General features: G+C 53.2%; 48 protein-coding genes (1 of these 48 running past the window's edge). 21 read left to right on the plus strand and 27 right to left on the minus strand.

Translation table 11 applies throughout. The annotated features are described in order from the left end of the window. Positions 1 to 105 precede the first annotated feature (105 nt). From AC07NP_RS19770 to pgtA, 3 genes are read left to right on the plus strand one after another with little or no spacing between them, the layout of a single operon-like run. Positions 106 to 1,134: an ABC transporter substrate-binding protein gene (locus AC07NP_RS19770; RefSeq protein WP_494661501.1), complete on the plus strand. Its 1,029-nt coding sequence runs from the start codon at positions 106 to 108 to the stop codon at positions 1,132 to 1,134. Further along, entirely contained in the window at positions 1,131 to 3,098 is a 1,968-nt protein-coding gene (pgtB, locus tag AC07NP_RS19775) for a two-component system sensor histidine kinase PgtB (RefSeq protein ID WP_494661502.1), read from the plus strand. Before AC07NP_RS19770 ends, pgtB begins: the two co-directional genes overlap by 4 nt. Positions 3,099 to 3,100: 2 nt before the next feature. Continuing rightward, the gene (gene pgtA, locus AC07NP_RS19780) at positions 3,101 to 4,387 is read left to right on the plus strand and encodes a two-component system response regulator PgtA (RefSeq protein ID WP_494661503.1); all 1,287 of its coding nucleotides are present in this window, start codon (positions 3,101 to 3,103) and stop codon (positions 4,385 to 4,387) included. A gap of 113 nt (positions 4,388 to 4,500) precedes the next feature. Here pgtA and mtgA read toward each other — a convergent pair whose 3' ends face one another. From mtgA to mnmL, 4 genes are all read right to left on the minus strand, one after another. Continuing rightward, positions 4,501 to 5,229 (minus strand): monofunctional biosynthetic peptidoglycan transglycosylase, encoded by a 729-nt coding sequence (mtgA, locus tag AC07NP_RS19785; protein WP_494661504.1) that lies wholly within the window; start codon positions 5,227 to 5,229, stop codon positions 4,501 to 4,503. Continuing rightward, positions 5,226 to 5,879 (minus strand): isoprenoid biosynthesis glyoxalase ElbB, encoded by a 654-nt coding sequence (gene elbB / locus AC07NP_RS19790; RefSeq protein WP_203359823.1) that lies wholly within the window; start codon positions 5,877 to 5,879, stop codon positions 5,226 to 5,228. The genes mtgA and elbB overlap by 4 nt, the downstream gene beginning before the upstream one ends. A 231-nt stretch (positions 5,880 to 6,110) precedes the next feature. Continuing rightward, positions 6,111 to 8,447, minus strand: a complete 2,337-nt coding sequence (gene arcB / locus AC07NP_RS19795; protein WP_203359822.1) for an aerobic respiration two-component sensor histidine kinase ArcB — start codon at positions 8,445 to 8,447, stop codon at positions 6,111 to 6,113. A 170-nt stretch (positions 8,448 to 8,617) separates the two neighbouring features. Beyond that, entirely contained in the window at positions 8,618 to 9,553 is a 936-nt protein-coding gene (mnmL, locus tag AC07NP_RS19800) for a tRNA modification radical SAM protein MnmL/YtqA (protein WP_494661505.1), read from the minus strand. Positions 9,554 to 10,238: 685 nt separating this feature from the next. Here mnmL and gltB point away from each other — a divergent pair. Both gltB and gltD read left to right on the plus strand, forming a co-directional pair. Further along, entirely contained in the window at positions 10,239 to 14,699 is a 4,461-nt protein-coding gene (gltB, locus tag AC07NP_RS19805; RefSeq protein ID WP_494661506.1) for a glutamate synthase large subunit, read from the plus strand. Positions 14,700 to 14,708: 9 nt separating this feature from the next. Further along, the gene (gltD, locus tag AC07NP_RS19810) at positions 14,709 to 16,127 is read left to right on the plus strand and encodes a glutamate synthase subunit GltD (RefSeq protein WP_203359819.1); all 1,419 of its coding nucleotides are present in this window, start codon (positions 14,709 to 14,711) and stop codon (positions 16,125 to 16,127) included. Between the two features lie 95 nt (positions 16,128 to 16,222). On the opposite strand, the gene nanQ is transcribed toward gltD, so the two are convergent. From nanQ to nanR, 5 genes are all read right to left on the minus strand, one after another. Then, on the minus strand, positions 16,223 to 16,690 hold the full coding sequence (gene nanQ, locus AC07NP_RS19815) for an N-acetylneuraminate anomerase (protein WP_494661525.1): 468 nt from the start codon (positions 16,688 to 16,690) through the stop codon (positions 16,223 to 16,225). Beyond that, on the minus strand, positions 16,690 to 17,562 hold the full coding sequence (gene nanK, locus AC07NP_RS19820) for an N-acetylmannosamine kinase (protein ID WP_494661507.1): 873 nt from the start codon (positions 17,560 to 17,562) through the stop codon (positions 16,690 to 16,692). The genes nanQ and nanK overlap by 1 nt, the downstream gene beginning before the upstream one ends. 130 nt (positions 17,563 to 17,692) lie before the next feature. Next, entirely contained in the window at positions 17,693 to 19,183 is a 1,491-nt protein-coding gene (locus AC07NP_RS19825; RefSeq protein WP_203359816.1) for an MFS transporter, read from the minus strand. 109 nt (positions 19,184 to 19,292) lie between these two features. Continuing rightward, on the minus strand, positions 19,293 to 20,186 hold the full coding sequence (gene nanA / locus AC07NP_RS19830) for an N-acetylneuraminate lyase (RefSeq protein WP_494661508.1): 894 nt from the start codon (positions 20,184 to 20,186) through the stop codon (positions 19,293 to 19,295). Positions 20,187 to 20,320: 134 nt separating this feature from the next. Further along, entirely contained in the window at positions 20,321 to 21,112 is a 792-nt protein-coding gene (gene nanR, locus AC07NP_RS19835; RefSeq protein ID WP_203361197.1) for a transcriptional regulator NanR, read from the minus strand. Positions 21,113 to 21,498: 386 nt separating this feature from the next. On the opposite strand from nanR, the gene dcuC reads away from it, so the two are divergent. Then, positions 21,499 to 22,866, plus strand: a complete 1,368-nt coding sequence (gene dcuC, locus AC07NP_RS19840; protein ID WP_494661509.1) for an anaerobic C4-dicarboxylate transporter DcuC — start codon at positions 21,499 to 21,501, stop codon at positions 22,864 to 22,866. A 55-nt stretch (positions 22,867 to 22,921) separates the two neighbouring features. Here dcuC and sspB read toward each other — a convergent pair whose 3' ends face one another. From sspB to zapE, 5 genes are all read right to left on the minus strand, one after another. After that, positions 22,922 to 23,425, minus strand: a complete 504-nt coding sequence (sspB, locus tag AC07NP_RS19845) for a ClpXP protease specificity-enhancing factor (RefSeq protein WP_494661510.1) — start codon at positions 23,423 to 23,425, stop codon at positions 22,922 to 22,924. 5 nt (positions 23,426 to 23,430) lie between these two features. Further along, positions 23,431 to 24,069, minus strand: coding sequence for a stringent starvation protein SspA (gene sspA / locus AC07NP_RS19850; protein WP_203359812.1), 639 nt, complete (start codon positions 24,067 to 24,069; stop codon positions 23,431 to 23,433). A gap of 316 nt (positions 24,070 to 24,385) precedes the next feature. Further along, entirely contained in the window at positions 24,386 to 24,778 is a 393-nt protein-coding gene (gene rpsI, locus AC07NP_RS19855) for a 30S ribosomal protein S9 (RefSeq protein ID WP_003860436.1), read from the minus strand. 15 nt (positions 24,779 to 24,793) lie between these two features. Further along, entirely contained in the window at positions 24,794 to 25,222 is a 429-nt protein-coding gene (gene rplM / locus AC07NP_RS19860) for a 50S ribosomal protein L13 (RefSeq protein WP_024551131.1), read from the minus strand. A gap of 218 nt (positions 25,223 to 25,440) precedes the next feature. After that, on the minus strand, positions 25,441 to 26,568 hold the full coding sequence (gene zapE, locus AC07NP_RS19865) for a cell division protein ZapE (RefSeq protein ID WP_494661511.1): 1,128 nt from the start codon (positions 26,566 to 26,568) through the stop codon (positions 25,441 to 25,443). A 192-nt stretch (positions 26,569 to 26,760) separates the two neighbouring features. On the opposite strand from zapE, the gene zapG reads away from it, so the two are divergent. From zapG to degS, 3 genes are all read left to right on the plus strand, one after another. Continuing rightward, complete coding sequence (zapG, locus tag AC07NP_RS19870) at positions 26,761 to 27,159, plus strand: Z-ring associated protein ZapG (protein WP_203359810.1); 399 nt, start codon at positions 26,761 to 26,763, stop codon at positions 27,157 to 27,159. 167 nt (positions 27,160 to 27,326) lie between these two features. After that, positions 27,327 to 28,694, plus strand: coding sequence for a serine endoprotease DegQ (degQ, locus tag AC07NP_RS19875; RefSeq protein ID WP_203359809.1), 1,368 nt, complete (start codon positions 27,327 to 27,329; stop codon positions 28,692 to 28,694). Positions 28,695 to 28,786: 92 nt separating this feature from the next. Further along, positions 28,787 to 29,854: an outer membrane-stress sensor serine endopeptidase DegS gene (degS, locus tag AC07NP_RS19880; RefSeq protein ID WP_192613658.1), complete on the plus strand. Its 1,068-nt coding sequence runs from the start codon at positions 28,787 to 28,789 to the stop codon at positions 29,852 to 29,854. Positions 29,855 to 29,928: 74 nt separating this feature from the next. Here the strand turns inward: degS and mdh are convergent, their stop codons facing one another. Then, positions 29,929 to 30,867, minus strand: coding sequence for a malate dehydrogenase (gene mdh, locus AC07NP_RS19885; RefSeq protein ID WP_192613659.1), 939 nt, complete (start codon positions 30,865 to 30,867; stop codon positions 29,929 to 29,931). A 415-nt stretch (positions 30,868 to 31,282) separates the two neighbouring features. On the opposite strand from mdh, the gene argR reads away from it, so the two are divergent. The 3 genes from argR (at position 31,283) to yhcN-B (ending at position 32,761) form a co-directional block, all read left to right on the plus strand. Beyond that, positions 31,283 to 31,753: a transcriptional regulator ArgR gene (gene argR / locus AC07NP_RS19890; RefSeq protein WP_162379319.1), complete on the plus strand. Its 471-nt coding sequence runs from the start codon at positions 31,283 to 31,285 to the stop codon at positions 31,751 to 31,753. A gap of 378 nt (positions 31,754 to 32,131) precedes the next feature. Further along, the gene (gene yhcN / locus AC07NP_RS19895; protein ID WP_192613660.1) at positions 32,132 to 32,395 is read left to right on the plus strand and encodes a peroxide/acid stress response protein YhcN; all 264 of its coding nucleotides are present in this window, start codon (positions 32,132 to 32,134) and stop codon (positions 32,393 to 32,395) included. Between the two features lie 99 nt (positions 32,396 to 32,494). Further along, positions 32,495 to 32,761, plus strand: a complete 267-nt coding sequence (gene yhcN-B, locus AC07NP_RS19900) for a DUF1471 family stress response protein YhcN-B (protein WP_192613661.1) — start codon at positions 32,495 to 32,497, stop codon at positions 32,759 to 32,761. A gap of 62 nt (positions 32,762 to 32,823) precedes the next feature. Here the strand turns inward: yhcN-B and AC07NP_RS19905 are convergent, their stop codons facing one another. From AC07NP_RS19905 to aaeX, 4 genes are all read right to left on the minus strand, one after another. Then, positions 32,824 to 33,096: a barstar family protein gene (locus AC07NP_RS19905; RefSeq protein ID WP_203359808.1), complete on the minus strand. Its 273-nt coding sequence runs from the start codon at positions 33,094 to 33,096 to the stop codon at positions 32,824 to 32,826. Between the two features lie 124 nt (positions 33,097 to 33,220). Further along, entirely contained in the window at positions 33,221 to 35,188 is a 1,968-nt protein-coding gene (aaeB, locus tag AC07NP_RS19910) for a p-hydroxybenzoic acid efflux pump subunit AaeB (protein ID WP_203361196.1), read from the minus strand. Positions 35,189 to 35,193: 5 nt separating this feature from the next. Beyond that, positions 35,194 to 36,126, minus strand: a complete 933-nt coding sequence (aaeA, locus tag AC07NP_RS19915) for a p-hydroxybenzoic acid efflux pump subunit AaeA (RefSeq protein ID WP_494661512.1) — start codon at positions 36,124 to 36,126, stop codon at positions 35,194 to 35,196. A gap of 7 nt (positions 36,127 to 36,133) precedes the next feature. Beyond that, positions 36,134 to 36,337: a p-hydroxybenzoic acid efflux pump operon protein AaeX gene (gene aaeX, locus AC07NP_RS19920; RefSeq protein ID WP_162379314.1), complete on the minus strand. Its 204-nt coding sequence runs from the start codon at positions 36,335 to 36,337 to the stop codon at positions 36,134 to 36,136. 182 nt (positions 36,338 to 36,519) lie between these two features. On the opposite strand from aaeX, the gene aaeR reads away from it, so the two are divergent. After that, complete coding sequence (aaeR, locus tag AC07NP_RS19925; RefSeq protein ID WP_276293717.1) at positions 36,520 to 37,449, plus strand: HTH-type transcriptional activator AaeR; 930 nt, start codon at positions 36,520 to 36,522, stop codon at positions 37,447 to 37,449. A gap of 80 nt (positions 37,450 to 37,529) precedes the next feature. On the opposite strand, the gene tldD is transcribed toward aaeR, so the two are convergent. The 8 genes from tldD to csrD form a co-directional block, all read right to left on the minus strand. Then, complete coding sequence (gene tldD, locus AC07NP_RS19930; protein ID WP_490469508.1) at positions 37,530 to 38,975, minus strand: metalloprotease TldD; 1,446 nt, start codon at positions 38,973 to 38,975, stop codon at positions 37,530 to 37,532. A gap of 75 nt (positions 38,976 to 39,050) precedes the next feature. After that, on the minus strand, positions 39,051 to 42,851 hold the full coding sequence (gene yhdP, locus AC07NP_RS19935; RefSeq protein ID WP_494661513.1) for an AsmA2 domain-containing protein YhdP: 3,801 nt from the start codon (positions 42,849 to 42,851) through the stop codon (positions 39,051 to 39,053). A gap of 129 nt (positions 42,852 to 42,980) precedes the next feature. After that, the gene (rng, locus tag AC07NP_RS19940; protein ID WP_192613665.1) at positions 42,981 to 44,450 is read right to left on the minus strand and encodes a ribonuclease G; all 1,470 of its coding nucleotides are present in this window, start codon (positions 44,448 to 44,450) and stop codon (positions 42,981 to 42,983) included. Beyond that, positions 44,440 to 45,033 (minus strand): Maf family protein, encoded by a 594-nt coding sequence (locus tag AC07NP_RS19945; RefSeq protein ID WP_494661514.1) that lies wholly within the window; start codon positions 45,031 to 45,033, stop codon positions 44,440 to 44,442. Before AC07NP_RS19945 ends, rng begins: the two co-directional genes overlap by 11 nt. 8 nt (positions 45,034 to 45,041) lie before the next feature. Continuing rightward, positions 45,042 to 45,530, minus strand: a complete 489-nt coding sequence (gene mreD / locus AC07NP_RS19950; protein ID WP_162379308.1) for a rod shape-determining protein MreD — start codon at positions 45,528 to 45,530, stop codon at positions 45,042 to 45,044. Beyond that, positions 45,530 to 46,546 carry a rod shape-determining protein MreC gene (gene mreC, locus AC07NP_RS19955; protein WP_192613668.1) on the minus strand — a complete coding sequence of 339 codons (1,017 nt, stop codon included), beginning with the start codon at positions 46,544 to 46,546 and terminating at the stop codon, positions 45,530 to 45,532. Before mreC ends, mreD begins: the two co-directional genes overlap by 1 nt. 64 nt (positions 46,547 to 46,610) lie before the next feature. After that, positions 46,611 to 47,654: a rod shape-determining protein MreB gene (gene mreB, locus AC07NP_RS19960; RefSeq protein WP_000913396.1), complete on the minus strand. Its 1,044-nt coding sequence runs from the start codon at positions 47,652 to 47,654 to the stop codon at positions 46,611 to 46,613. A 307-nt stretch (positions 47,655 to 47,961) separates the two neighbouring features. Beyond that, positions 47,962 to 49,902, minus strand: coding sequence for an RNase E specificity factor CsrD (csrD, locus tag AC07NP_RS19965; RefSeq protein ID WP_494661515.1), 1,941 nt, complete (start codon positions 49,900 to 49,902; stop codon positions 47,962 to 47,964). A 268-nt stretch (positions 49,903 to 50,170) separates the two neighbouring features. Between csrD and acuI the strand changes: the two genes are divergently transcribed. The 8 genes from acuI to prmA all read left to right on the plus strand — a co-directional run. Further along, positions 50,171 to 51,145, plus strand: a complete 975-nt coding sequence (gene acuI, locus AC07NP_RS19970) for an acrylyl-CoA reductase (NADPH) (RefSeq protein WP_494661516.1) — start codon at positions 50,171 to 50,173, stop codon at positions 51,143 to 51,145. Positions 51,146 to 51,263: 118 nt separating this feature from the next. Further along, the gene (gene msrP, locus AC07NP_RS19975) at positions 51,264 to 52,268 is read left to right on the plus strand and encodes a protein-methionine-sulfoxide reductase catalytic subunit MsrP (RefSeq protein ID WP_490469502.1); all 1,005 of its coding nucleotides are present in this window, start codon (positions 51,264 to 51,266) and stop codon (positions 52,266 to 52,268) included. Next, complete coding sequence (gene msrQ, locus AC07NP_RS19980) at positions 52,269 to 52,868, plus strand: protein-methionine-sulfoxide reductase heme-binding subunit MsrQ (protein ID WP_494661517.1); 600 nt, start codon at positions 52,269 to 52,271, stop codon at positions 52,866 to 52,868. 392 nt (positions 52,869 to 53,260) lie between these two features. Next, positions 53,261 to 53,731, plus strand: coding sequence for an acetyl-CoA carboxylase biotin carboxyl carrier protein (gene accB / locus AC07NP_RS19985; RefSeq protein WP_203359798.1), 471 nt, complete (start codon positions 53,261 to 53,263; stop codon positions 53,729 to 53,731). A 10-nt stretch (positions 53,732 to 53,741) separates the two neighbouring features. Continuing rightward, positions 53,742 to 55,091, plus strand: coding sequence for an acetyl-CoA carboxylase biotin carboxylase subunit (gene accC, locus AC07NP_RS19990; protein ID WP_203359797.1), 1,350 nt, complete (start codon positions 53,742 to 53,744; stop codon positions 55,089 to 55,091). A gap of 108 nt (positions 55,092 to 55,199) precedes the next feature. Further along, positions 55,200 to 55,442, plus strand: coding sequence for a YhdT family protein (locus tag AC07NP_RS19995; protein ID WP_494661518.1), 243 nt, complete (start codon positions 55,200 to 55,202; stop codon positions 55,440 to 55,442). Continuing rightward, positions 55,432 to 56,883: a sodium/pantothenate symporter gene (gene panF / locus AC07NP_RS20000; protein WP_494661519.1), complete on the plus strand. Its 1,452-nt coding sequence runs from the start codon at positions 55,432 to 55,434 to the stop codon at positions 56,881 to 56,883. The genes AC07NP_RS19995 and panF overlap by 11 nt, the downstream gene beginning before the upstream one ends. 11 nt (positions 56,884 to 56,894) lie before the next feature. After that, positions 56,895 to 57,671 carry the 5' portion of a 50S ribosomal protein L11 methyltransferase gene (gene prmA / locus AC07NP_RS20005; protein ID WP_203359794.1) on the plus strand. 105 nt of this gene lie beyond the right edge of the window, so the window shows 777 of its 882 coding nt (coding positions 1–777); it begins with the start codon at positions 56,895 to 56,897; the stop codon falls past the right edge of the window.

The raw sequence follows: 57,671 nt of genomic DNA on the forward strand, positions 1-57,671 counted from the left end.
CTGGTTTTGTCATGAGTCACCTCTGATTGAGAGTTTACTCACTTAGTCGCGTGTCCACTATTCGCGGGTAAGATCACGTCTATTGAGCGCCTGCTTGAAAATCCATTGGGCGAAAATATCGATTTGGTGTTGAGTTCATCCCCTATGTTATTGCAGCGATTGCAAAGTAAAAACCACCTCCAGCCGTTTAACAATACGATGGAGACCAGCCGGAAGCTGGTGCCGGAATCCATCCGGGCGACCACCGTCGCCGTCGCCATTTCCGGTTATGGTATTTTAATGAACGTAAATCGCCTGGAAGAAAAAAACGAACCAATGCCGACCACCTGGGCAGCGCTGAGCCAATCGCGATATCAGGGAACGTTGCTGATGAGTAGCCCATCACGCTCAGATACCACGCACCTGATGATCGAAGATCTGTTGCAACAACAAGGGTGGCGAGAAGGCTGGAATACCTTGTTGAAGATTGGTGGCAATCTGGCAACCATTTCATCGCGCAGTTTCGGCGTCGCCAACAAGATAAGCAACGGGCTTGGAGATGTAGGGCCGGTGATCGATAACTACGCGAACGTGTTGCTAAACAATCCGTCTTTGCACTTCATCTATTTTCCAACCTCTCGCGCAGCCCCAATGTTCACTGCCATAACCTATGACAGCAAGCACCCACAGGAAGCTGGACGTTTTATCGATTTTCTGCTGAGCCCAAAAGGGCAACAGGCTCTCAGCGATTCCGACTCGGGAAAATACCCCGTTTACCCATTACCGTCCGATAACCCGCAGGCAGAACAACAGTCGCAACTGTTCTCATCACCCTCTCTTGATTATCCGCTGATCATGCAGCGCCAGAAACTGATACAGCTTATGTTTGACAACGCGATCACCTTCCGTCTTACCCAACTTCAGGATGCCTGGAAGGCGTTGTATGCAGCAGAGAAGAGGCTGAAACATCCACTTCCGGAAATTCGGGGTTTGCTGACAGCTGTTCCTGTTTCACCTGAACAGGCCGCCGATCCGGATTATTTATGGCAATTCGAACAGAAGTCGGGATTTCGAGAAACGCAGATGATGGCATGGCAACAATTTTTTCAGCACCAGCAGCAACAGGCGATGACACAAATTGAGTTATTAAAATGAAGCGGTTGCTCACCATTGGTACGAGCTTACGACTGGCGTTCGCTTTCAGCGCAATCCTGACACTGTTCGTCAGCGTAGTCAGCCTTTACTCATGGCACGAACAGAATTCCCAGGTACGCTATGCGCTCGATGACTACTTTCCCCGGATTCAGGCGTCATTTCTGTTTGAAGAGAACCTGACGGCACTCGTTAACGAGTTCAATGAACTACAACAGACTAACAACACCAACAGCCGCATGCAGGTCAGAATGCAGATTGAACAACGTCTGCAAAAAATTCAGGCAATAAGCCCACATCTGGACCCTCAGCACCAAAATGCACTGAGCCAACAGGTCATCAATAGCCGCAAACTGCTCGACAACCTGGATAAAGCGTTATATGACAATAACCAGGAAAAGGAAAAACTCGATATCATTTCATCTAGAATCAATTGGTTGCATGATGATTTCAACACCGAGTTGAACTCGCTAACCCAAGACTTAAGCTGGCAACAGTCATCCCTGCTCAATCAACTTAGTCGGGAAAAAGATCGCCACGAAAGCCAGATACTACAAAAATCGCTTCATGGCGTGCAGGATGAACTGCAGTTGGTCTTCACGCTCTCCCACATAGAAGCCCAAATCGTCGACACCCTAAAAGAAATCGCTAACACTAACGACGCAGAAAATGAATCATTAAACCAACACATAAACTACCTCAACTATTTGAAACACAGCGTTGATGAAAACGTTCGCGCATTGTCCGTTTATTCAAGTACGATCACACTGCACCAGACTGTTTATTCGCTGCTGGAACTTGGCACACAGCAAAACTATCTGCCTGGGACTTTGGCGACCAGACGGCAGGCTCAACAGACACTAGAGAGTACCATCAGAGAAAAAGAGCGTGTGCTGATGCAAATACGCGGACAATTGGAAATGCAGTTGGGGAACAGCCACCAGCAGTTGCAAACATTCAACCTGAGATTAGAAAAAATAATGCAAATTAGTGGGTTGCTGATCTTTGGTGCCATGGTGACAGCTCTGCTATTCGTGATCCTGGTAAACTATTTTTATATTCGTCCCAGAATGATCCGCCGATTCAGGCAACTCAATGACGCCGTCGTCAAACTTAGCAATGGGGAACTGAACGCTGATATTACCGTGTCCGGCACTGATGAACTCGGCAGAATCGCTAACTTACTACGCCAAACAATTGAGCAAATAAACCAGCAGCAGCGCCAGTTGGAACTAGAAATCTGCGAACGGATCGCCACTGAAAAACATCTGCGTACTGCACAAAGCGAATTGATCCAAACAGCCAAGCTGGCCGTAGTTGGTCAAACCATGACAACGCTCGCACATGAGATCAATCAACCGCTGAACGCGATGTCCATGTATCTCTTCAGCGCCGATCGTGCGCTGGCGCAACAAGACGTTGCCTCAGTGAAAAATTACGTGGAAACCATGCGGGCACTGGTCGAGCGCATTGACAACATCGTTAAACGACTACGTAATTTTGCACGCCGCCGTGATAGTGAGCTTGTCTGCGAAGCCATAAACCTACAACAGGTTATCGAATCATCATGGGAACTTTTGGCGCTGAAGCATCGCCCGCTGAAGGCGACCCTTAGCCAACCAAGCGACTTCCCTGCGGTCTACGGCGACGACGTCCTGATTCAGCAAGTGCTGGTCAACCTATTTACTAACGCGTTGGAAGCGCGCCAAAACGAACCACCGTCCATTACCATTGACTACGAAGTTCATGCCTCCACACTAACGCTTTACGTTGCCGATAACGGAAAGGGATGGCCGCTACAACTGGCCGATCGGCTCCTTATGCCCTTTACCACCGATAAACCCGTCGGTCTGGGGATAGGTCTTTCTATCAGTCATTCCATTATGCATCAGTGCCGGGGAGAGTTGGACATTGCGTCAACACTGGACCGCCATGCGCTGGTTATTCTACGTTTCGGGAGGCCCTAAGTATGTCAAACGATACCCCTTCTATCCTGCTGATCGATGATGATAGTGACGTCCTGCAGGCCTACAGTGAACTCTTACAGCGCGAAGGCCATTCAGTTTGCACCTGCAACGATCCCACACAAGCATTAGTGCTACTTCAGAATGAATGGCCAGGTATCGTGGTTTGCGACGTCTGCATGCCAGACATTTCCGGTATGGTGTTATTGGAAAAGCTGATGACTATCGACACCAGCCTGCCCATTCTGATGATTACCGGACACGGCGATGTACCGATGGCCGTTGAAGCAGTAAAAAAAGGCGCTTACGACTTTTTGCAAAAACCCGTTAATCCGGAACAGCTCCTGATGCTGATTGAGAAGGCTATGAAGGAACGCAATGCCTATATGGAGCAGAAAAAATGGCGCAGGTCTCAGTTCAATCAGCACTTAATCGGCGACAGCAGTTGGATACGCCAAACACGTCAACGATTAGAAACACTGGCGGAAACAGCACTCCCTGTCTGTTTTTACGGTGAGCCGGGTACCGGGAGAACTCTGTCAGCCCAGTATCTTCATCAGTTCAGTTCCCGCAGAGACAGTCCGCTAATCAACCAGACGCTGAGTGCGAATAGCACACAGCTGCTGGAGGAGTGGGTCAAGGCAGCCGAAGGTGGCACGCTGTTGCTTAAAAATATTGAGCACCTGACGCTGGAAAATCAGCGTTACCTTCTCCAACAACAAGAAAGACCACAAGACAGATCGTTTCGCCTCGTTGTCATCAGCCAGACGCCGCTAGCTGAATTGGCTGCGGCGCAGAAACTTACGGCAGAACTCTATTATCTTTTTTCCCTCACCCATATCGAATGTCTTCCACTGAGCCAGCGCCCTGGAGACATTGAACCGATATTCAATCATTACCTGGCACTTACCTGTAAGCGATTAAACCGCCAACCACCACTACTGGGAAAAGCGTTCATGAAACGGCTGATGACCCGAATCTGGCCGGGTAACATCATTGAGTTGGTCAACGCTGCGGAACTGGCGGCTGTCGGAGTGCTCATGCTTGAAGATTCCGCCAATCTCCAGGTCATGGACGCCAATTCAACACCGCTGGATGAGCGCGTCGAAAGCTACGAACGGCAGATTATTATCGATGCTCTCAATATCTATAAAGGGCGCATCAATGACGTCGTCGACTATTTCCAAATTCCAAGAAAAAAGCTCTATCTGAGGATGAAAAAGTATGGGATTGATAAAATGGATTTCCGCTATGAAAAAAAAGCAGGAAGAGTGAAAAAAGAAGAAGAATAACCGGGGCGTCCTTTACCCCTACAACTGCAATTCAAACTTGCTCTGATATATTCCTTTAATCAAAAATGGTGGCAAACACGTGTGTAGTTCTATTCACGTATTCAGCCATTAGTTTAATGAAGACGGTGGCGGGTCATAAATGACTCTCCGCCTAGCTGGCGCATCTGGCGCAGGATCCACGCCTGACGGCTACGCACATAACCGGAAGGCGCACTGGCTTTAAACCGCAACGGATTTGGCAGCACTGCGGCCAGAAGCGCCGCCTCCGACATCGTTAACCGGCTGGCGGGTTTGTGAAAGTAATGCTGTGCGGCAGCTTCCACGCCAAAAATTCCGTCCCCAAATTCCGCAATGTTCAGATAGACCGTCAGAATACGCTTCTTGCTCCAGACCGTTTCCATCCCTAATGTTAAACCGGCTTCCAGACCTTTACGCACCCAACTGCGGCCATCCCATAAGAACAGGTTTTTCGCGGTCTGCTGCGATAACGTAGAAGCACCACGAATACGGTTCTCATTGCGTTCATTGTGCGCCAGCGCTTTCTCAATAGAAGCCATATCAAATCCCCAGTGATCGGGGAACTTCTGATCTTCTGCGGCAATCACCGCCAGACCCATCCACGGAGAAATTTCATCCATGCTAACCCAGTCGGAATGCGCCACGTAGCCAAAGTTGCCCTGCAACCATGCGCCAATTTGCCGTTCCACCATGACCGCCGAGAAAGGCACGGGCACCACGCTGAAAAGCACGATCCCGCCGCCCCAAAAAACCGCCAGCACGATAACCGCGCGCAGGAAAAAGCGCTTTAGGATAGCCAGCGGTATACCGTGCCCTTTACTCATTCGGTTAAAGCCAGTACGCGCGATACCAGTTTTTCGATACCGAGTGCCGCCTGAGCAATATCCTGCGCCAGCATATAAGCGGGCGTAGTGACAATCTTGTTGTCTTCATCCACCACGATATCGTCGACCGGGCACGGCACATGCTCTGCGCCCATATCTTCCAGTACTTCAGCCGTATCAATATCGGTACCGATGGTCACGCGCAGTGGAAAATCGAAAATTTTCGGTAACATCGCGGGCGCAATGCACATGAATCCCAGTGGTTTACCCGCCTGATGCATCGCCACCGCCAGCGCCGCCAGATCGCTGTCGACCCGGCATTCACTGCCCTGACTGGCGAAATTACTCAGGTTTTTCGCTGCCCCAAAACCACCGGGGACAATCAGCGCATCCAGGTCGCTGGCAGCGGCCTGGGCCAGCGGGTGAATATCACCCCGCGTAATACGCGCCGCTTCAATCAGAACATTGCGTGAATCCGCCATCGTTTCGCCAGTCAGATGATTAATCACATCCGTTTGCTGCCTGTCAGGTGCAAAACAGATGGCCTGAGCGTCATTACGGGCTATCGCCAGCAAAGTCAAAACGGCTTCATGAATTTCAGAACCGTCATAGACACCACAGCCACTGAGCACTACACCAATTTTTTTCATCGTCATCGTCCTTTTCTCATCTGACTGAAACGCATTAAGAATTGTAATAAAAATGCTACGCTTCACACATTTCGCTGTTTCGTGTAACAAAATATTTAAGATGTTGCTATCTTAACTGCGTGCGGCCTGAAAAACAGGGCTGCGCCCTTGTAAATCATTACTATAACTTACGGCGCAGCCACGATTTCCCTGGTGTTGGCGCAGTGTTCGCGCACCCCGGTCAAGCCGGGGTCATTTTTTCCCAGCGTTTGCCACCCAGGCTTTCAGTACAGCGACGTCGTGCTGCCACTCCTGTTTCATCTCTTCAATCCATTCACCCACGTTATCTTCCCAGGCAGGGAGATCCGGTGATTGAATTTGCTGACCGAGCTGTTGCAGATGGCGCAGGCCAACGGAACCCGCCGCACCTTTAATTTTGTGGCCTTCTTCAACAACACCTTTTTTGTCACGCGCCGTTAAATTGGATTCCAGCACGCTTAAATAACCCGGCATCATCTTCTCAAACACCGCCAGACCGTCGGTAATTAACTTCGGCCCAACCAGTTCGATGTACTGCTCTAACATCGGGATATCTAACAGCGCTTGCGATTTACTGCTTTCTTCAGGTGTCACAGTGCTCTCCTCTTTATCACGGGTATCCCAGTATTTTTTAATCATGGCCGTTAGCGCCGGAACTGACAACGGCTTGCTCAGCACGTCGTCCATTCCCGCATCCAGGTACTCTTTTTTGTCTTTCAGCACGTTGGCGGTCAATGCCACCAGCGGCGGTAGCTCTTCCCGCGCATGGCGCTGGGTGAGCTCTCGGGAGATATCCAGTCCGGTCATGTCCGGCAATTGAATATCCAGCAGCACCAAATCGTATTCACCCGGGGTAAACATCTCCAGTGCGGCTTTTCCGGTCATCGCCACATCCACGCTGTTACCCAGCTTTTCCAGCACCGAGCGCGCGACAATCACGTTCAGTTCAATGTCTTCGACCAGCAGTACATGAAGCGCCGGCAGCGGTAACTCGTTTTCCTCAAACGCATCCTCTACCTCTTCCGCAACGGCGGGCGCATGCACGGTGAGCGTAAAGACAGAGCCGTGGCCCGGCTGGCTGGAAACCGTAATATCGCCGCCCATGTTTTTGGCCAGGCGGCGCGAGACGGCAAGGCCAATCCCGGTGCCCGTCGCCGGTTTACCACCGTGGCTGTCTTTCACCTGATAGTACATAGCGAAGATTTTATCCTGCTCGTCCTGCGGGATACCGATCCCGGAATCTTCGACTTCAAAGTGCAGCATATCCCCTTCATCAAAACGGGCCCGCACCGTGACCTGGCCTTGCTGGGTGAACTTCACCGCATTGCTGATCAGATTCCACAGGATCTGACGCAGTCGCGTACCGTCAGTGATCACCTTATGCGGTAATGGCAAGGTCGGTTCAAGGACAAAACGCAGCCCTTTTTGCTGGGCCTGCAGACCAGAGAGATTCTCGAGATCCGCCATAAAGCTGGTGAAATCGACCGGCTGGTTATCCAGTTGAACCTTACGCCGCTCCATCTTATCCATATCAATAATATCGTTGAAAATATTGCCCAGCGTCACCGCTGAAACATGGATAGTTTTCAGGTATTTTTCCTGCTCGCTCGTCAGGTCAGTGTCGAGCAGAATGCGGCTTAAGCCGACAATACCGTTCAGCGGAGTGCGTAGCTCATGGCTGATGGTCGAAATAAACGTCGTTTTGTCACGGCTGGCGCGCTCCAGCGCATCCTGGTAGCGCTTGCGTTCGGTAATATCACGGCCAAAGCCCATAAGACCGTGGCGCTTACCCACACGGTCATAATAAGGGACTTTGCGAATTTCAAAGCAGGCTTTGCGCCCGTCGGGATAATCCAGCCATTGCTCATAGGTCAGCGAAACATTGTGGCGAAAGACTTTCTCGTCCGTTTCAATCACCTTCTCCGCTGCCTCTGGCGAGTAAACATCGATAGGTCTTAAATTGACCAGTTGCTTTTCGCTCTTCCCGGTCAGCAATTCCATCGCGCGGTTGCAGCCAGAAAACTCTTTATCTTCATTACGATAAAAAACCAGATCCGGCGAAGCGTCGAGGAAGGAACGTAAGAAGGAGGATTGCTGTTCAAGCTGGATTTGCGTCTGTTCACGCTCTTTAATTTCCACCTTGAGCTGCTCAAACGTCGAGTGCCGTTCCGCTTCTGCTTTTTCGCGGTCAGCGATCTCCTGATTAAGCTGGGAAATATTGTCTTTCAACTGCACATTGAGCTTGAGATCGCGTTCGCGCATCTCTTCCAGTTTTTGGACCAGACGCGACAAACGTTGCCTGGACTCTTCCAGTTGCTCCACCACCACTGACAGAAAATAGACTGCCCATGGGGTGATTAGCAGGCCGAAAAAGATCGAGCGAATAACATCGATACTTTCAACCTGACCATGCAGTACCATGGTGACAGCCATCTGCACCACAATAGCCAGCACGACCAAAGCCAGCGCTAACAACAGCGAAAAGCGCACCAGACCCAATTTCATCATCAGGTCGACATAGTACTGCGCCAGCATACGGATTTGCTTCATAGAGGGTTCCTTCACGACAACCTGGCACAATAATACTCAATTCTGAGCAAGGCGTTGAAGAATGTGTGAAAAATACGTGAACGACGCCATTTTTACGCCGGATGGTGCTAGCGCCTTATTCGGCCTGTGTTTTCCTGCGCACCCGCATACGCGCTGCGTCCTCCAACATCTTAACGCACATTGTCAGGCATCACCCAGCTACGTCCCAGCGCCGAGCCCTGTACGCCGTGTTCATTCAGGTACTTATCCAGCTCCACCATCCCGGTCCAGCGGTTTTCGCACCACAGCGGGGCAAGCAACGTTGGCCGACGAGCGCTGGCAGAGATGCGGTGGAAAATCACCTCCGGCGGCGTATGGCGGATCATCTCGCCCGCGGTACCGGTGTAATCCTCCAGCGCAATACCGCTTAAGCGCCCTGCTTCCCACGCCTTCGCCATGATGCTGCCTTTAACAATATGTAGCGGGTGCAACTTAATGCCATCGACGCCGGTTTCCATGACACGCTCCAGCGTTTGCAGACATTCGCTCTGCCCTTCTCCCGGCAGACCGACAATCAGGTGCGAGCAGACTTTTAACCCGCGCTCACGGGCAAGCTGGGTGGTGCGTTGATAACAGGCGAAATCATGACCGCGATTGATGCGGTGTAGCGTTTTGTCGTTCGCGGTTTGCAGCCCCAGTTCCAGCCAGACTTCATAGCCCTGGTCTTTGTATTCGCACAGCAGATCCAACACAGCATCGGGGACGCAATCCGGGCGCGTGCCAACGCACAATCCCACAATGCTGGCCTGGCTTACCGCCTGTTGATACATCGAGCGCAGCACCTGTACTTCGGCAAAGGTGCTGGTGTAAGCCTGGAAATAGGCCAGATAACGTTTGGCGCGATTCACCAGATTCGCCTGGTGCGCGAGTTGCTCAGCAATGGAGTGATGCTGCTGCGCTTCATCGGCAAAAGAGGCGACATTACAGAAGGTGCATCCGCCACGTCCGATGGTGCCATCACGGTTTGGGCAGCTAAACCCGCCGTGCAGCGTCAGTTTATGAACCTTTTGCCCATAACGACGTGAAAGATCCCCACCAAACATATTGACTAATTTCTGTAACTGCATAATCTGATAGACCGCGCCTTGAAAAGAGGCCAAAGCCTGCCATTTTTAGCCCTTGTCGGCGATGACCTGGATCAATCGTCACGGCGGCCTTTTATCAATTGCATAATCAATCAAAATAAATGAGATTTCATTCAAAGTAGCGTTGATTACTTTTCCTTATCTTTAGCCCTTTTTTTCATCTTCTGACGGCTTCAACGTAAAAACAGTATCATGAAACGCCTGCTATCCATAAACCAGCATAAAATGCTGAGTCTCACGATTATTCAAGCGTAGACTGGGGTCAACAGCCCTTCCAGACAGTGAGACAGATCACACTCTCCGCTCCGTTTACCGAGCGTTAAATCAATGTAAAAAGTCTATCATTTTCAATATATTCAACACATTAATCGACCAACAGCACATTTTTGTATAAATAAGATTGCCATTTGACCTGTGTGTGGATTCCCGATAAGTTGGAAATCCGCTGGAAGCTTTCTGGATGAGTCGTGTGCTCATCATATTTATGCAGTAATTGAGATTCCCTCTGACAGCAAGTCCTCAAACTTGTTTGACCTACGCGAAACGGATGAAAGAGGGCGAATGCGAGGTAAGCGTATGACACGCAAACCCCGTCGCCATGCTCTTGGTGTGCCCGTGCGCAGCGGTCCAGAGAGGCGTCCCTCAGAGCCTGGGGAGGTTCACTGATATGTTGTACGATAAATCTCTTGAGAGGGATAACTGTGGTTTCGGCCTGATCGCCCACATAGAAGGCGAACCTAGCCACAAGGTAGTGCGTACTGCTATACACGCGCTAGCCCGAATGCAGCACCGTGGCGCCATTCTCGCGGATGGAAAAACCGGCGATGGCTGCGGTTTGCTGCTGCAAAAACCCGACCGCTTTTTTCGCATTGTTGCCGAAGAGCGCGGCTGGCGTTTAGCCAAAAACTACGCCGTCGGCATGATCTTTTTGAACAAAGATCCTGAGCTGGCGGCCGCATCCCGTCGAATTGTCGAAGAAGAACTCCAGCAGGAAACCCTGTCGATCGTTGGCTGGCGCGAAGTGCCGACCAATGAAGGCGTTCTCGGTGAAATCGCCCTCTCCTCTCTGCCACGTATTGAGCAAATTTTCGTTAACGCGCCTGCGGGTTGGCGTCCACGTGATATGGAACGCCGCCTGTTTATCGCCCGCCGCCGTATCGAAAAACGTCTGCAGGAAGACAAAGACTTCTACGTTTGCAGTCTGTCGAACCTGGTGAACATTTATAAAGGTCTGTGTATGCCGGCGGATCTGCCGCGCTTTTACCTGGACCTCGCGGACCTGCGTCTGGAATCGGCTATCTGCCTGTTCCACCAGCGTTTCTCCACTAATACCGTGCCACGCTGGCCGCTGGCGCAGCCGTTCCGTTACCTGGCGCACAACGGTGAGATCAACACCATCACCGGCAACCGCCAGTGGGCGCGCGCCCGTACCTATAAATTCCAGACGCCGCTGATCCCGGATTTGCAGTCCGCCGCCCCGTTCGTCAACGAAACTGGCTCCGACTCCAGCTCACTGGATAACATGCTGGAACTGCTGCTGGCTGGCGGGATGGACATCATCCGCGCCATGCGCCTGCTGGTGCCGCCAGCCTGGCAGAACAACCCGGATATGGATCCGGATCTGCGCGCCTTCTTTGACTTTAACTCCATGCACATGGAGCCGTGGGACGGCCCGGCAGGCATCGTAATGTCTGATGGTCGCTTTGCGGCCTGTAACCTTGACCGTAACGGTCTGCGCCCGGCGCGCTACGTCATCACCAAAGATAAACTGATCACCTGCGCCTCTGAAGTGGGGATCTGGGATTACCAGCCTGACGAAGTGGTCGAGAAAGGTCGTGTCGGTCCGGGCGAACTGATGGTTATCGACACCCGCAGCGGGCACATCCTGCACTCTGCGGAAACTGACGACGACCTGAAAAGCCGCCACCCGTATAAAGAGTGGATGGAGAAAAACGTCCGCCGTCTGGTGCCGTTTGAAGAACTGGCCGATGACCAGGTGGGTCAACGTGAGCTGGATGACGACACCCTCGCCAGCTACCAGAAACAGTTTAACTACAGCGCCGAAGAGCTGGATTCCGTTATCCGCGTGTTGGGTGAAAACGGCCAGGAAGCGGTGGGTTCAATGGGCGACGACACCCCGTTTGCCGTACTCTCCAGCCAGCCGCGTATCATTTACGACTACTTCCGCCAGCAGTTCGCGCAGGTCACCAACCCGCCGATCGATCCGCTGCGTGAAGCACACGTGATGTCGCTGGCCACCAGCATCGGTCGCGAAATGAACGTCTTTTGTGAAGCGGAAGGCCAGGCGCACCGTTTGAGCTTCAAATCGCCGATTTTGCTGTACTCCGATTTCAAACAGCTCACCACCATGAAAGAGGAGCATTATCGCGCGGATACGCTGGACATCACCTTCGACGTGACAGAAACCTCGCTCGAAGAGACGGTGAAAGCGCTGTGCGACAAAGCGGAGCAAATGGTACGCAACGGCACCGTGTTGCTGGTACTCTCCGACCGTAACATCGGCAAAAACCGTTTGCCGGTTCCGGCACCAATGGCGGTCGGTGCGGTGCAGACGCGTCTGGTCGCACAGAACCTTCGCTGCGACGCTAACATCATTGTCGAAACCGCCAGCACGCGCGACCCGCACCACTTTGCCGTGCTGCTGGGCTTCGGCGCGACGGCAATCTATCCCTACCTCGCGTATGAAACGCTGGGCCGTCTGAGCGACACCCACGCGATTGCGAAAGACTATCGTACCGTGATGCTGAACTACCGTAACGGCATCAACAAAGGTCTGTATAAGATCATGTCCAAAATGGGCATCTCGACCATCGCCTCTTACCGCTGCTCAAAACTGTTTGAAGCCGTCGGTCTGCACGATGATGTGGTCAGCCTGTGCTTCCAGGGCGTGGTCAGCCGCATCAGTGGCGCAGGTTTTGCAGACTTCCAGCAAGACCTGCTGAATCTCTCCAAACATGCCTGGCTGGCGCGCAAACCGTTGGGTCAGGGCGGTCTGCTGAAATATGTTCACGGCGGCGAATATCACGCCTATAACCCGGATGTCGTGCGCACCCTGCAACAGGCTGTTCAAAGCGGCGAGTACAGCGACTATCAGGAGTACGCGAAACTGGTCAACGAACGCCCGGCGACAACGCTGCGCGATCTGCTGGCAATCACGCCCGGCGAAAAGGCCGTGAGCATTGATGAAGTCGAGCCCGCCACTGAACTGTTCAAACGCTTCGATACGGCAGCGATGTCTATCGGCGCACTGAGCCCGGAAGCGCACGAAGCGCTGGCGGAAGCGATGAACAGCATCGGCGGCAACTCTAACTCCGGCGAAGGCGGTGAAGATCCGGCGCGCTACGGCACCAATAAAGTGTCGCGCATCAAGCAGGTGGCCTCCGGTCGTTTCGGTGTGACCCCGGCGTATCTGGTGAATGCCGACGTGATTCAAATTAAAGTCGCTCAGGGCGCGAAGCCGGGCGAAGGCGGTCAGTTGCCGGGGGATAAAGTGACCCCGTACATCGCCAAACTGCGCTACTCGGTACCGGGCGTGACGCTGATCTCCCCGCCGCCGCACCACGATATCTACTCTATCGAGGACTTGGCGCAGCTGATTTTCGACCTCAAGCAGGTCAACCCAAAAGCGATGATCTCCGTGAAGCTGGTTTCCGAACCGGGCGTCGGCACCATCGCCACCGGCGTGGCGAAAGCCTATGCCGATTTGATCACCATCGCCGGTTACGACGGCGGCACCGGCGCGAGCCCGCTCTCGTCAGTGAAATACGCGGGCTGTCCGTGGGAACTGGGCCTGGTGGAAACCCAGCAGGCACTGGTGGCTAACGGTTTGCGTCACAAGATCCGTTTGCAGGTCGACGGCGGTCTGAAAACCGGCGTTGATATCATCAAAGCGGCAATTCTGGGCGCGGAAAGCTTCGGCTTCGGAACCGGCCCGATGGTGGCGCTGGGGTGTAAATACCTGCGTATTTGCCACCTGAACAACTGCGCAACGGGCGTGGCAACCCAGGACGAAAAACTGCGTAAGAACCACTACCACGGCCTGCCGTTCAAAGTGACCAACTACTTTGAATTCATCGCCCGCGAAACCCGCGAGCTGATGGCGATGCTTGGCGTGACGCGTCTGGTGGATCTGATTGGCCGTACCGACCTGCTAAAAGAGCTGGAAGGATTTACCGCCAAACAGCAGAAACTGGAACTGTCTCGCCTGCTGGAAACCGCCGAGCCGGATCCAGGCAAAGCCGTGTTCTGCACCGAAAACAACCCACCGTTCGACAACGGTGTGCTGAACGCGCAGCTGTTGCAACAGGCAAAACCGTTCGTCGACGAGTGCCTGAGCAAAACGTTCTGGTTTGATATTCGCAACACTGACCGTTCCGTCGGCGCATCGCTCTCTGGCTATATTGCGCAGACGCATGGCGATCAGGGACTGGCGGCGGACCCCATCAAAGCGCACTTCAGCGGTACCGCAGGCCAGAGCTTCGGCGTCTGGAACGCGGGCGGCGTGGAGTTGTACCTGACCGGTGATGCCAACGACTATGTCGGCAAAGGCATGGCAGGCGGATTGCTGGCGGTGCGTCCTCCGGTCGGTTCGGCCTTCCGCAGCCATGAGGCGAGCATTATCGGCAACACCTGTCTGTATGGCGCCACCGGGGGACGTTTGTTTGCCGCAGGCCGTGCGGGTGAACGTTTCGGCGTACGTAATTCCGGCGCGATCACGGTCGTGGAAGGCATTGGCGACAATGGCTGTGAATACATGACCGGCGGTATTGTGTGTATTCTCGGTAAAACCGGGGTGAACTTCGGTGCCGGCATGACGGGCGGATTCGCCTACGTGCTGGACGAGAGCGGCGATTTCCGCAAACGTGTGAACCCGGAACTGGTGGAAGTACTGAGCGTAGACTCGCTCGCTATCCACGAAGAACACCTGCGCGGGTTGATCACCGAGCATGTGCAGCATACCGGTTCTCAACGTGGTGAAGAGATTCTGGCAAACTGGCCTGCTTTCTCCGCGAAATTCGCGCTGGTTAAACCGAAGTCCAGCGATGTGAAAGCACTGTTGGGTCACCGTAGTCGTAGCGCAGCTGAGCTGCGTGTGCAGGCGCAGTAAGGGGTTAAGATGAGTCAGAACGTATACCAATTTATCGACCTGCAGCGCGTTGATCCGCCGAAAAAACCGCTGAAGATCCGCAAAATCGAGTTTGTAGAAATCTACGAGCCGTTTTCCGAAGGTCAGGCGAAAGCGCAGGCGGATCGCTGTCTTTCCTGCGGCAACCCGTACTGCGAGTGGAAATGTCCGGTTCATAACTACATCCCGAACTGGCTGAAGCTGGCGAACGAAGGGCGTATCTTTGAAGCGGCGGAGTTGTCTCACCAGACCAACACCCTGCCGGAAGTGTGCGGTCGCGTCTGCCCGCAGGACCGACTGTGCGAAGGTTCCTGTACGCTGAACGATGAGTTTGGCGCGGTGACCATCGGCAATATCGAACGCTATATCAACGACAAAGCCTTCGAGATGGGCTGGCGTCCGGATATGACCGGCGTACGCCAGACCGACAAGCGCGTGGCGATTATTGGTGCCGGTCCGGCTGGACTGGCCTGTGCCGATGTGCTGACCCGCAACGGTGTAAAGGCGGTGGTGTTTGACAGGCATCCGGAGATCGGCGGCCTGCTGACTTTTGGTATTCCCGCGTTCAAGCTGGAAAAAGAGGTGATGACCCGCCGTCGTGAAATTTTCACCGGCATGGGCATTGAGTTCAAACTCAACGTTGAAGTGGGTCGTGACGTACAGCTCGACGCCCTGCTGAAAGAGTACGATGCCGTCTTCCTCGGCGTTGGGACGTACCAGTCAATGCGCGGTGGTCTGGAAAACGAAGATGCCGATGGCGTATTCGACGCCCTGCCGTTCCTGATCGCCAATACCAAGCAGATGATGGGCTTTGGCGAAACCACGGATGAACCGTTTGTCAGCATGGAAGGCAAACGCGTCGTGGTGCTGGGCGGTGGCGATACCGCCATGGACTGCGTACGCACTTCGATTCGCCAGGGCGCGACGCACGTCACCTGTGCCTATCGTCGTGACGAAGAGAACATGCCAGGCTCCAGACGCGAAGTGAAAAACGCGCGTGAAGAAGGTGTCGAGTTCCAGTTCAACGTGCAGCCGCTGGGCGTGGAGATAAACGCGAACGGTAAGGTGTGCGGCGTGAAAATGGCGCGCACTGAGATGGGTGCCCCGGATGCGAAAGGGCGTCGTCGCGCGGAGATCGTTGCCGGTTCCGAGCACGTTGTTCCGGCAGATGCGGTGGTGATGGCGTTTGGTTTCCGTCCGCACAGCATGGAATGGCTGGCGCAACACAGCGTTGAGCTGGATTCTCAGGGGCGGATTATCGCGCCGGAAGGCAGCGACAACGCCTTCCAGACCAGCAACCCGAAAATCTTCGCGGGCGGCGATATCGTTCGCGGTTCGGATCTGGTGGTCACGGCGATTGCCGAAGGCCGTAAAGCCGCTGACGGGATCATGAACTGGCTGGAAGTGTAAGTATCAGTGCCGGAGGGCGGCGTAACCGCCTTATCCGGCCTACAACGTACGCAAAACCGTAGGCCGGATAAGGCGAAAGCCGCCATCCGGCTTTTTTATGCGTTGAATAAACTCGCTCTCACCTTCACAACCACCTTCTTAATGTCCCCTGGAACATCAACAACGCAGCCCGGCTTATGCGGCTCTCCCGGCATAAATACCGCGAACATGCCCGGTTTCAACACCAACGCGTGTTCATTGTCGATGTGAGTACACAGCTGATAATCCTCCTCAACGTGCATCTCCTCACACTGACGCGCAGAACCGGTGATGCCGAACAGAATGCGTTCCTCACCCGCCAGCAGCAGCTGGATATCGATGTACTTTTCATGCAGCTCTGCCTTCTTCTCCTGCGGAGGCTGTGTGGCAAACTGCATCACATTCATAAAGATATCGTCACCGCGCAGTTCATAACGCCCTGGCGCTGTTTCCTGTGGTCGAGCCGCTAACGCCAGCGTCAGCGCCTCTTCCAGTACTGGATGTAGCCCCGCAGTCGGTAGCGACTGCACTTCGCCCATCATCATCATTTGCCTCCCTGAGCTATCAACGCAGCCCCTAATAACCCGGCGTCATGCCGGTAATGTGCCGCACTCAACGCCACGTGGTACACCGGCTGCTCCTGCGCCAGAAAGTGACGAACCTGCGCCAGATACCCTGGCGCCAGGCCTACACTGCCGCCAATGACTACCCGCTGGCAATCGGTGGTGGCTTTCACATCGGCAATTAACCGCGCCAGCACCTGAGCGGAATGCTGGACCAACCGTATTGCCTGTTCATGCCCTTCAGCCGCCCGGGCAAAAATCGTTTTTGCATCACATCCGGCAAGCTCTCCCTGAGCCGCCGCCGCGATCCCGCGTCCGGAGGCGATCGCTTCCACACACCCAACGCGTCCGCAGCCACACATCGGCCCCTGCGGATCCGCCAGCGTATGCCCCAGATGTCCGGCAAGCCCTCCCGCTCCGGCCAGTAATTGACCGCCACTGACGATGCCTCCCCCGACGCCGGTTGAAACGGTGATAAACACCATGTCGCTGACCTCTTTCGCAATGGCATGATATTCCGCCCAGGCCGCCGCCTGAGCATCATTCACCGCCAGCGCCGGTAATCCGGTCAGTTCCTCTAAGGTGTGCACCAGTGGGAAGTGCATCAGCCCGCCCAGATTTTGCGGATTAATCGACTGCAAGACACCCTGATGAATAATGCCGGTCGAGGCAATCGCCACCCGTTTCGCCTGAGCTTGCAGCGGCTCAATCAGCATTTTTAAGGCTTCGCGCAGCGCATCCGGTGTTTTGCTGGCAGGAGTGGGACGTTCGCAGCGTTCACGGATCTGCAGATCGTCGCCCACCAGCGCGGCAGCCAGTTTGGTGCCACCGATATCTATCGCCAATGTCGTCATTGCGCCTCCTGATGCCACTGACAACGGGATCCCGGTCGAGTGATGGCTGTACTTCTTTTACCCTGTAGTTCAGGTAACAACATGCTTCTTCCCCTACAAAGATTGCCCGGTACGCGACCGGGCAAGCGGATCAATTTTTCGTGTTGACTAAGGCGCTTTTGTCACCGCCCAACGGTACGACACCGCTGAATGGTTTGCCGTCGATAGCGTCATGCGTACGTAACGCTTCTGGACGCAGCCAGCGCTGAACACGGGTCGGCATATCGAGGCCAATCAGCAGGATCACCACAAACGTCAGGCTAAAGGAGAGCGATCCCAGCGCGGTGCCCAGATCCAGGCGTTGCGCAATCAATGCACCAAGGATCGGCGCCAGCGCGCCACCAAGAGCACCCACGTTATAGGTAAAGCCCAGACCTGCCGCACGCTGGTCGGTATCAAAATATCCGCCGATCAATTTCGGCAGGATCCCTGAGATCCCCTGGCCCAACATCTGCTGGAAGAACAGCAGCAGACCCAATACCCATACGTTTCCACCGCCAATGGCAAAAACCGGAATAATGAGCAACTGTGAGGCCAGCAGGCTACAAACGTAGGCTTTGCGGGTGCCCAGCCAGTCGCCGAGGAAACCGCCCACGCAGCAGCCTACCGCCGCGCCGAAGCCGCTAAAGAACAGAATGTTCGCTACCGTGTGCGGATCATAGGACAGCTCGGTTTTGAGATAGGTTGGGAGCAATGCCTGGATAGGCCAGGAGTAAAGGAACGCAAACAGCACCACCAGCATGAGCGTGACGCCGGTTGGCCAGCGTTTACCGCTACTCTGCACCATAAAGCTGATGAAGATGACGGCACACAGCAGACCTAATCCCGCCACAATGGCGGCATTGTGCAGATTACCTGCGAAGCAGAACCACAGAGCGGTCGCCGCCACGATGGTCATCAGGATATTAATGACCCGATGCTCACCCCGGTAGAGAATATCGACCATGGTACGTACCGGCGCTTGCCCTTCGTGTTTTTCTTTCCAGTCTTCCGCTTCCGGAATATTTTTTCGCAGCCAGAGCGCAAAGACGATCGGTACGATGCCAATAAAAAAGAGGACGCGCCAGCCCCAGATGGGTACGACCAGACTGTAGACCTGGGCTGCGATAACCGCGCCAATAGAGAAGCCGGAGATCAAAAATCCGCTGGCTTTGTTACGCAACTGCTTAGGCCAGCTTTCAATAACGTAGGTTGCGCTTGAACCATATTCGCCTGCCATGCCCATACCAATGACCAGACGCGCGATAAACATGGTGGTGTAACCAGGTGCAAAGCCGCAGGCCAGCGTACCGACGGAAAAAAGGATAATGCTACTGACCATTGCCAGACGGCGACCATAACGGTCCCCCATGGCGCCAAGCATCAGCCCGCCGAACCAACGGGAAATAAAGGCTGCCGAGATCAGACTTGCCGCCTGAACCGTCGTCAACCCAAACTCACTTTGTACATCTGTCAATACAAGCGCAATTAATACAAAATCAAATCCATCAAGCACATACCCTAACCAGGCGGCGGAAAATGCCCGCCACTGTGCCCGGTTGAGATGGCGATACCACGGGATGCTCTGGGTATTAGTACTCATTTTACTCTCCCGACGATTTTTGTTGTTGTACCGGATAACGGCATTGCCTTATCCGGCCTACGTGTCGTGTTTGGTAGGCCGGATAAGCAAAGCGCCATCCGGCATTGGGCTAGTGCTGCTCCGCCATTAACTGCTCTGCGAGGGCTTTCAGTTCTGGCAGATATTTTTCATCCACAGGCGCAAACGGTTTGCGGCACAACGGTACAGAGACAACGTCCATGTAGTGCAGTACGGTTTTCAGGCCACGGAACACGCCCACTTTGATCAGCAGGTCGATCACCTTGTTACATTCGCGCTGCAACTGCTGTGCTTTAGCGATATTCCCTTCTTGCAGAGCCTGCACGATCCCCATGTAGCGCCAGCCCATAATGTTGTAGGTACTGCCGATCCCGCCATCCGCGCCCGCCAACAGACCGGAAGCGAAGATTTCGTCGTAACCGTTGTAGAGCACCAGATCCGGATGTGCACGACGAATCTGCTCCATCTGATAGAGATCGCCCGAGGTCTGTTTCAGCGCACCAACGCCTGGCAGCGTGACCAGCGTATTGATTTGATCCAGTGTCAGTTTGACACCGCTCAGTGCCGGAATGTTGTAGACCACCATCGGCAATCCATCGGCAGAATCGATAATCGCGCGGTAGTGATCGCAATGTTCTTCAAAGCTGAACGGGTAGTAGAACGGCGTAACCGCAGAGACGGCATCAAAACCGTAACGGCTGGCCGCTGCTGCCAGCTGCTGGCTTTCCGCCGTGCTGACGCAACCCACATGAGCAATCAGGGTGATTTTGCCTTTGCCCTCTTCGGCCACGATTTCAAGCACTTCTTCGCGTTCGGCAAGGCTTTGCACAAAGGCTTCCCCAGTGGAACCTCCGACATACACCCCATCAATTCCCTGCTCAATGTTGAATCGCACCAGGCGGCGCAGGCTGTCCTTATCAACTTTCTGCTGCGCGTCGAAAGGGGTCAGGAGTGCGGGCATCACGCCACGTAAATTGCTTGCCATAAATACCTCGTAGTGGTGTTTAAACTGATTAACTATGTACCTTTATACCTGTTATACCAGAACACTTTTACGACAGCGTAATACAGAAAGCTTATTGTGCGATCGACTTCACTAAACCGATCGCAATACGGGGATTACTTGCGGGATTTTTTGGCTTTACCGAAGGCGTGCCAGGTGGCAGACACGCTGTTGAGGTGACATTGCAGTGCGCGGTCAGCTTCGTCAGGATCGCGGGCGCGGATCGCATCGACAATAGCGATATGCTGTTGATAACTCACGCTATTATGTTCATACAGCGCTTCATCGGCCACTTTCGGGCGCGCGGCGATCAGCCAGTCGAGTAGCGCGACGTGGATCGCCATAAAGATCGGGTTGCCGGGGATCTCTGCCAGCACACGGTGAAAATCGACATCGGAGCGAATGAACTGGCTATTGTCATCCAGCGACTGACTGTTGATCTCCAGGGCTTTGCTCAACATGGCGATCTGTTCGTCCGTGGCGTGCTCAGCGGCGTAACGCACCAGGCTCGATTCAAAGAAAAGGCGCAGTTGTTCAAAATGCGCAATGCCGCCAGGGTGCGAGAGAAAATCTTTCGCCATGCCGGAAAGTTCGCTGATGATGGTGTCCGCCGAGGGGCGCGAGACGCGCGCGCGTTCACCGTTGTTGATTTGTACCAGACCTTTGCGCTTGAGCGCGGCAAGCGCTTCACGTACCGACGGGCGTCCGACGTTAAAGAATGCCATCAGTTCGCGCTCGGATGGCAACGGCTCCCCTTCGCCAAATTCACGGCGGCGGATCATCTGCTCCAGCTCTTCTTCAACCATTTCAGAGAGTTTTTTACGTGCCAGCGGGCGGCGGCGCAAACTGTTACCGATGGTTGATGGAGAATCTTCTGCTTGCGAATCAAATGCGTTCATAGCGTCCAGTCTGATGAATTATGACCAACAACAACAAAAGTTATCCTAACACAGGATCGAAAGCGGGGTGAAATGCTCCGACTTTTTCATTCAGAAAACAAATGATTCCCGCATTCTCTCATTATACATGAATTATTCAGTGCGCTATTTTTCCCTCTATTTTCTCTTTATTTATTCTCTCTTTTTTAACGATACGAGTCCTCTGACCAAGTTAATGAAATTTAAGAATGTGCTCTTGAAAAATAATCATAACAATATGTTTTTAAACAAAATAATTAAATATTCAATTTAAAAATAAGATATCCATGCCATAAAAACCGTAAAGAAAAATATAACATCCGCTCCAGCACACCATCATCACCTGATTCATCTTCTTTCTGGCATGGAGTGAGAAAATGTTCGGCATAATAATTTCTGTGATCGTTTTAATTACGATGGGCTATCTGATCCTCAAAAACTATAAACCCCAGATAGTATTGGCTGCTGCGGGGATCTTCCTGATGCTATGTGGCGTCTGGTTGGGTCTGGGATCGCTACTGGATCCGGCCAAAAGCAGCGGCTATCTGTTGGTTGATATTTATAATGAGATCCTGCGCATGCTCTCAACCAGGGCGGCCGGGTTAGGGTTGTCCATTATGGCGGTGGGGGGATATGCCCGTTATATGGACCGGATGGGAGCCAGTCGGGCAATGGTGAGTCTGCTGAGCCGGCCACTGAAGCTTATCAAATCACCCTATATTGTTCTCGCCGCAACCTATGTGATCGGACAGATCATGGCACAATTTATTACCAGCGCGTCGGGGCTGGGAATGCTATTGATGGTCACGCTCTACCCGACGTTGGTCAGCCTGGGAGTGAGCCGTCTTTCTGCGGTGGCGGTCATCGCAACATCAATGTCGATTGAGTGGGGGATCCTCGAAACAAACTCTATTTTCGCGGCACAGGTCGCCGGAATGAAAATCGCGACCTATTTCTTTCAGTACCAGCTTCCTGTCGCTACCTGCGTCATTGTTGCTGTCGCTATCGCCCACTTTTTTGTTCAACGCCGATTTGACCAAAAGGCGACGATAGAGAGCGGGCACCCCGTGGAGCAACGCGCTCTTGAGGATGTCCCCCCGCTGTATTACGCGCTTTTACCCGTCATGCCGCTCATCCTGATGCTTGGCTCACTCTTCCTGGCGCATACCGGCTATATGCAGTCAGAACTCAATTTGGTCGTGGTGATGCTGATGAGCATGACCATCACGATATTTGTGGAATTCATTCGTACGCACAATCTTCGGGAAACGATGGACGACGTTCAGGCGTTCTTTGATGGTATGGGCACCCAGTTTGCGAATGTTGTCACGCTGGTGGTCGCAGGTGAAATTTTTGCCAAAGGCTTAACCACCATCGGTACCGTAGATGCAGTAATCAAAGGTGCTGAGCATTCCGGCCTCGGCGGTATTGGCGTCATGATTATCATGGCGATCGTCATTGCGGCCTGCGCAATTGTGATGGGTTCCGGCAACGCGCCATTTATGTCTTTTGCGAGTCTGATCCCGGATATCGCCGCAGGACTTCACATTCCCGCCGTCGTTATGATCATGCCGATGCATTTTGCGACAACGCTGGCTCGCGCGGTTTCGCCGATCACCGCCGTCATTGTTGTGACGTCAGGCATTGCGGGCGTCTCTCCCTTTGAGGTCGTTAAGCGTACGGCGATCCCAATGGCGGTAGGATTCGTGGTGAATATGATTGCCACTATCATATTTTTTTATTAGCGGACAGTAGAATACAAAACAGGCCCCTGGGGGCCTGTTTGATTTTATAGACGATTTATTTTACGACGCGGAGCGCCGGTCGACCACCACGTGGCGGTGGCGGCGGATCGTCATCGGGACGGTTGTCATCATCATGATCCGGCTTATCACCATCGATAACAGACATGACCGTCTCGCCCTCTACACCCGCGGTTTCGTCATCATCATTGATACTGGTGACGTTTTCATCGTAAGCAGCTTCAGGTTCGAACATCGTACCCGCGCCATTCTCACGTGCATAAATCGCCAGTACGGCAGCCAGCGGAACTGAAACCTGGCGAGGTACGCCGCCAAAGCGCGCATTGAAACGCACTTCGTCATTCGCCAGCTCCAGGTTCCCCACCGCACGAGGCGCAATGTTCAGGACTATTTGCCCGTCACGCGCATATTCCATGGGGACATGCACGCCAGGAAGCGTCACATCCACCACCAGGTGCGGCGTTAGCTGGTTATCCAGCAGCCATTCATAAAATGCACGCAGCAGGTATGGACGGCGTGGGGATAGCTGTGACAAATCCATACAGATTAACCCCGGCCGAGGCGCATTTCACGCTCAGGTTCGGTCAGCGACGCCAGGAAAGAGTCACGCTCAAATACGCGAGTCATGTACCCTTTCAGCTCTTTCGCACCCGCACCGCTGAACTCAATGCCCAACTGCGGCAAACGCCACAGCAACGGCGCCAGGTAGCAATCGACCAGGCTGAATTCATCGCTCAGGAAATACGGTTTCTGACCAAATACAGGCGCAATCGCCTGCAGCTCTTCACGCAGTTGTTTGCGTGCAACGTCAGCTTCAGAAGCAGACCCGTTTACGATGACGTTCATCAGCGTATACCAGTCTTTTTCTATACGGTGCATGTACAGGCGGCTTTCACCGCGAGCAACCGGGTAAACCGGCATCAGCGGCGGATGAGGGAAACGCTCATCAAGATATTCCATAATGATGCGAGATTCCCATAGGGTCAGCTCACGATCCACCAGTGTCGGTACGCTCTGATTCGGGTTGAGGTCAATCAGATCCTGAGGTGGATTGTCCTTTTCCACGTGCTCGATCTCGAAACTAACACCTTTTTCAGCCAGCACAATGCGGACCTGATGGCTATAGATGTCAGTAGGACCAGAAAACAGCGTCATTACCGAACGTTTGTTGGCAGCGACAGCCATGAAAACCTCCAGGTATATTCAGAATTTTTACTGCTACCAGCCACCAGGTGACCAGTCAGAAGTTATGTTTCCCATCGTCGGAAAAGTCATTCGCTGTTCAAAAATCAAACAAAAAATGAACAATCCTCGATATTTGGGCAGAAAATTGGATGATAGTTTACCAGATTTTGTGACCTTTGTGGTGAGTCGATTCTGGAAATGGGGAAAAAGAGGGCGCTAATCGGAGGATAGCGGTGCGTTTGACGGTGATATATCGATAAAAAAACCCGCCGAAGCGGGTTTTTCGCCAACTGTGCTCTGCCGAAGCAGAAACCAATTAACGTTTGGAGAACTGCGGACGACGACGTGCTTTACGCAGACCGACTTTCTTACGTTCAACCTGACGAGCGTCACGAGTAACGAAGCCAGCTTTACGCAGTTCAGAACGCAGGGACTCGTCGTACTCCATCAGAGCGCGGGTGATACCGTGACGGATCGCACCAGCCTGACCAGAGATACCACCACCTTTAACGGTGATGTACAGATCCAGTTTCTCAACCATGTCGACCAGTTCCAGCGGCTGACGAACTACCATGCGGGCAGTTTCACGACCGAAGTACTGTTCCAGAGAACGTTGGTTGATTACGATTTTACCACTGCCCGGTTTGATGAAAACGCGAGCTGCGGAACTTTTGCGGCGACCAGTGCCGTAGTATTGATTTTCAGCCATTGCCTATAATCCCGATTAGATGTCAAGAACTTGCGGTTGCTGTGCCGCATGGTTGTGCTCGTTGCCCGCGTAAACTTTCAGTTTACGGTACATAGCACGGCCCAGCGGGCCTTTTGGCAACATGCCTTTAACCGCGATTTCAATCACACGCTCAGGACGGCGGGCAATCATCTCTTCAAAGGTCGCTTGTTTGATACCGCCGATGTGGCCAGTGTGGTGATAGTACACTTTGTCAGTACGCTTGTTGCCGGTTACAGCAACTTTGTCAGCGTTCAGAACGATGATGTAATCACCGGTATCTACGTGCGGAGTGTATTCCGCTTTGTGCTTACCGCGCAGGCGACGAGCCAGTTCAGTAGCCAGACGGCCCAGAGTTTTACCGGTCGCGTCAACAACATACCAGTCGCGTTTTACGGTTTCTGGTTTAGCTGTAAAAGTTTTCATTAAAAGCTTACCCAAATAAATAAGTTACACGTTGGTGAACACCCAAACGTTTAGTCAGTTGAGGTTCACACGACATTGTCCAGCAAACCTACCCCTTCGAATAGCCTATGCCGGCGCAGAGAAAGTTTCGGGAAAAAAACTCTCTTGTAACGTGGGGTCGCAAGATTATAGAGAAGTCGGGGTCAAAGGTCGACCCCTTTATGTGATTTGCGACAGGTTTAACCGGCCAGGTGTTCCCGCTTGAGGTACTCCTCGCTCTGCATCTCCTGTAAACGCGACAGACAGCGCTGAAATTCGAACTTCAGGCGCTCGCCCCGATAGATTTCATATAAAGGTACGGCGGCGCTAACCACCAGTTTGACGTGGCGCTCATAAAACTCATCCACCAGCGCAATAAAGCGACGCGCTTCACTTTCCATCAACGGCGTCATCACGGGAACATCAAATAACAGCACCGTATGAAAAAGACGCGACAACGCAATGTAGTCATGCTGGCTACGGGCATCCACGCACAGCGTGGAGAACGAGACTGCCAGCGTTTGGTTTTCTACTCCCAGCGTTGCGAGCGGACGATGGTTAATTTCCAGCGTCGGCGCATGCTCACGTTTTGTCCCCGCAAGCGCCAGCCAGAGCGAATCCATCTGCCGTTGCGTGTCATCGTTGAGCGGGGCGAGCCATAAATGCGCCTGAGTCAGCGTACGTAGGCGATAATCGACCCCGGCGTCCACATTCATGATGTCGCAGTGCTGTTTTATCGCGTCGATGGCCGGAAGAAAACGCGCACGTTGCAGACCGTTACGGTATAAGTCGTCCGGCGGAATGTTGGATGTCGCCACCAGCGTGATACCGCGAGCGAACAGCGCCTTCATTAATCCACCAAGCAACATCGCATCGGTGATATCCGAAACAAAAAACTCATCGAAACAGAGCACATCCGTCTCTGCTTTAAAACGGTCGGCAACGATCTCCAGTGGATCGCTTTTCCCCTGTAGGGCAGTCAGTTCTTCATGTACGCGCAGCATAAAGCGGTGGAAATGCAGTCGCTGTTTACGTTCGCCCGGCAAGCTGTGATAAAACAGATCCATCAACCAGGTTTTCCCGCGTCCCACCCCGCCCCACATATACAGACCGCGCACCGGTAAACGTGCTGCTGGCTCACGTTTTCCCAACAATTTGCCAAAACGGGCCATCAGTCCGCTGACCTGTGGCTCAGGGGACGCGTTGCTCGTCAGTTCCTGGTAAATGGTTTCCAGCCGGTTAACCGCTTCTTTTTGTACGTCGTCGGGTTGATGGCTTCCCTCGTTGAGGGCATGGAGGTAACGCGATGTCGGGGAAAAGCTTTGCATGATGTTATTGTTATTCCTTGAGAATCGATGTGCCGTCGTTCACGGTTGACGAAAAAAAGGCCGTTCTACACTACGCGATATAAAGTCGGGATTCCACTTCTACGGGATTAGCGGTTATAGTGGCATAATCAGGCGCAGGCATGGAGCCTAAAGCCAACACCCTACGGAAACAAAAGACAACGGGAGATGTTCATGACCTGGGAATATGCGCTAATTGGGTTAGTCGTCGGTATCATTATTGGTGCCGTAGCCGTGCGTTTTGGTAATCGTAAATTACGTCAACAGCAGGCATTGCAGTACGAACTGGAAAAGAACAAAGCTGAGCTGGAAGAGTATCGTGAAGAGCTGGTCAGCCACTTTGCCCGCAGCGCTGAGCTGCTGGATACCATGGCGCATGATTATCGCCAGCTGTATCAACACATGGCAAAAAGCTCCAGCAGCCTGCTGCCGGAACTGACTGCGGAAACTAACCCGTTCCGTAATCGCCTGGCGGAGTCTGAAGCCGGTAACGATCAGGCACCGGTTCAGATGCCACGTGACTATTCCGAAGGGGCGTCCGGCCTGCTACGTGCGGGTGCCAAACGCGGTTAACCACACAACGTAAATAATTTTATTGGGCGCAGTCATTGCGCCCTCTCTTCTCTCCTGTCCCAGCTATTATTTAGTCAGCAGTCTCATTGTTGCCATGTCGAAAATTCAATAACATCAAACTGTTTTGAATCGTCTTTCCTTTCACTCAAGGTACGAGAGCAGGATCCATGAAAAAACAAACCCAGTTGTTGAGTGCATTAGCGTTAAGTATCGGTTTAACGCTCTCAGCGCCGTTTCAGGCCCTCGCGTCAATACCAGCACAAATTCCTGGCCAGGCAGCGCTGCCAAGTCTCGCCCCCATGCTGGAAAAGGTACTGCCTGCCGTGGTTAGCGTCAGAGTCGAAGGAACGGCTGCCCAGGGGCAAAAAGTCCCGGAAGAGTTCAAAAAATTTTTTGGCGATGAGTTGCCTGACCAACCGTCACAACCTTTCGAAGGTTTAGGGTCTGGGGTCATCATTGATGCCGCGAAAGGGTATGTCCTGACCAATAATCACGTTATCAGTCAGGCGCAGAAGATCAGCATCCAGTTAAATGACGGGCGTGAATTCGACGCCAAACTGATCGGCAGTGACGATCAAAGTGATATCGCTCTGCTGCAAATTCAGAAAGCCAGCAATCTGACGCAAATTGCCATCGCTGACTCCGACAAGCTGCGCGTAGGGGACTTTGCCGTCGCCGTAGGTAATCCGTTTGGGCTGGGGCAAACGGCGACGTCCGGTATTGTGTCTGCGCTGGGGCGTAGCGGGCTGAATCTGGAAGGGCTGGAAAACTTCATTCAGACTGACGCGTCCATTAACCGCGGTAACTCCGGCGGGGCTCTGCTTAACCTGAACGGCGAGCTGATCGGTATTAACACCGCCATCCTCGCCCCTGGCGGCGGCAGTATCGGAATTGGGTTTGCTATCCCGAGCAACATGGCGCGCACGCTGGCGCAGCAGTTGATCCAGTTCGGTGAAATCAAGCGGGGTCTGCTGGGCATTAAAGGCACGGAAATGACTGCCGATATCGCCAAAGCGTTCAAACTTGACGTACAGCGCGGCGCATTTGTCAGTGAAGTGCTGCCAAACTCGGGTTCCGCAAAAGCGGGCGTGAAGTCCGGCGATGTCATCACCAGTCTTAACGGCAAGCCACTCAACAGTTTTGCAGAGTTACGTTCGCGTATTGCAACAACGGAACCTGGCACCACCGTGAAACTGGGTCTGTTGCGTGACGGTAAACCACTGGAGGTCGACGTTACTCTGGACTCCAACACATCATCATCCGCCAGTGCTGAGATGATCGCCCCGGCGCTGCAAGGTGCTACGTTAAGCGACGGTCAATTGAAGGACGGCAGCAAAGGCATCAAGATTGATAATGTTGAAAAAAGCAGCCCTGCGGCTCAGGCGGGTTTACATAAAGATGACGTCATCGTCAGTGTAAACCGCGATCGCGTGAACTCTATCGCCGAGATGCGCAAGGTGCTGGAGGCGAAACCGTCCATCATTGCTCTGCAAATCGTTCGCGGTAATGAGAGCATTTATTTGCTCTTACGTTAAGTCCGTCGTGAACCGGACATCAGCCTCACGTGTGATGTCCGGTAAACTCATGGTATGCTGCTGACGTTCCCTTTTTTAATGACGCCTCCATCATGTTTGTGAAGCTCTTACGTTCAGTCGCGATTGGTTTAATTGTCGGCGCCATTTTGTTGGCCGCTATGCCGTCGCTGCGCAAAATAAATACCCTTACGGCTCCGCAATTCGACAGCACCGATGAGACGCCTGTCAGTTACAACTCGGCGGTCCGCCGTGCTGCACCAGCCGTCGTTAACGTCTATAACCGCAGTATGAACAGTACGGCGCATAATCAGCTTGAGATCCGCACGCTGGGCTCCGGTGTGATCATGGATCAGCGCGGTTATATCATCACCAACAAGCATGTTATTAACGACGCCGATCAGATAATCGTCGCCCTACAAGATGGACGCGTGTTTGAGGCGCTGCTGGTGGGGTCCGATACGCTGACCGATCTGGCCGTGTTAAAAATTAATGCCGCCGGTGGACTCCCGACGATTCCGATAAACTCGCGCCGTACGCCGCATATTGGCGACGTCGTTCTGGCTATCGGCAACCCGTATAATCTCGGACAAACCATCACCCAGGGGATCATCAGCGCGACCGGTCGTATTGGTCTGAACCCTTCCGGGCGCCAGAATTTTCTACAAACGGACGCCTCCATCAACCACGGTAACTCCGGTGGTGCGCTGATCAACTCGCTGGGTGAGTTGATGGGCATTAACACCTTATCCTTTGATAAAAGTAATGACGGCGAAACGCCGGAAGGCATTGGCTTCGCCATTCCGTTCCAGCTGGCGACCAAAATTATGGATAAACTTATCCGTGATGGTCGTGTGATCCGTGGCTACATCGGTATTGGCGGCCGCGAAATCGCGCCAATGCATGCCCAGGGTGGTGGGATAGACCAAATTCAGGGAATCGTCGTCAACGAGGTCTCACCGGATGGTCCGGCGGCTCAGGCTGGCATTCAGGTCAATGATTTGATCATTTCGGTGAACAATAAGCCTGCCGTTTCCGCGCTGGAAACGATGGACCAGGTCGCTGAAATTCGCCCAGGCTCGGTGATCTCTGTGGTCGTCATGCGGGATGACAAGCAGTTGACGCTGCAGGTTACCATTCAGGAATATCCGGCAACCAACTGAGTATTTCCCGAAGCCAGAGACAAAAAAAACCGGAGTCGCAATGCTCCGGTTTTTTTTCACTGATGGCGGTTCGCTTACTTATTAACGAACTCTTCGCCCAGGGTGATATCTTTCTTCAGCGTATCCAGCATGCCTTCCATCGCATTCTGCTCAAAGGCACTCAGTTTGCCGATAGACTGACGCTCTTCCACACCATTTTTGCCCAGCAGCAGCGGTTGTGAGAAGAAACGCGCATACTGGCCGTCGCCTTCAACGTAAGCACATTCCACAACGCCTTTTTCGCCCTGCAGCGCGCGAACCAGAGACAGACCAAAACGTGCGGCAGCCTGACCCATAGACAGGGTTGCAGATCCGCCACCGGCTTTTGCTTCAACCACTTCAGTACCCGCGTTCTGGATACGTTTGGTCAGGGCAGCGGCCTCTTCCTCGGTGAAGCTAACGCCAGGGATTTGCGACAGCAGTGGCAGAATCGTCACACCAGAGTGTCCGCCAATCACCGGAACTTCAACTTCAGTCGGCAGCTTGCCTTTCAGTTCCGCAACAAAGGTGTTGGAGCGGATGATGTCCAGCGTGGTCACGCCAAACAGTTTGTTCTTGTCGTAAACACCTGCTTTCTTCAGGACTTCTGCAGCGATAGCGACAGTGGTGTTCACCGGGTTGGTGATAATACCCACGCACGCTTTCGGACAGGTTTTCGCAATCTGCTGGACCAGGTTTTTCACGATACCGGCGTTAACGTTAAACAGGTCGGAACGATCCATACCCGGTTTACGCGCCACACCCGCAGAGATCAGAACCACATCCGCACCTTCCAGTGCCGGGGTTGCGTCTTCGCCACAGAAACCTTTGATCTTCACAGCAGTTGGGATATGGCTCAAGTCAGTGGCCACACCTGGAGTCACTGGAGCGATGTCGTACAGGGAGAGTTCTGAACCTGAAGGCAGTTGATTCTTTAACAATAATGCTAGCGCCTGACCGATACCGCCAGCTGCGCCGAGGACTGCAACTTTCATCCTAAACTCCTTATTATATTGATAAGCTAAGTGTTTAATGCTCCGCGGCGGCGACCTTAATTCACAAAATTAATGATTACAATACTCACGTGTCAAGAATGCGGAGTCACGCGAATTTGGCTTTTATGCATTTAATTTACGTAATCCAAAGCCACTGCAGCTGTAGAGCAACTTTTCCACAAGTGCGGACAATATACCCTACTCCCCCCTCAAAACAACATCAATTTGATAACATTTAATTTACTTTTAACCTTATTTGCGAGCCGTGACACAGGCATGTTTCTTGATAACGAAATTTGATAAAATTCCGCTCTTTCATAACATTATTTCAGCCTCGAACAAGGCAGACTGTTTGCATAAAAATTCATCTGTATGCACAATAATGTTGTTTCTACCGCCATATTACGGGTGACTTATGCGAAGCTCGGCAAAACAAGAAGAATTAGTAAAGGCGTTTAAAGCGCTGCTTAAAGAAGAAAAATTCAGCTCACAGGGTGAAATCGTCCTCGCGTTGCAGGATCAGGGCTTTGATAACATCAACCAGTCCAAAGTCTCACGCATGCTGACAAAGTTCGGCGCCGTGCGGACCCGCAACGCAAAAATGGAGATGGTGTACTGCCTCCCGGCAGAGTTGGGTGTCCCCACGACATCCAGCCCGTTAAAGAACCTGGTATTAGATATCGATTTCAATGATGCCGTTGTAGTGATCCATACCAGCCCAGGCGCTGCGCAACTGATCGCACGCCTGCTGGATTCACTGGGCAAAGCGGAAGGTATCCTCGGGACAATTGCGGGCGATGACACCATTTTCACAACCCCTGCTAATGGCTTCTCAGTGAAAGATCTGTACGAAGCGATTCTCGAGCTGTTCGAACAAGAGCTGTAACCTCCTCTCCCCGTCGCCACACACGGCGGGGAAAATCCTGTCTTTCTCCCTGCTTTGCACGCATTTCCACTGCTTTTGATTTAACGAATAGTGCGTTTAATCGCTTAAACACATTCACGCGGTCAATGATAAAGCCAAATATCGCACATTTTGTTAAATTTTATATCTTTATGAATTTATTAGATTTAAATCGAAAACCTCGCCATCAGAAGCATTTTTAATTCCATGTGATTATAAAAACTAAATTTTTTAATACTTAATTACCCACTGAACAATTAGCAAGGTATTAATTAATCGCGTGACTAGTGTATACTTGATTTTGTGATGAGGGTCACGAAACAAAGGACCCCAATAAAAGAATTCGACGAGGTAAATATCATGAAAATCAAAACTACAGTTGCAACGTTAAGTATTCTCTCTGTTCTCTCATTCGGTGCATTTGCCGCAGATTCCATCAATGCCCAGCAGGCGCAAAACCGCGAAGCTATCGGTTCTGTTTCCGTCAGCGCGATCGGCTCTTCACCGATGGACATGCATGAAATGCTGAACAAAAAAGCGGAACAACAAGGCGCCTCAGCGTATCAGATCACCGAAGCACGTAGCGGTAGCCACTGGCACGCCACTGCTGAACTGTACAAATAAGGCTCGCCTGTCATCGCTAATGCAAACAATAACTCGCGGGAATATCGCATAAGAACGCCCTGCAAACCGCTGAGTTAACCGTATTGAGGAATGTAAACTATGAACACTAAATATCTTATCGCTTCACTCGGCCTGGCTTCAGTTCTCTCTTTCGGCGCAAACGCCGCCGTACACCAGGTCAATGCGCAAGAAGCACAAAATCTGCAATCCATGGGCAGTGTCTCTGTTTCTCAGATTGGTAGTTCTCCGATGGATATGCGTCAGGAGCTTGCTGCTAAAGCAGAAAAAGCAGGCGCCAGCAGCTATCGCGTGATTGAACTGAAAGAAGGGTCACAGTGGCACGCCACGGCAGAACTCTACAAATAAACCCTCGTCGTCTAGTCCGACGACTTGCCCCCGCCTGTCGGGGGCTTTTTTATACCTAAGGCTTAGAGCCGAACGTTAAAACGTAACTGTCCTTCCAGCTCTTCTTCTGCTTCATCGAACAGCAAAATCAACGCCCCATAACGTCGGCGCTGCTTTTCAGGTAGATGAACAAACTCTATTTCCAGCGGCAACGGCAATACTTCGCCTATCACTATCTCCCACAGAGAATCCAGATCGCTGATCTGTTCTCTGGCAATACCAAACATCCGCGCAAACTCACGGTAAAAATCACTCTGGTTTTCTATCTCATCAAAATCAAAGGTATAGATATTCATTGCCCGCCACCACCTCCGGTAAGCGCTTTCGCAACCCACCAAACTACCTACCACGACGATTCCTGCACATCGGTTAAGTATAGCCATAAAAAAACCGACGCTTTTGGCGTCGGCTTTTCCGTGTTTAGTTATCCGTGAGGGCATGCTGATATTTATGCAACATGCCAGAGAGTCGTTTTACCGGTTCCGTGACCTGTGGTGGCGCTTCCCAGATGCGCAGTTTTTCCTGATAGATATCGAGTTCCTCAAGGAGTTGTCCGAAGTATCGCCGACGCTTGTCGTCGCTACTGGCGGAAATCACGCGATCCGCGGTGCGGCGAAGCTGACGGTGGAAAATAGAGAGATCGTCATTCACCGGGACCGGCGCGTCACGAAGACGTTGATGCGCAATGATCATCGTCAGCGCCAGACGGAATTTGGGCAAATCCCCAGGGAATTTGTTCATCAGCAAAAACAGCTGCTGATAGAGCGCCGGAAGATGGTTTTGCTTACGCCGTACCACATTGGTGGTCATGGCTGAGACGGCCGCCGAAACAAACTGATTCAGCAACACGCGACCGGTCCTGTCGCGGGAGTTATCCCGTACCAGCAATATCACGATAAACGCCAGCATACAGCCGACAATCTGCCCCAATGCGCTGTCCAGAAACTGGCTGAAATGGAAGGTCATGGGGTTGTCGAGCACAATGATGTTAATGGTGCTCGCCAGTGCCCCCATCGAACCCAGGCGGCGTTTCTGGACTTCGATTCCCAGAAAGAAGCCCAGTACCGCCAGACTAAGACAGAGCAGCAACATACTTTGTTGGGTGTTGGGGATGATCACCAGAAAATAGAGTAACCCCAACGGCAGCGCTGCCAGCGTCCCGTAGATAAAGTCGATCGCAACCATTCGCGGATTCGGCAATCGCATCGCCAGTGAGGTCACGACGGCAATCATCACCATCGCACCGCTACCAGACGTCCATCCCGTCCACAGCCAGAACAACGTCCCCAGCACACATGACAAGGTGGTGCGCCAGAAGTTGACCATCGCATGGTGACGCTCGGCAGACTCCACCTTCACCACGGGCTCACCCTGTAAAATCTCTTCTTCAGTCGCACTGATTTTCGTATTACCCACCACGCCGCGTTTCAATAACAGATACCGCGTTGCTGCCCCAGCCCAGGTGTACAGAGTGACAGGCGTTTCCCGCTCACCCGTCCAGGCGATCACGCGGCGCATGCGCTTGAGCTGTCGATGTACATCCTGCGCAGTTTCAACAGGGGTTTCAAACAACTCACGAAACGTATCGGTGATCAGCTCCGGACGCGTATTTTGAATCATGTAGGTTTCGCAGGATTGCGTAATCAGCGTCAGGGAGAGCGTATTCAGCGCCTTCAGACGTCGGTTAGCACGCCCCCAGCGCGAGGACTCCATGTTCAGATTGCTGCGCATGCCATCCAGTGCCGCAGTACGCCGCACAAGCGCACTCCAGGCCCGGTCCACTTCCTCACTGTCACCGTGTTTAATACACAGTTGCATCAGTTGATATTGCGCGATGAGCAGGTTATCCAGTTCAAGATCAACCTCTTGCTTCACCGATCGTGGAGAGAAAATCAGATCCGCGATGATGGCGCAGACGATACCAATCACAATCTCGCTACAGCGCTCAAGGGCGAACTGCGGCGTCAATAGCGGTTCCGTTTGAATGGTGATGACGATAATAAGTGCGGTATACCCCGAAAGCCCCCATGCATAGGAGTTTTCAAGGCGCACCAGAGAAGAGATCCAGGTGCAAAATCCCGCCCAGATACAGCACACCAGAATCATCAGCAGCGGTGCGCGAATCATGGTGATGATGATCGCCAGCGCGGCGATACAGCCGATAAAGGTTCCGATGATGCGCAACATACCGCGATAGCGGATGGCGCCAGAATACGGTTCGCCTCCGGCAGCAAACGCCGGACCCGCTGCAACAAGCGCCGCAGTCAGTACCGCCCAGCGCGGCGTTTCAAGCTGAAAGTGAAAGCCAACAAACAGAGCCAGCACAATCGCGCACGCCAGCTTTATCGCAAAGCGAACGTGTTGGCTGGCGATGGTGAACATCCCCATCATGATTAACCAAACTCGCGCAGACGATGCGCTAATTTGCGAAAGAAGGAGTCCTGACTTTCATCACGATCCTGCTGACCGGTAATCACGACCGTCGCCGTTGTACCTGCTGGCCACAGATTGTTCTGCTGGTCATCAAGACGGATCCGCACCGGAACACGCTGCGCCAGTCGCACCCATTCGAGGTTGGAATCAATCGTCGCCATGCCCTTCGCATCGCGGGTACTGCTGGCATTCGTGACCCCCGCCGCCACACTGTCCACACTTCCTTTTAATACCCGATTACTGCCCAGCGGCGTAATTTCCGCACGATAGCCCGGATGAACGCCCTCCAGCTTGGTTTCCTCCATATACGCCAGGACATAAAAAGAGTTCTGTTTCACCAGAGCAACTGCCGTGGAACCACGGGTAATAAACTCACCGGTATAGACGTTCAGGTTGGTTATCCAACCGTCTGCCGGTGCGCGAATCACGGTCCGTTCGAGATCTAATTTCGCCAGGTCACGGGTAGCCTGCGCTCTCGCGAGCTGGTGTAATACGGTTTGCAGAACGTTGTTGGCCTGATCGATCTCTTCACGAGACATCGCCTGAACGCCAAGACGGTTGCGGCGACCGGCCTCCAGGCGTTTTTCCTGCGACAACACCTGGTAATACGCCACATCGGCTTCGGCCTCTTCAAGCGCCTTTATATAGCGCGGCTGATCGATGGTGAACAGCACCTGATCCTTTTTCACCAGTTGGTTATCGCGAACATTAACATGGGTGATAAGTCCTGCCACATCTGGCGCAATGGCCACCACATCCGCGCTGAAACGCGCATCGCGCGTCCACGGTGACTCGGTGTAATAAACCCAGGCACGAAAAATGGCGATAAAAGCCAGGATGACCAGTACCAGCGTAATGGCCGTACGGGAGATTTTTCTTGTTAGTGTTTTCACTTCAGCCTCAAACAAACATGCGCGATATCAGATAAAAAAGGCAGCAATAGAGCGCGGTATTAAACAGAGCCGGATGCCATACGAAATCATAGATACCTGTCGGTACCAGCACCCGGCGCACCAGCCAGAAAATCGCCAGTGATAAAAGAAGTTCGAAAAATATCGGTGGGAAGGACAGCCCAAACACCACGATAACGGGAAACAGACTCATGTTGACCTTGATTGTAGAGAGAGTGCAGGCGATAGCGTTATTAGCCAATGTCACCGCAGAGAAGGGCAAGGAAAGCCAGGCGAGAGCGACACTGCTGTTATTTGAATAATAATATATTAGCGTAACTGTTATGCTGTTATCTATAATATGTGATCTAAATCACTTTTAAGCCAGAGTGAATAATGGAACGATTAAAACGGATGTCGGTGTTTGCCAAAGTGGTCGAATTTGGCTCCTTTACCGCCGCTGCCAGACAGCTACAAATGAGCGTCTCCTCCATTAGCCAGACCGTGGCAAAACTGGAAGATGAACTGCAGGTGAAGCTGCTGAACCGCAGTACTCGCAGCATTGGCCTTACCGAAGCCGGTAAAATTTACTACCAGGGCTGCCGCCGAATGTTGCATGAAGTCCAGGATGTGCATGAGCAGCTCTATGCGTTTAACAACACCCCTATCGGTACGTTGCGTATCGGTTGTTCTTCAACCATGGCGCAAAATGTCCTTGCCGGACTGACCGCCAGGATGCTGAAAGAATACCCCGGGCTCACGGTGAACCTGGTGACAGGTATTCCAGCCCCTGACCTGATTGCCGACGGTCTGGACGTTGTGATTCGGGTCGGCGCGTTGCAGGACTCGAGCCTGTTTTCTCGCCGTCTGGGAGCCATGCCGATGGTGGTCTGCGCCGCAAAAAGCTATCTCGCACAATTTGGCGTACCGGAAAAACCCGCCGATCTCAGCAACCACTCCTGGCTGGAATACAGCGTGCGACCGGATAACGAATTTGAGCTGATCGCCCCGGAAGGGATCTCCACCCGGCTAATCCCTCAGGGAAGATTCGTGACCAACGATCCTATGACGCTCAGCCGCTGGCTGACGGTAGGTGCCGGGATCGCCTACGTCCCGCTGATGTGGGTGATCAACGAGATCAATCGGGGAGAGCTTGAGATCTTACTGCCCCGTTATCAGTCGGATCCCCGTCCGGTCTACGCGTTGTACACCGAAAAAGACAAACTGCCCTTAAAAGTGCAGGTTGTAATCAACTATCTGACGGACTACTTTGTCGACGTGGCGAAGCTGTTTCAGGGGATGTACGGCAGAGGAAAGGAAAAGTAATAAAGGCCCGATAGCGCTGCGCGTATCGGGCCTGGAGCAAGAATCAAATTCACAGACCGGGTATATCCGGCCTCTGATAATCAGGCAGTGCCACCCACCGTCAGGTTATCCACCTTCAGCGTCGGCTGACCCACGCCAACCGGCAGGCTTTGCCCTTCCTTACCGCAGACGCCAACGCCGTTATCCAGTTTCAGGTCATTGCCGACCATCGAAATTTGCTGCATGGCTTCAATACCTGAGCCAATCAGCGTGGCGCCTTTGACCGGCTTCGTCACTTTTCCGTTTTCGATCAGATAGGCTTCTGAGGTCGAGAACACAAACTTACCGGAAGTGATGTCCACCTGGCCGCCGCCAAAGTTAGGCGCGTAGATCCCGAATTCAACCGATTCGATAATTTCCTGCGGTGTGGATTTTCCTGGCAACATGTAGGTGTTGGTCATACGCGGCATTGGCAGGTGCGCATAAGACTCACGACGCCCGTTCCCTGTCGGCGCAACGCCCATCAAACGCGCATTCAGTTTATCCTGCATGTACCCTTTCAGAATGCCGTTTTCAATCAATACGTTGTACTGGCCTGGCGTCCCTTCGTCATCGATGGCGACAGATCCACGACGGTCAACCATCGTGCCGTCGTCAACCACGGTACAAAGCTCAGAAGCCACCAGTTCACCCATATGGCCGCTGAACACTGACGTGCCACGACGGTTGAAATCGCCTTCCAGTCCGTGCCCTACCGCTTCGTGCAACAACACGCCCGGCCAGCCTGCGCCCAATACCACCGGCAGCGTTCCCGCCGGCGCAGCAACCGCAGAGAGATTCACCAGCGCCATACGTACCGCTTCTTTTGCCCACGCATCCGCGCGCACTTCGCCGTCCAGCGAGCCTAAGAAAAACTCATAGCCAAAACGACCGCCGCCGCCGCTGGCACCGCGCTCGCGTTTGCCGTCCTCTTCAACCTGTACGCTGACAGACAGGCGCACCAGCGGGCGAACATCTGCCGCCAGCGTACCGTCGGTCGCAGCAACCAGAATAAGCTCATAAACGCCGGTCAGGCTGGCAGTCACTTCCTGCACTCGTTTGTCGGCTTCACGCGCCACTTTGTCCACGCGACGCAGAATGTCCAGCTTCTCTTCACGGCTCATGCTCTGCAGCGGATCAGCGGAGGTATAAAGCGCCTGATGCTCCACGGCACCCAGCGTTTTCACTTTACCGTCCCCACTGTCCCGCACAATGGTACGCGCCGCGTGAGCACTTTGTTCAAGCGCCAGCAGGCTTATCTGATCCGCGTAAGCAAATCCGGTTTTTTCACCGCTGACCGCACGTACACCGACGCCCTGATCGATGTTGTAAGAACCATCTTTAATGATGCGGTCTTCTAAAACCCAGGATTCGTGATAGCTCGACTGAAAATAGAGATCGCCGTAATCAAGACGGCGTTCGGCCAGTTGGCCCAGAATAGCGAACAGATCCTGATGTTTCAGGCCATTCGCTGCTAGCAATTGTTCACTTACCAGGTTCAGACTCATCGTTTTGCTACTCGTTAGTTACTGCGGTAGAAGTTCTATTTACTGAGATTGGGGCAATTACTCGCCCCCGTCAAATCATTGCGGGCTTTCTTTACGCGCCTGGCGCAGGACTTCGTTAATCTGCGGTTTGTCTACCGGACCCGTGATGCGGTAGCGCAGAATCGACACTTTGCTCCACAACGGCCCCAGCACTTTACTGGCGGCAAACACTGCCGCGCCGACAATCGGGTTAACCGCAAACGCAGCCGCCACGCCCACTGTCGCGGAGATCTCCGGCGCCACAACCGCTTCCAGATTGAGCTCCCGGCGCACCAGATTCACCGACCCCTTCATGGCGATATCGGCCTCCAGGCCATCCACCAGCGTGTCGTCTGTATTCAGGACGCCGTCTTTAATCCACGCCGTACTGCGAATGGAATCGAAATAAAAACCTTCGTTAAAGGTATCACTGAAATCAAAACGCAGCTTACGTAACAGGGCATCAAAACTCAGCAAACGCAGCAATTGACCGGCATGACCGGTGCTCAGCTCCGTGATCTCACCTTTGCCAAGATGCACTTTTAAAATACCGTTAAGCGAGGATTCTTCGGGCTGCCACGGCGGGTTACGCCAGTGCAGATCGTAATCCACATTAAACGACGCATTACGAATCGGTGTTGAGAAACCAAAGAATCCCACAGCGGCGTCAATCTTGTTACCGCGCAATTTACCTTTGAACGATGTGCGTTCACGGCCAGGGACATTTACCCACTCGCCGTCGACCGTCAGCCGGGCAAAACCGGTATCCAGCAACCCATTAGACAGCGTCAGCGTGTCGCCTTTGATGCCCACATCCCCGTCGATACGCCCGTATTTTTGTCCCCACATCCAGCACTCTTCACAACGCAGTTGTACGTCTGGCCAGCCACGGAAACTCACCCGGTCAGTCGACGAGAACGGTGACGGAGACGGCGCACTTTCGCTACTCTTCGCTACATTTGGGTTGTAATAGAGGTACTTAATATTTGCCAGCCATGGCGCGTTATTACGCATCGCCAGCGTGGCGTTGATCTCTCGCCCCTGTGCAGCAACCTGAGCGCCATTCGACGAGGGTTCTGAGACAATACTCAGGTTATTCCACTGCTGCCCGCCAAGAGACAGAGAAGGCGTACGCAGCGTAATACGCTGAGGGAAATTGGCATTGGCGCCGACATTATCTGCCGCACCTTTCTGGAACAACGCTAACCATTCTGCACCATCCATGGCCGGCAGGTTGAGTTCAACACCTTCTTTCTCCGGCAATTGCGGCGTTGTGTGGCTGTCGGTTGTCCAGATAGCACGGTCCAGCGTCAATTTGTGATTCAGCAGCCAGCGGGTATTAAAATGGTTTTTATTACCTGCGCTGCCTGTCAGGTCGAAACTTTGCAAGTTACCCGTTGCTTTAATATTCACAGGCAACGGCTCACCGGTTTGTTTATTTAACGGTGCGGGTAAGTGACTACTTACATTTCGCAGATCGCCCGTCATGTCGATGTTGTACGTCGCACCTGCGTGATACGGGAGATCGATCCCCACTTTGCCGTTCCACGCCATGCTGCCGTTTAACGCACCACTGACTTGCTCTGGCAGCACGCCCATGCGGGTTGGCTGCCAGTTGCCCTTGAGATTGACCGCAACCTGATAGGCTTTCGCGCCTTCGTTGGTAGAGAAGTCCACATTCAGCGGCTGATTAAACCAGTTCGCTGTCAGCGGTTCGCTCTTGAGATTGCCATTCACAAAACTAAATTTGCCAGTCAGATTTTTCAGCGTGCTGTCGAGCGGTTGAATGAACAAGCTGTTGTTGTTCAATGAAACATCGCCCTTCGCCGTCACCTGCTCGCCATCCAGCGGGATGTCGAGATGTAAGCGAGCATTCACATCACCGTCAATCTGGAGTTGTTCCAGCGTCGCGCCAAGAGAATCCTTCAGTGGCGTTTCGTCGAAATAAGGACCGACCGCTTTACCTGGCCCCTTGATATCCGCATCAATCAGCAGTTTTTCTTTGCTGTAGTCAGGGATATTCGCCGTCAAATTGCTGGCCCTGACGCCGCCCAGATTGACGCCATCGGTCTTCATCCACAGGCCATCGTTCAGGAAGTTGAGCTCAATATTGAGATCTGTCAGCGCGGGCCAGTCCGGCTGAAACGCAAATTTCGCATTACGCAGCGGCACCAGAACCTGGAACTGACCTTCATTATGTTTATACGGGAACAGACGTGGATTACCGCCATAGACCAGCGTGGCATTATCCGCCTGGCCACCCTGAATCGCGCCACTGAGATAATCGACCAGCGCAGTACCCATCAGGTTTTCCGGGAAGTAGCGCCAGGCCTGAGAACCGTCGTCCGTGCTGATGCCCGCCAGAATGCCTAGCCAGGGTTCATCGCCCGCTAGCTGCAGATAACGGAAACCGCCGCGCGCATGGACAGCTTTTGCCTTAACGTCAATATTTCGCCCGTCTAACTGAAAACCCTTATCGTTCTTCAGCCAGTTCAACGTCGCTACGCCGCGTTCAATTTCCAGTGGCGCGCGGAAGACGGTTTCATACGGCATTTTGGCCTGTTGCATCGAAGCCGTCAGCGCACCATTTTCAACGCTCCCCGACAGCGTACCGGAGAAATTCTCCGCACCGGGTAACAGTTTCCATTGTTTCCAGGCCAGATCATTCCATGAGGCCTGGAAGCGGGTTTTTTCAGTCGCCTGCAGGGGAATATCCAGCGCCAGGATATCAATCTTTCCGCTCGGCTGTGTGGCTTGCCAGATGTCGCCCAACGCAGGAGAGAGTTTTGTGACGACAGGGCGCAATCCGTCCATATCGGACAGTTCAAGGTTACTGGCGCGAATACGTAATTCATCACTACGTTTATTGTTCTGCCCGCCCACTTCCTGTTCCGGAACCCAGGCTAGGGTCAGCGCCCCACGCGGCCAGGGCTTGTTATCCAGCGTTATACTGGTATTCGGAATATAAAATTGCCAACCCGGTTGTGCGCGACTGATATGCGCGGTCAGATTGTCGACGGAAAGGGAGTGTGCATTATTGTCGCCCTTCCAGCTCGCTCCCCCCTGTTTAAGCCAGATATCGCCGCCGGAGACTTCGCCTTTGCTAAGCGTCATCCAACCTTCCAGGCTAAAACGTGCCGTCTGTAACGCCACATTGTCCTGCATCCATTTACCCAACCACGGCTTCACGTCGATGTCATCAGCCTGTAGCCATACCCGACCATTGTTCAGCAGCCCTTCATCGTCTCGCAGATCCATACGAACCTGCATTACGCCATGCTGTCCGGTGAGACTGGAGAGGCTAACCTGCCCTTCGGCGCGGTGTCTGTCTTTGCCGTTTAGCCAGGTAAGTTGCGGGATCGCGAGTTCAGCGCGCTGGCCTGAAAGGGTGAGAAAACTGATTTGGCTGTCGCGCAGATCGAAGTGATCAAACTGTCGCAGGAAGAGATCGCTAATGCGGTTGGTTTCAAACCCGTCACTGCTCTCGTTGCGTTGGATTGGCGTATTGGTGCGGATATTCAACTGCCAGAAGGTCAGGTCGCGAAACTGCCAGCGCATGTTCAGCAGACTTTGCCAGACATCCAGCGCCAGCGTGACGCGCTTTACGGAGAGTTCACCGCCATCTTTCAGGCTGGCGTGAATATCCTTCGCCTCGAGTGTGGGGCCGAAATTTTGCCAGCTGGCGTTCAGTTGGCTGGCTGAGACAGGGATCCCCGTCGCTGACTCAATCCGGGAAAGAATCGTTGGTCGCCAGCTGTCCAGATGGGGTAACGCAAGGCGCAGCCCACTGACCAGCAGCGCTGCGACGACAACGAGCGCGGCTCCAGTGAGCAATAAAATCCCCGGCAATCGCCTCACGCGTCTCTCCTTGTCTACCCAAAAATATGACTCACAAACCCACTTCTCCGGATGGCGGCGTGAACGCCTTATCCGGCCTACGCCTGGTTTGTAGGCCCGATAAGCGCAGCGCCATCGGGCACAGTCGTTTTACATCATGACCACGTCAAATTGCTCCTGGTTATAGAGCGGTTCAATTTGCACTTTGACCTGCTTACCGACGAAGATTTCCACTTCAGCCAACGCATGCGACTCCTCGCCTTTCAACGTCTCCGCAACGGAAGGAGAAGCATAGACCAGGAATCGGTCAGAGTCGTAAGCATGATGAACGCGGACAATTTCACGCATGATCTCATAGCAGACGGTTTCGACCGTTTTCACCGTACCGCGCCCGTGGCAAGTCGGACACTCATTGCATAGCACATGTTCCACACTTTCGCGCGTACGCTTGCGCGTCATCTCCACCAGCCCCAACTGCGAAAAGCCGTTGATGCTGGTCTTCACGCGATCTTTGCTGAGCGCCTGCTCCAGCGAATGCAGCACGCGGCGTCGGTGATCTTCATTATTCATGTCGATAAAATCGATAATGATAATCCCGCCCAGATTGCGCAATCTCAGCTGTCGGGCAATGGCCTGCGTCGCTTCAATGTTGGTATTGAAGATGGTGTCATCGAGGTTTCGATGCCCCACAAACGCGCCAGTATTAATATCAACGGTGGTCATGGCTTCAGTCTGATCGATAATCAGATAGCCGCCAGATTTCAGCTCAACTTTACGCTCCAGCGCCCGCTGGATCTCATTTTCGACATCAAAGAGATCAAAAATGGGCTGACGTCCGCTGTAGTGCTCCAGCTTACTGGTCATTTCTGGAATATATTCTGCGGTGAACTCCAGCAGCGCCTCGTAAGTCAGGCGGGAATCCACGCGGATCCGGTCGAGTTGCGCGTCGGCAAAATCGCGTAAAACACGCTGTGCCAGCGCCAGTTCGCCATACATCTGATAGCGGGTTTGCGGGCGCTTTTTGCGCTCCATGACTTTGGTCCAGACGCGTTTGAGATAGGCGGCATCTGATGCCAGATCCTCTTCGCATACCCCTTCCGCCGCCGTACGAATGATAAATCCGCCCTGCTCGTCGCAATAATCAGCGACCACATTTTTCAGGCGTTCACGTTCGGCTTCGCTTTCAATACGTTGAGAAACACCAACGTGTGATGCGCCAGGCATAAAGACGAGATAGCGGGAAGGCAGCGTAATGTCCGTGGTCAGGCGGGCGCCTTTCGTGCCGAGCGGATCTTTCACCACCTGCACCATCAGATCCTGTCCCTGACGCACTAACTCAGAGATATCACGCACGGTGAAATTTTTTTGTTCCTCACCGGCCACGCACTCGGTGTGCGGCATAATGTCTGAAGCGTGAAGAAATGCGGCTTTATCCAGTCCAATATCTACAAAAGCCGCCTGCATACCCGGAAGTACGCGACTCACACGACCTTTGTAGATATTGCCTACGATTCCGCGTCGCGCTTCACGTTCAATATGAATTTCCTGAAGAATACCGCCATCAATGTACGCTACTCGTGTTTCCGATGGCGTTACGTTTACCAACAATTCAGCCGTCATGTGTATCCCTTTTCTCACGCAGTGAGTTAAAATTACTCAGCAACTCATACGTTTCAACCAGCGGTAAGCCGACCACGGCGTGATAGCTGCCATTTATCTTCCTGACAAAACAGCCACCCAGCCCCTGAATACCGTATGCACCTGCTTTATCCATCGGTTCACCGCTGGCGATATAGCCTGCGATGTCCTCGTCGGTCAGTGCTCTGAAAGTCACCTCTGTCACCACCAGACAGTCCAGCACGCACTGGCTGTCAGCCAGTGCAACGGCGGTCATCACCTGGTGCGTTTGTCCGGACATTTTGCGCAACATCTGCGCCGCGTGCGCAGCATCACGCGGTTTTTCCAGCACTTCACCACCCAGGATAACGATGGTATCTGCGCCCAGCACCGGTAAATCACGCGGCGTTTGCGCCACGCCCGCTTGCGCCTTTTCTCGCGCCAGACGAGAGACATACTGTTGAGCGCTTTCTCCCTCGCCGCGTTTTTCTTCAACACCGGTAAGGATACGTTCAAAAGAGACGCCAAGCTGCGTTAACAGCTCCTGACGACGCGGAGAACCGGAAGCTAAATACAGAGAAGTCATAAAAACCTTTATTGCACCGCGAACTGCTGACGCACTTTACGCATCAGCAAGAATAACCATGGCCAGAGCACACCATTGACTACACTACTCCAGAATACTTCAGGTCTGAAAGAGACGTTGATCACTAAAAACTCGGACCAGAACACAATAATATCGACGACCAGAGAAAGTAGCATTACCACCAGCGCCTGTTGCCAGAGCGCCAGGTTTCTGAATAGCTGAAATTTTAGTGCGACCAAATAGGCGATAATGCTCATGGACAACGCCCGCACGCCAAGCGTTGAGCCGCTTATCAAATCCAGTATGGCACCCATCACAAACCCCGTACCGACATTTACGCGGTGCGGTAGCGCAAGAGTCCAGTACAACAAGATGAGCAGCACCCAGTTTGGCCGGAAGACGATAATGTCGTCCGGCCAGGGCATGACTTGCAGCAAAAGTGCGATCAGAAACGAGAGCCAGATAACCCAGCGTCCCTGGCTACGATAACTTGCCACTATTGCCCTCCCGGCGCGCGTGGCGGTGGCGTTGTCGCATCCGCTGGCGGTGGGGTTATCCCTGTCGCAGGAGCTGGAACGGGCGCAGGCGGCCCCATCGCGTCTGGCGCAGGAAGAACTTGCGGCATCATCTGCATCAGGCGTTCATTTGCTACACGGTGCACTTCTTCCGGTGTCATGGGGTTCGCACCGTTACGGTCAGCGCCCCACAGCAACAACAGATAACGCAGACGCTGTAAACCTGCCGTCGGACGGGCCTGAATCACGGTGTAAGCGCGCTGGGTATCCAGCTTAACGGAAGAAACCACGGCAACCGGATACCCTTCCGGGAACCGACCGCCCAGACCGGATGTCACCAGCACATCACCAACGCGAATATCGGTATTGGCCGGTAAATGCTCCAGTTGCAAATCATCCGTGCAACCATTGCCCGCAGCGATAACGCGAATATCGTTACGCAGAACCTGAATCGGCAGCGCGTGCGTCGCGTCGCAAATCAGCAGCACACGGCTGGTCAGTTTTGCTACTGCAACGACCTGACCGACCACGCCTTTGTCACTGATGACCGGCTGGCCTTCATAAACGCCGTTAACGCTGCCTTTGTCGATCACCACCTGATCGCTGTAAGGGTCGTTCACCGTTGAGATGACCTGAGTCACCATCTTTTGCTCATCCTGACGCAACGGCGATCCCAGCAGCTCGCGCAAACGCGCGTTCTCCTGTTTATATTGCCCCAGCATCAGTATTTCGCTGTTTTTCAGCAGCAATTCCTGGCGCAAGGCCCGGTTTTCAAGTTCGAGTTGGTCACGCGACGCCAGCGTTTGCGACACGCCGTCGAGCAATTCCCGGGGACCATTTGAAATAAAGTAGAAAGGACTGACGGCGGTATCCATGTACGTTCGAATTTGACTGAACGTACCCAGGCGGCTGTCGGCAATAATCACGCCGAGCGCAACCAGCACCGCCAGAATGAGGCGAATCTGTAGCGACGGACCACGGCTAAAAATGGGCTTCATAGGCTATGCGTATTCTCGTGTCAGAGCGGAAGGGCAGTCCACGGACTGCCCTGCCTGCACTCGACTACTCTTCGCTAAACAGGTCGCCGCCGTGCATGTCGATCATTTCCAGCGCCTTGCCGCCGCCGCGCGCCACACAGGTCAGCGGATCTTCAGCAACAACGACTGGGATACCGGTCTCTTCCATTAACAGACGGTCAAGGTTACGCAGCAATGCGCCACCGCCGGTCAGAACCATACCACGCTCGGAGATATCGGACGCCAGCTCTGGCGGGCACTGTTCCAGTGCAACCATCACCGCGCTCACGATACCGGTCAGTGGTTCCTGCAGCGCTTCCAGAATCTCGTTTGAGTTCAGGGTAAAGCCACGCGGAACGCCTTCAGCCAGGTTACGACCGCGAACTTCGATTTCGCGCACTTCGTCGCCCGGATAGGCAGAGCCGATCTCATGTTTAATACGCTCTGCGGTGGCTTCACCGATCAGAGAGCCGTAATTGCGACGCACGTAGTTGATGATCGCTTCGTCGAAACGGTCACCACCAATACGTACGGAAGAAGAGTAAACCACACCGTTCAGGGAGATAACCGCAACTTCAGTGGTACCGCCACCGATATCAACAACCATAGAACCGGTTGCTTCGGAAACCGGCAGACCAGCACCAATTGCCGCCGCCATCGGTTCTTCGATCAGGAACACTTCACGAGCACCTGCGCCCTGAGCGGATTCACGAATCGCACGGCGTTCAACCTGCGTCGCGCCAACCGGAACACACACCAGTACGCGAGGGCTTGGACGCATAAAGCTGTTGCTGTGCACTTGCTTGATAAAGTGCTGGAGCATTTTTTCAGTCACGAAGAAGTCAGCGATAACGCCGTCTTTCATTGGGCGAATCGCAGCGATATTGCCCGGCGTACGCCCCAGCATCTGCTTCGCATCATGACCTACTGCAGCCACGCTTTTTGGTGAGCCGGCACGATCCTGACGAATGGCCACAACGGAAGGCTCATTCAATACGATGCCTTGTCCTTTTACATAAATCAGGGTATTCGCGGTACCCAGGTCAATGGACAGGTCATTGGAAAACATGCCACGAAATTTTTTCAACATACTAAGGGATAATCCTGAAAGCTGGGGCGGAAAACAAAATCCGCTTACTTTACCAACCACACGCAGCAGCGACAAGGCGCAAAAATCATCTGCTACGGTGAAAATTAGTGCAGTTCGTTTCCTTTGTTACAAATCTCTGCCTGAGTCCCTCAGGGCTGAGTACATCAGCAGCCATCCTCGCCCGCGTTTGCAACCTGTCAAAGGTCATTCACCTGCATATTTGCTGCAACAATCTGGCGAGCAGACAAGCACACCCCCATGAGGCACAGCGCGCGTTATTCTACGTGAAAACAAATTAAACGGCAGGTTAAACCGAGTATCTTTGCGAATATTTTTTCACGTTTGTGTCAAGTGGCTGTGATGAGGCAAAAAAATCGCCCTGTCCACCCGCCACTCCGCGCTCGGTCAGTGTGCGCCACTCGCTACGCGATCGAACGCCCGTGGCGTAAACCTGCGTATGGGTGCCCGTGCAAGCCTCCACCAGACTTTGAACCAACAGTTGGTTCTCTGTTCGCTTCTCAATGTTTCTTACCAGGCTGGGATGCAGCTTGAGTAATTCGACATTGAGTTCTTTAATCCAACTGGTGCTTACCAGCGTCAAACCAGCCTGCGTAACCGCCACCCTAACGCCAAGCGCGTTCACCAGACGAATCACCGGCTGTAACCGGCTGATGTGTTGACACACATCAGCCTCTGCAAGTTCAATAATTATGCGTTTGCGATACGATTTTTCACATTGCATCAAGGTATCACGCAACCAGCGCTGGAAACGGGGACGAATTAACGACTCCACCGTCACCTGCATGGCCAGGGATTCTTGCGGCCAGTACCCTAATAATGGGATCAGGCGGCTGATCTGCAGGCGGTCGTACTCTTCCGACAAGCCAAACTGCAGCACCATCGGCATGTATTCCGCGGCAATCACCTCTTCTTCGCCATCAAAAATGCGGCACATCAGCTCCCGATGATGCACACGGCCTTCGCGCGTCACCGCCGGTTTTTGATAAATTCGTGGCCCGCCGCGAGTCAGCATCTGCTCAATGAGTGTCCGCCAGCGCACGTTGCCACGGCCTTTTTCCGGCAGGGAATCGTCATAAACAGCCCAACTGTTCCCTCCCTGCAATACAGCATTGCGGGTGGCGGCTTCAGCATGTTCCATCACTTGTTCCGTTGACTGCCCGCTGCGCCAGGCGCAAATACCGATATGCATCATATCGTCCCGATCGAGCATTTTATTCACCGGCAACGCATCGACCGCTTTTAGCAGTTGCCCGGCAATACTTTCAGATTCTTTCAATGTGCGGTGCGGTAATAAAACGGCGAAGTCGCTGCGGTGATAGCGCGCCAGTAGCGACCCCGGGTAGCGCATGATGAATGTCGAGAGCAGATTAATCAGCATGAACAGTTGCTCTTCGGCAAGGTTACGCCCCCCACTGTCGCGCAGAAGATTAAAGTCAGGCAGGCGGATCATCATCACCACGCCATGCGCGCCAACCTTCTCCTGGTCTTCCAGCAACGTCGCCAGTTGGTTATCAAAAAACAGGCGGTTACCCAACCCTGTTTTTATATCCTGCGCCGCGTAGGAGCGGATCAGCGTGTCCAGTCGACTGCGTTGTTCGCGGGCATTCTGAATTTCAGAGAGCAGCATGTCGAGCGCGCTACTGGTTCGCGCTGGCCACTCATACACTGAACCACGCACGTTTGGCCCACGCTCGCCGTTTAAAATGCGCGTCGAGCGCACCTCCAGCAATTCCTGGCCGAAAAGCTGACGCTGCAGCCAACGCACCGCCAGAAACAGCATGAGAATAATGAATCCAATCGCCAGCGTCAGCGGTGCGGTGGTCATCAGCGAATGGAAATAATTGCCCATCGGATCCTGGTACACCAGATGCAATGACATTCCGGGTTGCTTCATCAAAGGCACCGTCAGCTCGCGATAAAGATTATTGGTGCCTGCCGGACGATAACTGCTGTGACGTGAATAGCTGTAAACCTGCCGGGTTCCCTGCAGAAGATCAGCGCGCACAATATCGGCCGACATCATCAGTTCGTTAACCTGGGGCGTCAATGTGACGAAATCGCTGGAGACGAGACGGGTATCGATCGCCGTGGCAACCGCCTGAACGCGGCTGGCGTACTTGTACTGAATCGCGTTGTAGAAACTCAGCGAGCAGCCAATGAGCGTCACGAAGATCGTTAGCCCAGTGAGCAACGTAACAAAAGCTGAAAATTTCGTCGTTAATCGCATCCTTGTGTTAACTCCGATAGTTATAAAACTGCATAAGAGTGATAAAGCGACGCGAAAACGCAAAACTAAATACGAAATCCGCCCTGTTGCGCAAAGTGTGCGGGCATACTACCAAATCAGGTATATCTGGCAATTTATTGCGCTGAATCGACATCACGTTTTAATTAGCGAGTATAGTCTTCGTAGATAATTTTCCAATCCACGATGCCCACTGGATTTCGGGTTGCCGCTTGAAAAACGACGGGCACATGCAAATTGAGGACAGGTTATGCAGGCTTTGATCTTAGAACAGCAGGACGGTAAAACCCTCGCATCCGTTCAGACCATTGAGGAAAGTCAGCTGCCGGAAGGTGATGTGACGGTGGACATACACTGGTCGAGCCTGAACTACAAAGACGCACTCGCTATCACGGGCACAGGTAAAATTATCCGTCATTTTCCGATGATTCCTGGAATTGATTTCGCAGGTACGGTTTGCGCAAGCGAAGATCCCCGTTTCCATGCTGGGCAAGAGGTGCTACTGACCGGCTGGGGAGTGGGTGAAAACCACTGGGGCGGTCTGGCAGAACGCGCACGGGTGAAAGGCGACTGGCTGGTTGCCCTTCCACAAGGGCTGGATGGCCGTAAAGCAATGGTCATCGGCACCGCCGGATTTACGGCAATGCTGTGCGTAATGGCGCTGGAAGACGCGGGCATTCGTCCTGAAGACGGCGAGATTGTAGTCACTGGCGCCAGCGGTGGAGTGGGCAGTACCGCCGTTGCGCTACTGCATAAGCTGGGTTATCAGGTCGCGGCGGTGTCGGGCCGTGAAAGTACCCATGACTATCTGCGCAGCCTTGGCGCTAACCGCATTCTCGGCCGCGATGAATTTGCCGAATCTCGCCCGCTAGAGAAACAGCTCTGGGCTGGCGCAATTGATACTGTCGGCGACAAAGTGTTGGCAAAAGTGCTGGCGCAAATGAACTACGGCGGCTGTGTCGCCGCCTGCGGACTGGCGGGAGGGTTTACTCTGCCCACCACGGTGATGCCGTTTATCCTGCGCAATGTGCGTTTGCAGGGCGTGGATTCAGTTATGACCCCCGCTGCTCGCCGTGCGCAAGCATGGGCACGCCTGGCAAACGATCTGCCGGAATCCTTCTATACACAGGCAGCAACGGAAATTACCCTGGCTGACGCACCGAAGTTTGCGAATGCTATCATTAATAACCAGATCCAGGGCCGCACGCTGGTGAAGGTAAAGTAAGGGCGCACGCATCAGAAATTTACACTTTATTAACTAAATTTCGCAGCACATTGACAGACTTCCTGCCATAGTAACTACGCGCCACCCGTGAGCCATGGCGCGTATACCGGGGTCTGTTATGAAAAAAATACGTCCATTTACAGAAGCCGATGTCACTGCCGAATCGGCTTTTTTTATGCAACGCCGCCAGGTCCTCAAAGCGTTAGGGATCAGCGCTGCGGCCCTGTCACTACCCGCCACTGCCCATGCCGATCTCCTGGATTGGTTTAAAGGCAACGATCGCCCGCCAGCACCTGCCGGTAAGCCGCTGAAATTCAGTAAGCCTTCCGCCTGGCAAAACGATCTGCCGTTAACGCCAGCCGATAAAGTCTCCGGCTATAACAACTTCTACGAATTTGGCCTGGATAAAGCAGACCCGGCGGCCAATGCGGGCAGTCTGAAAACCGATCCCTGGACCCTGAAGATCAGCGGTGAGGTGGCGAAACCCTTAACGCTGGATCATGACGCGCTAACCACGCGTTTTCCGCTGGAAGAGCGCATTTACCGCATGCGTTGCGTTGAAGCGTGGTCCATGGTCGTCCCCTGGATTGGTTTTCCTCTGCATAAATTGCTGGCGCTGGTTGAACCCACCAGCAACGCCAAATATGTCGCGTTCGAAACCCTCTACGCGCCCGACCAAATGCCGGGGCAAAAAGATCGTTTTATTGGCGGAGGGCTGAAATATCCCTACGTTGAGGGACTGCGTCTGGATGAAGCGATGCACCCGCTCACGCTGCTCACCGTCGGGGTATATGGCAAAGCGCTCCCTCCGCAAAACGGTGCTCCTATCCGTTTAACCGTACCGTGGAAGTATGGTTTTAAAGGGATTAAGTCGATTGTAAGTATCAAGTTGACCCGTGAGCGCCCTCCTACCACCTGGAATCTGGCCGCCCCTAACGAGTACGGTTTTTATGCGAATGTGAATCCACAGGTCGATCACCCTCGCTGGTCGCAAGCGACAGAACGTTTTATCGGTTCAGGCGGTATTCTTGATGTGCAACGCCAACCTACACTTCTGTTCAACGGTTATGCCGATGACGTTGCCGCTCTCTATCGCGGTTTGAATTTGCGGGAGAATTTCTAAGTGCGATTGTCGGTAAAACAGATAACTGTGCTGAAAGTGCTTTTACATCTCGCCGGTTTATTACCGTTTTTGTGGCTCGTTTGGGCAGTGAACAACGGGGGATTAAGCGCTGATCCCGTCAAAGATATTCAACATTTTACCGGTAGGACTGCACTGAAATTCCTCCTGGCGACCTTGCTCGTCACCCCTCTGGCGCGCTACGCTAAACAGCCATTATTGATACGCATCCGTCGCTTATTAGGGCTATGGTGTTTCACCTGGGCGACGCTGCATTTGACCAGCTATGCGACGCTGGAGTTAGGTATTAATAATCTTGCGCTGTTCGGTCGCGAGTTGATTACGCGCCCCTATTTGGTGCTGGGGATTATCAGTTGGACTATATTGTTGGCCCTCACATTAACGTCCACGCAGGCTGCACAACGAAAACTGGGTAAACGCTGGCAACTTTTGCACAACTTCGTCTATCTTGTGGCGATTCTTGCGCCCATTCATTACCTGTGGTCGGTAAAAATTATCTCCCCGCAACCGGTCATTTATGCGCTGCTTGCGTTCGCGCTTTTGGCATGGCGTTACAAGAAGTTCCGCCAGTGGTGGCGGTAGTTGCCGGATATGTGCGGCTTGTTGCAAAACACAGACTCTCTGATGGCGTTTACAGGTTAGCGGTTGATTATCTTCCCTGATAAGACCAGTATTTAGCTGCCAATTGCTACGAAATCGTTATAATGTGCGACTTTGGTTTCCCTGACAGTGTTTTTAAGCCGCTGAAAAGGTGACATTCGCGCATTGAAGGTATATTTTGTTTTTTGCCGGAGGATTGCAGAAGATCGCAGCACAATGTCCGACAAGTCTCACATCACAACGTGAGGCCAAATATACCGGCGTCCCGATCTGACTGGAGATTCACTTGATGCCAGCGTCGGGACACACGCTTTACAGACGGCAGTAAAACTGCCTGTCACAATCACACTAAACAAAGAGTACGGAACCCACTCATGGATATTCGTAAGATTAAAAAACTGATCGAGCTGGTTGAAGAATCAGGCATCTCCGAACTGGAAATTTCTGAAGGCGAAGAGTCTGTACGCATCAGCCGTGCAGCGCCAATGCAAAGTTTCCCAGTGATGCAACAAGCTTACGCTGCACCGATGATGCAGCAGCCAGCTCTGTCTAACGCTGTCGCCACAGCGACAACTCCAGCGATGGAAGCGCCTGCCGCAGCGGAAATCAGTGGTCACATCGTACGTTCCCCGATGGTTGGTACCTTCTACCGCACGCCGAGCCCGGATGCAAAAGCGTTCATCGAAATCGGTCAGAAAGTTAACGCGGGCGATACCCTGTGCATCGTTGAAGCCATGAAAATGATGAACCAGATCGAAGCCGATAAATCCGGCGTGGTGAAAGCGATTCTGGTCGAAAGTGGTCAGCCGGTAGAATTTGACGAGCCGCTGGTCGTCATCGAATAACGAGGCGAACATGCTGGATAAAATTGTTATCGCCAACCGCGGCGAGATCGCACTGCGTATTCTTCGTGCCTGTAAAGAACTGGGCATCAAGACTGTCGCTGTGCACTCAAGCGCGGATCGCGATTTAAAACACGTATTGCTGGCGGATGAGACGGTCTGTATTGGCCCAGCTCCGTCCGTAAAAAGCTATCTGAACATCCCGGCTATCATCAGCGCCGCTGAAATCACCGGCGCGGTGGCAATTCATCCGGGTTACGGCTTCCTCTCTGAGAACGCCAACTTTGCTGAGCAGGTTGAACGCTCTGGCTTTATCTTCATCGGCCCGAAAGCCGACACTATCCGCCTGATGGGCGACAAAGTGTCAGCAATCACCGCAATGAAAAAAGCCGGTGTCCCAACCGTACCTGGCTCTGACGGCCCTCTGACTGACGACATGGATGCTAACCGTGCACATGCTAAACGCATTGGCTACCCGGTTATCATCAAGGCGTCTGGCGGTGGCGGTGGTCGCGGTATGCGCGTTGTGCGTAGCGATGCCGAACTGGCGCAGTCCATCTCCATGACAAAAGCTGAAGCGAAAGCCGCCTTCAGCAACGACATGGTTTACATGGAAAAATACCTGGAAAACCCACGCCACATCGAAATTCAGGTGCTGGCTGATGGTCAGGGTAACGCTATCTATCTGGCAGAACGTGACTGCTCCATGCAGCGTCGTCACCAGAAAGTGGTCGAAGAGGCTCCAGCACCGGGCATTACGCCGGAACTGCGTCGCTACATCGGTGAGCGCTGCTCTAAAGCGTGTGTCGATATCGGCTATCGCGGTGCGGGTACTTTCGAGTTCCTGTTCGAAAACGGCGAGTTCTACTTCATTGAAATGAACACCCGTATTCAGGTTGAACACCCGGTTACCGAAATGATCACCGGTGTTGACCTGATCAAAGAGCAGCTGCGTATTGCTGCCGGTCAGCCTTTGTCAATCAAACAGGACGAAGTTGTGGTTAAAGGCCATGCGGTAGAATGCCGTATCAACGCCGAAGACCCGAACACCTTCCTGCCAAGCCCGGGTAAAATCACGCGTTTCCACGCGCCGGGTGGTTTTGGTGTACGTTGGGAATCTCATATCTACGCCGGTTACACCGTACCGCCGTACTATGACTCAATGATCGGTAAGCTTATCTGCTACGGCGAAAACCGTGATGTGGCGATTGCCCGCATGAAGAACGCCCTGCAGGAGCTGATCATCGACGGTATCAAAACCAACGTTGAACTGCAGATGCGTATCATGAGCGACGAGCACTTCCAGAATGGTGGAACCAACATCCACTATCTGGAGAAGAAACTCGGTCTGCAAGACAAGTAAGCATGCGCTAACTGAAAAAGGCCGGATTATCCGGCCTTTTTTATTTCTGGGGGGAGTTATGCCCCATCATGTACAATCCCCGCTTTCTTCATCCACAAGGGACAAAAAATGGACAAACGTTTTGTTCAGGCCCATAAAGAAGCGCGTTGGGCGCTGTGGCTGACCCTTTTATATCTGGCGGCTTGGTTAGTAGCTGCTTACTTACCTGATTCGGCGCTGGGCATTACCGGACTGCCGCACTGGTTTGAAATGGCCTGTCTGCTAACGCCGCTGGTCTTTATTTTACTCTGCTGGGCAATGCTGAAATTTATCTATCGCGATATTCCTCTGGAGGATGACGATGCAGCTTGAAGTCATTTTGCCGCTTGTTGCTTATCTTCTGGTGGTCTTTGGCCTCTCGGTCTACGCCATGAGAAAAAGAGCCACCGGCAGCTTCCTGAACGAGTATTTTCTCGGTAGTCGCTCGATGGGGGGGATTGTCCTGGCGATGACGCTGACCGCCACCTACATCAGCGCCAGTTCATTTATAGGCGGCCCCGGCGCCGCCTATAAATACGGGCTGGGTTGGGTGCTGCTGGCGATGATCCAGTTACCTGCAGTCTGGCTCTCGCTGGGCATTCTCGGTAAAAAATTTGCCATCCTGGCACGACGTTACAACGCCGTGACGCTTAACGATATGCTGTTTGCCCGTTACCAAAGCCGTCTTCTGGTGTGGCTGGCAAGTATCAGCTTACTGGTGGCCTTTGTGGGCGCAATGACCGTGCAATTTATTGGCGGCGCGCGTCTGCTGGAGACAGCGGCGGGGATCCCTTACGATACCGGCTTGCTGATTTTTGGTATCAGTATCGCGCTGTACACTGCATTTGGTGGTTTTCGCGCCAGCGTGCTCAACGACACCATGCAAGGCATGGTGATGCTGATTGGCACAATCGTCCTGCTGGTGGGCGTGGTGCATGCTGCAGGCGGTTTAAGCCACGCCGTAGAAACGTTGCAAACGATCGATCCGAAGCTGGTGTCACCACAGGGTGCGGACGATATTCTGTCGCCAGCCTTTATGACCTCGTTTTGGGTGCTGGTCTGTTTCGGCGTTATCGGCCTGCCGCATACGGCGGTGCGCTGCATCTCCTATAAAGACAGTAAAGCAGTGCACCGGGGAATCATTATCGGCACAATTGTGGTGGCGATCCTGATGTTCGGTATGCACCTGGCCGGTGCGTTGGGCCGTGCGGTCATCCCCGACCTGACGGTGCCCGATCTGGTTATCCCAACGCTGATGGTCAAAGTGTTACCGCCCTTTGCCGCAGGGATCTTTCTGGCGGCCCCCATGGCGGCGATCATGTCGACGATCAACGCCCAGTTGCTGCAAAGTTCCGCTACGATCATTAAAGATCTCTATCTGAACATTCGCCCGGAACAGATGACCAATGAAACACGGCTCAAGCGGATGTCGGCGGTGATCACCCTTTTGCTCGGCGCGCTGCTGCTCCTTGCCGCGTGGAAACCGCCCGAGATGATCATCTGGCTGAATCTGCTGGCATTCGGCGGGCTGGAAGCGGTGTTCTTGTGGCCTCTGGTACTTGGCCTGTATTGGGAACGCGCGAATGCGGCAGGCGCATTGAGCGCCATGATCGTCGGTGGTGTGTTGTATGCCGTACTGGCCACCTTTAATGTTCAGTACCTGGGCTTCCACCCTATTGTGCCCTCGTTGCTGCTAAGTTTGTTGGCTTTCCTGGTCGGGAACCGTTTTGGTTCACCCGCCCCACAAGCCTCCGTATTGATTACTGATAAATAAAGAGTTTTGCTATGCCTTGGATCCAACTGAAACTGAATACCACCGGTGCGAATGCTGAAGAGTTAAGCGATGCGCTGATGGAAGCGGGCGCCGTTTCTATCACCTTCCAGGATACGCACGATACGCCGGTGTTTGAACCGTTGCCGGGCGAAACCCGTCTTTGGGGCGATACGGATGTGACTGGCCTTTTCGACGCCGAAACCGACATGAAAGAGGTGGTGGCCATCCTTGAGAACCATCCTCTGCTGGGTGCGGGCTTCGTGCATAAAATCGAACAGCTTGAAGACAAAGACTGGGAGCGCGAATGGATGGATAACTTCCACCCGATGCGCTTTGGTGAACGTCTGTGGATTTGCCCAAGCTGGCGCGATGTTCCGGATGAAAACGCCGTTAACGTCATGCTGGACCCGGGTCTGGCGTTTGGTACCGGTACGCACCCTACCACCTCATTGTGCCTGCAATGGCTGGATGGACTTGATCTGAACGGTAAGACGGTTATCGACTTTGGCTGTGGCTCCGGCATTCTGGCTATTGCGGCCCTGAAACTGGGCGCAGCAAAAGCGATCGGTGTGGATATTGACCCACAGGCCATTCAGGCCAGCCGTGACAATGCCCAACGTAATGGCGTATCCGAGCGCCTGGAACTCTATTTGCCAAAAGACCAGCCAGAAGCCATGAAAGCCGATGTGGTCGTGGCAAACATCCTGGCAGGCCCATTACGCGAACTGGCGCCGTTAATCAGCGTACTGCCCACTGAGGGCGGTTTACTGGGACTTTCTGGCATCCTC

The sequence above is a fragment of the Citrobacter sp. GW821-FHT07H02 genome (assembly GCF_059418505.1).

Excerpts from the sequence above, each read along its gene's own strand:
- pgtB (WP_494661502.1), top strand. The coding sequence starts at position 1,131 with ATGAAGCGGTTGCTCACCATTGGTACGAGCTTACGACTGGCGTTCGCT.
- pgtA (WP_494661503.1), top strand. The coding sequence starts at position 3,101 with ATGTCAAACGATACCCCTTCTATCCTGCTGATCGATGATGATAGTGAC.
- mtgA (WP_494661504.1), bottom strand. The coding sequence starts at position 5,229 with ATGAGTAAAGGGCACGGTATACCGCTGGCTATCCTAAAGCGCTTTTTC.
- elbB (WP_203359823.1), bottom strand. The coding sequence starts at position 5,879 with ATGAAAAAAATTGGTGTAGTGCTCAGTGGCTGTGGTGTCTATGACGGT.
- arcB (WP_203359822.1), bottom strand. The coding sequence starts at position 8,447 with ATGAAGCAAATCCGTATGCTGGCGCAGTACTATGTCGACCTGATGATG.
- mnmL (WP_494661505.1), bottom strand. The coding sequence starts at position 9,553 with ATGCAGTTACAGAAATTAGTCAATATGTTTGGTGGGGATCTTTCACGT.
- gltB (WP_494661506.1), top strand. The coding sequence starts at position 10,239 with ATGTTGTACGATAAATCTCTTGAGAGGGATAACTGTGGTTTCGGCCTG.
- gltD (WP_203359819.1), top strand. The coding sequence starts at position 14,709 with ATGAGTCAGAACGTATACCAATTTATCGACCTGCAGCGCGTTGATCCG.
- nanQ (WP_494661525.1), bottom strand. The coding sequence starts at position 16,690 with ATGATGATGGGCGAAGTGCAGTCGCTACCGACTGCGGGGCTACATCCA.
- nanK (WP_494661507.1), bottom strand. The coding sequence starts at position 17,562 with ATGACGACATTGGCGATAGATATCGGTGGCACCAAACTGGCTGCCGCG.
- AC07NP_RS19825 (WP_203359816.1), bottom strand. The coding sequence starts at position 19,183 with ATGAGTACTAATACCCAGAGCATCCCGTGGTATCGCCATCTCAACCGG.
- nanA (WP_494661508.1), bottom strand. The coding sequence starts at position 20,186 with ATGGCAAGCAATTTACGTGGCGTGATGCCCGCACTCCTGACCCCTTTC.
- dcuC (WP_494661509.1), top strand. The coding sequence starts at position 21,499 with ATGTTCGGCATAATAATTTCTGTGATCGTTTTAATTACGATGGGCTAT.
- sspB (WP_494661510.1), bottom strand. The coding sequence starts at position 23,425 with ATGGATTTGTCACAGCTATCCCCACGCCGTCCATACCTGCTGCGTGCA.
- sspA (WP_203359812.1), bottom strand. The coding sequence starts at position 24,069 with ATGGCTGTCGCTGCCAACAAACGTTCGGTAATGACGCTGTTTTCTGGT.
- rpsI (WP_003860436.1), bottom strand. The coding sequence starts at position 24,778 with ATGGCTGAAAATCAATACTACGGCACTGGTCGCCGCAAAAGTTCCGCA.
- rplM (WP_024551131.1), bottom strand. The coding sequence starts at position 25,222 with ATGAAAACTTTTACAGCTAAACCAGAAACCGTAAAACGCGACTGGTAT.
- zapE (WP_494661511.1), bottom strand. The coding sequence starts at position 26,568 with ATGCAAAGCTTTTCCCCGACATCGCGTTACCTCCATGCCCTCAACGAG.
- zapG (WP_203359810.1), top strand. The coding sequence starts at position 26,761 with ATGACCTGGGAATATGCGCTAATTGGGTTAGTCGTCGGTATCATTATT.
- degQ (WP_203359809.1), top strand. The coding sequence starts at position 27,327 with ATGAAAAAACAAACCCAGTTGTTGAGTGCATTAGCGTTAAGTATCGGT.
- degS (WP_192613658.1), top strand. The coding sequence starts at position 28,787 with ATGTTTGTGAAGCTCTTACGTTCAGTCGCGATTGGTTTAATTGTCGGC.
- mdh (WP_192613659.1), bottom strand. The coding sequence starts at position 30,867 with ATGAAAGTTGCAGTCCTCGGCGCAGCTGGCGGTATCGGTCAGGCGCTA.
- argR (WP_162379319.1), top strand. The coding sequence starts at position 31,283 with ATGCGAAGCTCGGCAAAACAAGAAGAATTAGTAAAGGCGTTTAAAGCG.
- yhcN (WP_192613660.1), top strand. The coding sequence starts at position 32,132 with ATGAAAATCAAAACTACAGTTGCAACGTTAAGTATTCTCTCTGTTCTC.
- yhcN-B (WP_192613661.1), top strand. The coding sequence starts at position 32,495 with ATGAACACTAAATATCTTATCGCTTCACTCGGCCTGGCTTCAGTTCTC.
- AC07NP_RS19905 (WP_203359808.1), bottom strand. The coding sequence starts at position 33,096 with ATGAATATCTATACCTTTGATTTTGATGAGATAGAAAACCAGAGTGAT.
- aaeB (WP_203361196.1), bottom strand. The coding sequence starts at position 35,188 with ATGGGGATGTTCACCATCGCCAGCCAACACGTTCGCTTTGCGATAAAG.
- aaeX (WP_162379314.1), bottom strand. The coding sequence starts at position 36,337 with ATGAGTCTGTTTCCCGTTATCGTGGTGTTTGGGCTGTCCTTCCCACCG.
- aaeR (WP_276293717.1), top strand. The coding sequence starts at position 36,520 with ATGGAACGATTAAAACGGATGTCGGTGTTTGCCAAAGTGGTCGAATTT.
- tldD (WP_490469508.1), bottom strand. The coding sequence starts at position 38,975 with ATGAGTCTGAACCTGGTAAGTGAACAATTGCTAGCAGCGAATGGCCTG.
- rng (WP_192613665.1), bottom strand. The coding sequence starts at position 44,450 with ATGACGGCTGAATTGTTGGTAAACGTAACGCCATCGGAAACACGAGTA.
- AC07NP_RS19945 (WP_494661514.1), bottom strand. The coding sequence starts at position 45,033 with ATGACTTCTCTGTATTTAGCTTCCGGTTCTCCGCGTCGTCAGGAGCTG.
- mreC (WP_192613668.1), bottom strand. The coding sequence starts at position 46,546 with ATGAAGCCCATTTTTAGCCGTGGTCCGTCGCTACAGATTCGCCTCATT.
- mreB (WP_000913396.1), bottom strand. The coding sequence starts at position 47,654 with ATGTTGAAAAAATTTCGTGGCATGTTTTCCAATGACCTGTCCATTGAC.
- csrD (WP_494661515.1), bottom strand. The coding sequence starts at position 49,902 with ATGCGATTAACGACGAAATTTTCAGCTTTTGTTACGTTGCTCACTGGG.
- acuI (WP_494661516.1), top strand. The coding sequence starts at position 50,171 with ATGCAGGCTTTGATCTTAGAACAGCAGGACGGTAAAACCCTCGCATCC.
- msrP (WP_490469502.1), top strand. The coding sequence starts at position 51,264 with ATGAAAAAAATACGTCCATTTACAGAAGCCGATGTCACTGCCGAATCG.
- accB (WP_203359798.1), top strand. The coding sequence starts at position 53,261 with ATGGATATTCGTAAGATTAAAAAACTGATCGAGCTGGTTGAAGAATCA.
- accC (WP_203359797.1), top strand. The coding sequence starts at position 53,742 with ATGCTGGATAAAATTGTTATCGCCAACCGCGGCGAGATCGCACTGCGT.
- AC07NP_RS19995 (WP_494661518.1), top strand. The coding sequence starts at position 55,200 with ATGGACAAACGTTTTGTTCAGGCCCATAAAGAAGCGCGTTGGGCGCTG.
- panF (WP_494661519.1), top strand. The coding sequence starts at position 55,432 with ATGCAGCTTGAAGTCATTTTGCCGCTTGTTGCTTATCTTCTGGTGGTC.